The organism is Bradyrhizobium sp. JR3.5, assembly GCF_054057015.1.
In genome coordinates this window covers 172,024-229,694 of sequence record NZ_JBSRYV010000001.1, presented here as the reverse complement: position 1 = coordinate 229,694, position 57,671 = coordinate 172,024, and the positions used below count along the sequence as shown (strand labels likewise).

General features: G+C 59.4%; 54 protein-coding genes, 1 tRNA gene and 5 pseudogenes (1 of these 60 running past the window's edge). 9 read left to right on the top strand and 51 right to left on the bottom strand.

Annotation, left to right across the window (positions count from 1 at the left end; genetic code table 11):
* Positions 1–422: 422 nt before the first annotated feature.
* From ACVWW1_RS01140 to ACVWW1_RS01095, 10 genes and pseudogenes are all read right to left on the bottom strand, one after another.
* Positions 423–722, bottom strand: a complete 300-nt coding sequence (locus tag ACVWW1_RS01140; protein ID WP_456654538.1) for a putative quinol monooxygenase — start codon at positions 720–722, stop codon at positions 423–425.
* Between the two features lie 210 nt (positions 723–932).
* Positions 933–2,328: pseudogene (locus tag ACVWW1_RS01135) on the bottom strand (amidase family protein).
* Between the two features lie 752 nt (positions 2,329–3,080).
* Complete coding sequence (locus ACVWW1_RS01130) at positions 3,081–4,280, bottom strand: sugar ABC transporter permease (protein ID WP_456654537.1); 1,200 nt, start codon at positions 4,278–4,280, stop codon at positions 3,081–3,083.
* Positions 4,281–4,299: 19 nt separating this feature from the next.
* On the bottom strand, positions 4,300–4,572 hold the full coding sequence (locus tag ACVWW1_RS01125; RefSeq protein ID WP_456656694.1) for a hypothetical protein: 273 nt from the start codon (positions 4,570–4,572) through the stop codon (positions 4,300–4,302).
* Positions 4,573–4,597: 25 nt separating this feature from the next.
* Positions 4,598–5,872, bottom strand: coding sequence for an ATP-binding cassette domain-containing protein (locus ACVWW1_RS01120; RefSeq protein WP_456654536.1), 1,275 nt, complete (start codon positions 5,870–5,872; stop codon positions 4,598–4,600).
* Positions 5,873–5,878: 6 nt separating this feature from the next.
* Positions 5,879–6,184, bottom strand: coding sequence for a hypothetical protein (locus ACVWW1_RS01115; RefSeq protein ID WP_456654535.1), 306 nt, complete (start codon positions 6,182–6,184; stop codon positions 5,879–5,881).
* A gap of 7 nt (positions 6,185–6,191) precedes the next feature.
* Positions 6,192–6,956: a substrate-binding domain-containing protein gene (locus tag ACVWW1_RS01110; RefSeq protein ID WP_456654534.1), complete on the bottom strand. Its 765-nt coding sequence runs from the start codon at positions 6,954–6,956 to the stop codon at positions 6,192–6,194.
* On the bottom strand, positions 6,890–8,311 hold the full coding sequence (locus ACVWW1_RS01105) for an acyl-CoA dehydrogenase family protein (RefSeq protein ID WP_456654533.1): 1,422 nt from the start codon (positions 8,309–8,311) through the stop codon (positions 6,890–6,892). Before ACVWW1_RS01105 ends, ACVWW1_RS01110 begins: the two co-directional genes overlap by 67 nt.
* Positions 8,312–8,377: 66 nt before the next feature.
* Positions 8,378–9,025, bottom strand: coding sequence for a TetR family transcriptional regulator C-terminal domain-containing protein (locus tag ACVWW1_RS01100; protein WP_456654532.1), 648 nt, complete (start codon positions 9,023–9,025; stop codon positions 8,378–8,380).
* A gap of 171 nt (positions 9,026–9,196) precedes the next feature.
* On the bottom strand, positions 9,197–9,400 hold the full coding sequence (locus ACVWW1_RS01095) for a hypothetical protein (protein ID WP_456654531.1): 204 nt from the start codon (positions 9,398–9,400) through the stop codon (positions 9,197–9,199).
* A 292-nt stretch (positions 9,401–9,692) separates the two neighbouring features.
* On the opposite strand from ACVWW1_RS01095, the gene ACVWW1_RS01090 reads away from it, so the two are divergent.
* The 4 genes and pseudogenes from ACVWW1_RS01090 to ACVWW1_RS01075 all read left to right on the top strand — a co-directional run bounded on the left by ACVWW1_RS01090 (position 9,693) and on the right by ACVWW1_RS01075 (position 13,336).
* Entirely contained in the window at positions 9,693–10,430 is a 738-nt protein-coding gene (locus ACVWW1_RS01090) for an acyl-CoA dehydrogenase family protein (RefSeq protein ID WP_456654530.1), read from the top strand.
* A 23-nt stretch (positions 10,431–10,453) separates the two neighbouring features.
* Positions 10,454–11,035: a flavin reductase family protein gene (locus ACVWW1_RS01085; RefSeq protein ID WP_456654529.1), complete on the top strand. Its 582-nt coding sequence runs from the start codon at positions 10,454–10,456 to the stop codon at positions 11,033–11,035.
* 287 nt (positions 11,036–11,322) lie between these two features.
* A complete protein-coding gene (locus ACVWW1_RS01080) occupies positions 11,323–12,546 on the top strand; it encodes a M24 family metallopeptidase (RefSeq protein ID WP_456654528.1) in 1,224 nt (407 codons plus the stop codon).
* A gap of 150 nt (positions 12,547–12,696) precedes the next feature.
* Positions 12,697–13,336: pseudogene (locus ACVWW1_RS01075) on the top strand (RraA family protein).
* Positions 13,337–14,180: 844 nt separating this feature from the next.
* Here the strand turns inward: ACVWW1_RS01075 and ACVWW1_RS01070 are convergent.
* The 8 genes from ACVWW1_RS01070 to ACVWW1_RS01035 all read right to left on the bottom strand — a co-directional run bounded on the left by ACVWW1_RS01070 (position 14,181) and on the right by ACVWW1_RS01035 (position 21,074).
* Positions 14,181–14,372: a hypothetical protein gene (locus ACVWW1_RS01070; RefSeq protein WP_456656587.1), complete on the bottom strand. Its 192-nt coding sequence runs from the start codon at positions 14,370–14,372 to the stop codon at positions 14,181–14,183.
* A gap of 548 nt (positions 14,373–14,920) precedes the next feature.
* Positions 14,921–15,202, bottom strand: a complete 282-nt coding sequence (locus tag ACVWW1_RS01065) for a hypothetical protein (RefSeq protein ID WP_456654527.1) — start codon at positions 15,200–15,202, stop codon at positions 14,921–14,923.
* The gene (locus ACVWW1_RS01060; protein ID WP_456654526.1) at positions 15,186–15,887 is read right to left on the bottom strand and encodes a polysaccharide deacetylase family protein; all 702 of its coding nucleotides are present in this window, start codon (positions 15,885–15,887) and stop codon (positions 15,186–15,188) included. The genes ACVWW1_RS01065 and ACVWW1_RS01060 overlap by 17 nt, the downstream gene beginning before the upstream one ends.
* Before the next feature lie 117 nt (positions 15,888–16,004).
* The gene (locus tag ACVWW1_RS01055; protein ID WP_456654525.1) at positions 16,005–16,232 is read right to left on the bottom strand and encodes a helix-turn-helix transcriptional regulator; all 228 of its coding nucleotides are present in this window, start codon (positions 16,230–16,232) and stop codon (positions 16,005–16,007) included.
* Positions 16,153–17,028, bottom strand: coding sequence for an AraC-like ligand-binding domain-containing protein (locus ACVWW1_RS01050; RefSeq protein ID WP_456654524.1), 876 nt, complete (start codon positions 17,026–17,028; stop codon positions 16,153–16,155). Before ACVWW1_RS01050 ends, ACVWW1_RS01055 begins: the two co-directional genes overlap by 80 nt.
* Before the next feature lie 387 nt (positions 17,029–17,415).
* Positions 17,416–17,781: a hypothetical protein gene (locus tag ACVWW1_RS01045; RefSeq protein WP_456654523.1), complete on the bottom strand. Its 366-nt coding sequence runs from the start codon at positions 17,779–17,781 to the stop codon at positions 17,416–17,418.
* Between the two features lie 170 nt (positions 17,782–17,951).
* Complete coding sequence (locus ACVWW1_RS01040) at positions 17,952–19,655, bottom strand: amidohydrolase (protein WP_456656586.1); 1,704 nt, start codon at positions 19,653–19,655, stop codon at positions 17,952–17,954.
* Positions 19,656–19,889: 234 nt separating this feature from the next.
* Complete coding sequence (locus ACVWW1_RS01035; RefSeq protein ID WP_456654522.1) at positions 19,890–21,074, bottom strand: ABC transporter substrate-binding protein; 1,185 nt, start codon at positions 21,072–21,074, stop codon at positions 19,890–19,892.
* 135 nt (positions 21,075–21,209) lie between these two features.
* Here ACVWW1_RS01035 and ACVWW1_RS01030 point away from each other — a divergent pair, with 135 nt between their 5' ends.
* Positions 21,210–21,890 (top strand): MarR family winged helix-turn-helix transcriptional regulator, encoded by a 681-nt coding sequence (locus ACVWW1_RS01030; protein ID WP_456654521.1) that lies wholly within the window; start codon positions 21,210–21,212, stop codon positions 21,888–21,890.
* A 12-nt stretch (positions 21,891–21,902) separates the two neighbouring features.
* Here ACVWW1_RS01030 and ACVWW1_RS01025 read toward each other — a convergent pair whose 3' ends face one another.
* The 3 genes from ACVWW1_RS01025 to ACVWW1_RS01015 form a co-directional block, all read right to left on the bottom strand.
* Positions 21,903–23,141: an NAD(P)/FAD-dependent oxidoreductase gene (locus tag ACVWW1_RS01025; RefSeq protein ID WP_456654520.1), complete on the bottom strand. Its 1,239-nt coding sequence runs from the start codon at positions 23,139–23,141 to the stop codon at positions 21,903–21,905.
* Positions 23,138–23,494 (bottom strand): non-heme iron oxygenase ferredoxin subunit, encoded by a 357-nt coding sequence (locus ACVWW1_RS01020; RefSeq protein WP_456654519.1) that lies wholly within the window; start codon positions 23,492–23,494, stop codon positions 23,138–23,140. The genes ACVWW1_RS01025 and ACVWW1_RS01020 overlap by 4 nt, the downstream gene beginning before the upstream one ends.
* Positions 23,495–23,565: 71 nt before the next feature.
* Positions 23,566–24,789, bottom strand: coding sequence for a Rieske 2Fe-2S domain-containing protein (locus ACVWW1_RS01015; RefSeq protein ID WP_456654518.1), 1,224 nt, complete (start codon positions 24,787–24,789; stop codon positions 23,566–23,568).
* Positions 24,790–24,891: 102 nt separating this feature from the next.
* Here ACVWW1_RS01015 and ACVWW1_RS01010 point away from each other — a divergent pair, with 102 nt between their 5' ends.
* Positions 24,892–25,767 (top strand): SDR family NAD(P)-dependent oxidoreductase, encoded by an 876-nt coding sequence (locus ACVWW1_RS01010; RefSeq protein ID WP_456654517.1) that lies wholly within the window; start codon positions 24,892–24,894, stop codon positions 25,765–25,767.
* 14 nt (positions 25,768–25,781) lie between these two features.
* Positions 25,782–26,294 (top strand): cupin domain-containing protein, encoded by a 513-nt coding sequence (locus ACVWW1_RS01005; RefSeq protein ID WP_456654516.1) that lies wholly within the window; start codon positions 25,782–25,784, stop codon positions 26,292–26,294.
* A gap of 250 nt (positions 26,295–26,544) precedes the next feature.
* Here ACVWW1_RS01005 and ACVWW1_RS01000 read toward each other — a convergent pair.
* The 18 genes and pseudogenes from ACVWW1_RS01000 to ACVWW1_RS00915 form a co-directional block, all read right to left on the bottom strand.
* A pseudogene (locus tag ACVWW1_RS01000) lies at positions 26,545–27,089 on the bottom strand (4-hydroxylaminobenzoate lyase).
* 22 nt (positions 27,090–27,111) lie between these two features.
* Positions 27,112–27,861, bottom strand: a complete 750-nt coding sequence (locus ACVWW1_RS00995; RefSeq protein ID WP_456654515.1) for a nitroreductase — start codon at positions 27,859–27,861, stop codon at positions 27,112–27,114.
* Positions 27,862–27,892: 31 nt separating this feature from the next.
* Positions 27,893–28,534, bottom strand: a complete 642-nt coding sequence (locus tag ACVWW1_RS00990) for an HD domain-containing protein (protein ID WP_456654514.1) — start codon at positions 28,532–28,534, stop codon at positions 27,893–27,895.
* Between the two features lie 183 nt (positions 28,535–28,717).
* Positions 28,718–29,692, bottom strand: coding sequence for a GlxA family transcriptional regulator (locus ACVWW1_RS00985; RefSeq protein ID WP_456654513.1), 975 nt, complete (start codon positions 29,690–29,692; stop codon positions 28,718–28,720).
* Between the two features lie 223 nt (positions 29,693–29,915).
* On the bottom strand, positions 29,916–30,335 hold the full coding sequence (locus ACVWW1_RS00980; RefSeq protein WP_456656585.1) for a cupin domain-containing protein: 420 nt from the start codon (positions 30,333–30,335) through the stop codon (positions 29,916–29,918).
* A gap of 149 nt (positions 30,336–30,484) precedes the next feature.
* Entirely contained in the window at positions 30,485–31,363 is an 879-nt protein-coding gene (locus ACVWW1_RS00975) for an MFS transporter (RefSeq protein ID WP_456654512.1), read from the bottom strand.
* 97 nt (positions 31,364–31,460) lie between these two features.
* A pseudogene (locus ACVWW1_RS00970) lies at positions 31,461–31,628 on the bottom strand (MFS transporter); the annotation flags it as partial.
* Positions 31,629–31,746: 118 nt separating this feature from the next.
* Positions 31,747–32,419, bottom strand: a pseudogene (locus ACVWW1_RS00965) (HD domain-containing protein).
* A 69-nt stretch (positions 32,420–32,488) separates the two neighbouring features.
* Positions 32,489–33,478, bottom strand: coding sequence for an NADP-dependent oxidoreductase (locus ACVWW1_RS00960; RefSeq protein ID WP_456654511.1), 990 nt, complete (start codon positions 33,476–33,478; stop codon positions 32,489–32,491).
* A 114-nt stretch (positions 33,479–33,592) separates the two neighbouring features.
* Positions 33,593–34,225, bottom strand: coding sequence for a hypothetical protein (locus ACVWW1_RS00955; protein ID WP_456654510.1), 633 nt, complete (start codon positions 34,223–34,225; stop codon positions 33,593–33,595).
* 695 nt (positions 34,226–34,920) lie between these two features.
* Complete coding sequence (locus ACVWW1_RS00950) at positions 34,921–36,330, bottom strand: DUF2130 domain-containing protein (RefSeq protein ID WP_456654509.1); 1,410 nt, start codon at positions 36,328–36,330, stop codon at positions 34,921–34,923.
* 538 nt (positions 36,331–36,868) lie between these two features.
* Positions 36,869–37,630 (bottom strand): Qat anti-phage system TatD family nuclease QatD, encoded by a 762-nt coding sequence (gene qatD, locus ACVWW1_RS00945; protein ID WP_456654508.1) that lies wholly within the window; start codon positions 37,628–37,630, stop codon positions 36,869–36,871.
* Positions 37,627–38,679: a Qat anti-phage system QueC-like protein QatC gene (gene qatC / locus ACVWW1_RS00940; protein WP_456654507.1), complete on the bottom strand. Its 1,053-nt coding sequence runs from the start codon at positions 38,677–38,679 to the stop codon at positions 37,627–37,629. Before qatC ends, qatD begins: the two co-directional genes overlap by 4 nt.
* A gap of 297 nt (positions 38,680–38,976) precedes the next feature.
* Positions 38,977–39,660: a Qat anti-phage system associated protein QatB gene (gene qatB / locus ACVWW1_RS00935; RefSeq protein WP_456654506.1), complete on the bottom strand. Its 684-nt coding sequence runs from the start codon at positions 39,658–39,660 to the stop codon at positions 38,977–38,979.
* A 206-nt stretch (positions 39,661–39,866) separates the two neighbouring features.
* Positions 39,867–41,807: a Qat anti-phage system ATPase QatA gene (qatA, locus tag ACVWW1_RS00930; RefSeq protein WP_456654505.1), complete on the bottom strand. Its 1,941-nt coding sequence runs from the start codon at positions 41,805–41,807 to the stop codon at positions 39,867–39,869.
* A 259-nt stretch (positions 41,808–42,066) separates the two neighbouring features.
* Positions 42,067–42,771 carry a hypothetical protein gene (locus ACVWW1_RS00925; RefSeq protein ID WP_456654504.1) on the bottom strand — a complete coding sequence of 235 codons (705 nt, stop codon included), beginning with the start codon at positions 42,769–42,771 and terminating at the stop codon, positions 42,067–42,069.
* Positions 42,772–43,418: 647 nt separating this feature from the next.
* Positions 43,419–44,039 carry a hypothetical protein gene (locus ACVWW1_RS00920; RefSeq protein ID WP_456654503.1) on the bottom strand — a complete coding sequence of 207 codons (621 nt, stop codon included), beginning with the start codon at positions 44,037–44,039 and terminating at the stop codon, positions 43,419–43,421.
* An 83-nt stretch (positions 44,040–44,122) separates the two neighbouring features.
* The gene (locus ACVWW1_RS00915) at positions 44,123–44,596 is read right to left on the bottom strand and encodes a hypothetical protein (RefSeq protein WP_456654502.1); all 474 of its coding nucleotides are present in this window, start codon (positions 44,594–44,596) and stop codon (positions 44,123–44,125) included.
* Positions 44,597–45,226: 630 nt separating this feature from the next.
* On the opposite strand from ACVWW1_RS00915, the gene ACVWW1_RS00910 reads away from it, so the two are divergent.
* Entirely contained in the window at positions 45,227–45,565 is a 339-nt protein-coding gene (locus tag ACVWW1_RS00910; RefSeq protein ID WP_456654501.1) for a hypothetical protein, read from the top strand.
* Between the two features lie 255 nt (positions 45,566–45,820).
* Here ACVWW1_RS00910 and ACVWW1_RS00905 read toward each other — a convergent pair.
* Positions 45,821–45,885 (bottom strand) — tRNA-OTHER (locus ACVWW1_RS00905).
* On the bottom strand, positions 45,882–46,214 hold the full coding sequence (locus tag ACVWW1_RS00900; RefSeq protein WP_456654500.1) for a hypothetical protein: 333 nt from the start codon (positions 46,212–46,214) through the stop codon (positions 45,882–45,884). The genes ACVWW1_RS00905 and ACVWW1_RS00900 overlap by 4 nt, the downstream gene beginning before the upstream one ends.
* A 152-nt stretch (positions 46,215–46,366) precedes the next feature.
* On the opposite strand from ACVWW1_RS00900, the gene ACVWW1_RS00895 reads away from it, so the two are divergent.
* Positions 46,367–46,534, top strand: a complete 168-nt coding sequence (locus tag ACVWW1_RS00895) for a hypothetical protein (protein ID WP_456654499.1) — start codon at positions 46,367–46,369, stop codon at positions 46,532–46,534.
* A 1,535-nt stretch (positions 46,535–48,069) separates the two neighbouring features.
* Here the strand turns inward: ACVWW1_RS00895 and ACVWW1_RS00890 are convergent.
* The 10 genes from ACVWW1_RS00890 to ACVWW1_RS00845 form a co-directional block, all read right to left on the bottom strand.
* On the bottom strand, positions 48,070–49,407 hold the full coding sequence (locus ACVWW1_RS00890; RefSeq protein ID WP_456654498.1) for a TAXI family TRAP transporter solute-binding subunit: 1,338 nt from the start codon (positions 49,405–49,407) through the stop codon (positions 48,070–48,072).
* Positions 49,404–49,547, bottom strand: coding sequence for a DUF992 domain-containing protein (locus ACVWW1_RS00885; protein ID WP_456656584.1), 144 nt, complete (start codon positions 49,545–49,547; stop codon positions 49,404–49,406). The genes ACVWW1_RS00890 and ACVWW1_RS00885 overlap by 4 nt, the downstream gene beginning before the upstream one ends.
* A 134-nt stretch (positions 49,548–49,681) precedes the next feature.
* Positions 49,682–50,038 carry an HdeA/HdeB family chaperone gene (locus ACVWW1_RS00880; RefSeq protein ID WP_456654497.1) on the bottom strand — a complete coding sequence of 119 codons (357 nt, stop codon included), beginning with the start codon at positions 50,036–50,038 and terminating at the stop codon, positions 49,682–49,684.
* Positions 50,039–50,106: 68 nt separating this feature from the next.
* On the bottom strand, positions 50,107–50,583 hold the full coding sequence (locus tag ACVWW1_RS00875; protein ID WP_456654496.1) for a DUF992 domain-containing protein: 477 nt from the start codon (positions 50,581–50,583) through the stop codon (positions 50,107–50,109).
* A 28-nt stretch (positions 50,584–50,611) separates the two neighbouring features.
* Positions 50,612–51,328, bottom strand: a complete 717-nt coding sequence (locus ACVWW1_RS00870; protein ID WP_456654495.1) for an outer membrane protein — start codon at positions 51,326–51,328, stop codon at positions 50,612–50,614.
* 74 nt (positions 51,329–51,402) lie between these two features.
* Positions 51,403–52,146: an outer membrane protein gene (locus tag ACVWW1_RS00865; protein ID WP_456654494.1), complete on the bottom strand. Its 744-nt coding sequence runs from the start codon at positions 52,144–52,146 to the stop codon at positions 51,403–51,405.
* A 310-nt stretch (positions 52,147–52,456) separates the two neighbouring features.
* On the bottom strand, positions 52,457–53,068 hold the full coding sequence (locus ACVWW1_RS00860; protein WP_456656583.1) for a helix-turn-helix domain-containing protein: 612 nt from the start codon (positions 53,066–53,068) through the stop codon (positions 52,457–52,459).
* A gap of 789 nt (positions 53,069–53,857) precedes the next feature.
* Positions 53,858–55,288 (bottom strand): DUF1254 domain-containing protein, encoded by a 1,431-nt coding sequence (locus tag ACVWW1_RS00855; protein WP_456654493.1) that lies wholly within the window; start codon positions 55,286–55,288, stop codon positions 53,858–53,860.
* A gap of 247 nt (positions 55,289–55,535) precedes the next feature.
* Positions 55,536–56,216, bottom strand: coding sequence for a hypothetical protein (locus ACVWW1_RS00850; protein WP_456654492.1), 681 nt, complete (start codon positions 56,214–56,216; stop codon positions 55,536–55,538).
* A 226-nt stretch (positions 56,217–56,442) separates the two neighbouring features.
* Positions 56,443–57,671: the 3' portion of an HlyD family secretion protein gene (locus ACVWW1_RS00845; protein ID WP_456654491.1), read on the bottom strand. Its footprint extends 91 nt past the window's final position; 1,229 of the gene's 1,320 nt are visible here — the last part of the coding sequence; the start codon falls outside the window, past its right edge — the gene reads right to left on this strand; its stop codon occupies positions 56,443–56,445.

Genomic DNA, 57,671 nt, shown 5'->3' with positions numbered 1-57,671 from the left:
CGGAGCAACCCAATGCGGGAAGCCGCAAACGAGACGTGGTGGGCGCATCTGGGACACGCCGTTCGCGCGGCTTACGATTTGCTATCACCATCGAAAACTATAAGCCCGACCGGATCCAAGCTCGCAAACCGCTGTGCCAGCTTGATTAGTTCCGTTCGCGTTTTCTGATCCTTTATGGAAACGAAAGCTGCCAAAAGACGCAAGCATTCGTCTACGCTTGACTTTCTCTCTTCTACCATTGAAGCGCACTCCTCCCCGCTTACACACCGACACGTTCGCTCCTACTCGTTCTACCCTTGCTGTGCTCGTGCCTGCATCCCCGGTTCGTAGTCCTAACAATCGCAATCTCATGAGTGGCTCGTTTTGACTCGAACGCAATCGCTCGTGGATCGAGAACGGGCAATGCGCGTCGATAAAGAGCTTCACGCTACGCCGCCGTCGACCTTGCCCAACGGAATGACCTCGGCGCTTTCGACGAGGTCAGGTATCTCGGTAAGTAGCGCCGCTATATGCGGGGCAGCGATGTGCTTGTCTAGAAGTTCGCGGCTTTCCCACTCTTCGGTCCAGACAAAGCGGCGTGGCTGATCGAGATCGCGATTGAGCTGATAGCTGATGCAGCCTTCTTCCCTGAGAGTGGTCGCGATCACGCCGCGAAATAGGATTTCGAGTTTTTCTTCCGCGCCTGGCTTGGCGAGAAAGATGGCGACCAAGGGGATCGTCATAAGCAGCTCCATAAACGTTACTGACCAATTTCGTGGAACGCCGAGGACGGCGAACCCGCTCGACAGGCGACATGCAGCCTCTGCAGGCCCTCGTATTGCATCGTAACTCCCAAGCGCTGGTGGTCTCGATCATCAACAAACACCAGTCCCTGCTGTGGCATGCCCGCGCAGATCAGCGATCGAGGGCCTGAAATCCGAAGCCCGCGCTGCTCACCAGTTTGCCGGATCAATCGCCACAGATGGTGTGCCGCCGGCCTCGATCGCCTCGCCCGCAGCAAGGCATAAATCCTCGCGGTAGCGGCCGGCAACGAGTTGCACACCAACCGGGATCCGGCCGACAAGCCCAGTGGAAACCGTTAGCGCTGGAAGGCCCATGAGGGGAATGGCAATCTGCGGTAGCTGGGCATGCCACACCCGCGCAAACGACGCGTCATCCTTAAGGTCGAGATGATCGGGAAACGGCAGTTCGCCTGATACGGGAATCAGCAGCACCGGGTATTTGTCCAGGAAGGCAAACCACTCTCGCGTCAAGGTATCGCGCCGAGTCAACGCCTTCGAAAGATCGAACGGATGCACCTTGTCGCGGACGCCGCGCAAGCAGGCCAGCGCGCCTGGATCACGCTCGATTTCGGCCATTTCGAGCTGGGCCTCATAGCCGTCGCCGAGCCAGAGCTTAGTTTGGATATCGGCCGGCTCGCGCATGGATGGCGTATCTTCGATCTCCTCGACGATCCAGCCCGCACCTTGCAGCCGCTTGCCTGCGTCGGCCACAGCAGCGACAACCTCGGGTGCGGGATTGAGACCATCTGGGTTGAGGCACATCGCTACTCGTTTCGGCCTCGGCGGGCCTTCAAGTGCCACTGGCGCGTACCAAGGATCGCGAGCATCGGGCGCCGACATCGCCGCCAGTGAAATGCGCAGATCGTTGATGGTGCGCGCCAGCGGTCCGGAGACCGCCCCGATCTGCGGACCAATCGGACTGCCCTTCGGAGCCTAGGTTGAAGGCCGGGACGCGGCCCAAGCTGGGCCGCAAACCATGCACGCCACAGGCATAAGCGGGATAGCGAATCGAGCCGGCTATGTCGCTGCCGTGGGCAATGTGCCCAATTCCCGCTGCAACTGCTGCACCAGCGCCGCCGGACGAGCCGCCCGGTGTAATGCCCGGATCGCGGGGGTTCTTGGTGTTACCGTGGATAAGGTTGGTGGTGAACCAACGATAGGAAACGGCTGGACAGTTTGTGCGGCCGAGCAAGATGGCCCCGGCCTTGCGCAGATTGGCGACCACTGGATTGTCGGCCTTGGCGATGTTGTCGCAACGCAGCTTCATGCCGTCCGTGGTGGCAAAGCTTTTCTGATCGGCACCGATCTTGATAGTAACGGGTACGCCGACCAGCGGCCCCAAATCACCGCCGCGCGCAACCGCCGCATCGATTGATGCTGCCTGCGCCATCACGTCGTCGCGCCGGTGATCGACCACCGCGTTGATCTTCGGATTAACCGCGTCAAGCCGGGCAAGCCCCGCCTCCGCAGCTTCTTTCGCCGAAACCTTTTTCGATTTTATGAGGTCGGCGAGATCGGTGGCCGACAGACGCCAAAGATCTTGCAAGAGATACTCCGCTTCTCTCATTCTAAAAGCAATTCAATGAGCCCCTACGGAAACTCACGGTCACCTTACCCACGATGAATCGATCGCCCGCGTCAGGTTGCCAGCGTCTAGATTGTGTTTCATTAACGCGCGCTGCGCTGGCTCGGCGGGCCCCAAGAGCGCTGTGATTTTCGATGTGACCTCATGGGCTTCAAAGCTCTCGAAGTCGCGGGCAACGTTTGAGTCATGTGGCGGACGAAGCGGTCGCAGTGCGATACTTGTCGCAGCTGACTGTTGCGCAGGCCAAACGATCGAACCTGGGTCTCCCGTGAGATGCAGCGAATGAAGTACACGTTGGGCCTCTTTCGTCCTAGCTGACGTCACGCCATTGGCGACATGCAAGTCCGCGATCAATGATGCTCCTGGGAACGCCAACCGGCGCCTCCAGTAGCGCGTCGCGCCCTCCACGGTTTGGCGGCCCTGACTGCCGTGATACATCCTCAATTCGATAGTGGATCCATACCAAACGGCATCGCCATCGACTCTCAGTCTTAGTGGCCGGTTGTGGAGGACAAGCATGCCGTCAGGCCCTTGTTCGATTTCCCCCCACGTGGGAGGCGTACGAATCTCGATCGGCCCGTAGCAGACGGTTCGCCAGTTCCATCGAAGCGCACGCCGCATTGCACGCGACGAGTTGCGGATACTACTCGCCGCATACCCGAAGGCAAACGCCGCGGCCGCAGGGAGCAGCAGCAGAATTGCTGCGATTTTTTTCAGGGGCGCGAGAATAGCTTCCCCCCACGCTTGGACAGTACATCGATGTAAACGGCGAGCATGAGAACAATCCCGCTTGTGATGTTCTGGTAGGCGGTCGGCACATTCAGCAACGAAAGACCGTTTGCGAGGCTTTGCATTAGCAACGCGCCCAATAGGACGCCCGACACGGTGCCAGTGCCGCCATAGAGACTTGCTCCGCCGATCACAACGGCCGCGATCGCGTTCAGTTCGAGAAACAGACCCGATTCTGGCGGCGCCGAGCCGAGCCGTCCAACCAGGATCAGTGCCGCGACGGCGGTCAATACTCCGATGAGGACGAATGAGATCATCAGATGCATCGTGATGGGTATGCCCGCCGATCTGGCAGCGTCACGATTGCCGCCAACCGCATACACATGACGTCCCCACACAGTGTTGGTCAACATCCACGAAACCAGCGCCGCGGTGGCCAACGTGATTGCCACCGGCATGGGTAAGCCGCGATAAGAGAGCGTTGCCCAGCCAAGCAGGACGACGCCAGCAAAACCCACGCCAGCTCGAACCAATGCACGCCGACGTTGGCTATCCTCTCCCAGGTTGCGCAACGGCCAGAGTGATATGATGGCGGCCACCGTGATGAAGACCCAGAGCGCAGGCCCCGTAACAAACGCCTCGCCGAAGAAACGAATTTGCTCAGAGACGCCAGTGATCGTGCGGCCGCCCGATAGCGCAAGCGCCAAGCCGCGAAACAGCATCAAGCCTCCGAGTGTTGCCACGAAGGACGGAAGACCGAAGCGAGCAACCCAGATGCCGTTCCATAGGCCGACGAGGACGCCCATAGCGAGCGCTGCCCCGATCGATCCCCAGACGCCCACAATGCCGCTCACTTCGATCATGGCGATTATGGTAACGGCAAGGCTCAGGAACGATCCTACGGACAGGTCGATTTCGCCCTGGACGACAACAACGAGCATTCCGATAGCGACCATGGCGGTCATGGAGGTCTGCCGCATGAGATTGCTTAGATTTCGGTCGCTGACAAATACGCCATCTGTCAGGATCGAGAAGACGATCCAGACAATCGCGATAGCCAAAAGCAATCCCGCGGCCGAGCGCAAGATAGAAATGACGGAGTTTGCTCGGGTCGGCGGCGCGGGCCGCGTTTCTGAAGAAAGCACCGCAATCGCGTCGCTCTTCGAGTCAGCTATCGTTGTCATCGCGGTCCCATCGTTGATTTCATTGCAGCCCCCCAGCCAATGCGAGCAGTTCGTGAGGGTTGGTGTCTTTCGACTTGATCAGCGCGACTTGCCTTCCATCGCGTAGCACCAAGACCCGGTCGGAAAGTTGTAGCGCCTCAGATTCTTCCATTGTGGCGTACAGCACGGCGGTTCCGGCGGATGCGAGCCTACGCACCAGCCGATACACGTCTTGCTTGGCGCCCAAGTCGATTCCGCGCGTGGGCTCATCGAGCAGGATCAGACGCGGCTCGTTGATGAGGGCTCGCGCCAACAGAACCTTTTGCTGGTTACCACCACTAAGGGCTGCTATCGGCTGATCCGGTCCCTGCGTGCGGATGGCTAGATCGCGGATCATCGATCTGCAGAGATCTGCGCTTCGTGCGGGATCGACAATGGGCCCCCTTCCGACGTGGAGGCCCGCGATGCCAACCCAACATCATGTTTTCCAACACGGAAAGATGTGGGACGACGCCATCGCGCTGCCGCTCAGCCGAAACATAGGCGACCCCCGCCAAGATCGATTCACGCGGACTTCGCGGCCGGAACCGGCTGCCGGCCAGTTCCATCGCACCGCTTGTCAATTCCCGCATGAAGCCGTAGAGCGATTGCAGGAGCTCAGACTTTCCCGCCCCTAGGGGCCCGTAAACTGCAACGATCTCGTTCGCCGCGACCTCGAGGTCGATCGGGCCAACGTCGCGCGGGAACTCTGACGACCGCGCGAGACCCCATCCGTTGAGCCTTACGGTCGTTTCGCGCCGCTCTGAAGACGTGGTTTGACCGCTCGAAACGACATTGTCTCGACCGCTGCCGAGCATGGCCCGTACGATCACTCCATGGTCGAGACTCGACTTTGGCGTATCCAACGCGACACGGCCGTCACGAAGCACGACAACACGGTCACAGACCCGCAAGATTTCATCGGTGCGATGAGAGATAAAGATAATGCCCGCGCCCTGAGCGGCAAGCTCGCGCATACGCTGGAGAAGCACTGTAATCTCACCCGCTCCGAGCGCGGATGTCGATTCGTCGAAAACGAACACTCGACTGCCACTCGCAATCGCACGAGCAATCTCCACCTGCTCCATCAGCGCGACTCCGCCCTGCCCGGCAAGCGGCGTTCGCGTATCGATCGCCAACCCAAGCCTGCGCAATGCGGCGTCCGCTTGAGCGTGCAACCCCTTCCAATCGATGATGCCGAGACGAGAGGGCTCGATCGCGAGCATCACATTTTCACCGATGGTCAGCTGAGAGACAACCGAACCTTCCTGATGAACGAGAGCAACGCCGGCACGATGCGCATCCCTAGAGTCGGTGAACGCCGCTAACTTGCCGTTACAGTTCACGGTCCCGCGATAAGCCCCATGCGGGATCTCGCCGACGATAACTTTTGCAAGCGTACTTTTTCCGGCGCCATTTGCTCCCATTAAGCCGACAACCTCTCCGGCCGAGACGTTGAAGCTTACGTTGTCGAGAGCGCGATTGGCGCCGAACTCGACGGTAATACCATCGAGTTGCAACAATTCTCCGGCGTTGCGCCCGCTTAAAGTGGTTGATGCCACGAACGCGTCCACTCGCATTTATCCTGCCTTGAGGCCGATATCTTCCGGCTTCAACCAATCCGTCAGTTTGAGGAAGTCAGGCAAAGTCTCTTTGTTCACAACGCGTGACTGAATCCGCATTCCCGGAATTTTCTTGCCGCCCACATCAAGAGTCTCAGTGGTTTTCGGCGCCTCACCTCGAGTGAGGGCAAGCGCCGCCTCTGCGGTTACGCGTCCCATTTGGATGAGGTCAGTCCAAGCGCTCATCGCCATGTCACCCTTAACGATCGCACGAGCGCCTTCTGGCCATACATCCTCTCCGCAAAGCCAGATTTTGCCGTTCAATCCCTGCTCAGTCAGGGCCCTGGAGCGCGCCCAGCGCGAGACCTTCCTCGTTCGCGACCACGGCTTGGATATTATTGTTGTTTTTCGTCAGCGCATCCTCGATTTGCTTGAGAGCCGACTCTTGGCGCCAATTGTCATGCCATTGGTGCGACACGATTTTGATCTCTCCAGAATCTATGTACGGCTTGAGAACCCTCAGCGCTCCCTCAGTCTTTTGACGCGCCACGTCTATTCCCTCGGGGCCGCTGACGAGGGCCCAATTGCCTTTTTTTGCCTCCTTTAGGGCCTGCTTAGCCTGCAGCTCGCCAACAAGGTAATTGTCGCGCGCCGCCCAGTAGTCGATAGCCGGGGAAGGAATGACGTAGTTGTAGGAAATAATCGGAATGTTCGCCTCGCGCTTGACGCGTTCGACAATCTTCTTCCCAGCCTCGACGTTCACGGGAATGATCACCAGCACTTTGATGCCTTGGGACAACATGGCGTCGATTTGAGTGTCTTGGGTCGCCACGTCTTCATTCGCGCCCTGAATTATGTATCGAAGTCCCAGCTCGTCGGCGCGAGCCTGGAAATAGTGGCGGTCATGGGGCCAGCGGAAGGCGTCAAAGCTGGGGAAGCTAAACCCAACCAACGGACCAGTCGCAGCGCCCGCCGGGTAGCCGCCCGCGCCCAGGGTTGCAGTGGCAGCACCAAAGGCAGCCGCGGACTTCATGAATTCACGACGAGAGACGCGGCCTTCAACAAACTGTTTGGCGAGGACAACCAAGTCACGCATGAGACCCTCCGAAAGCGATGGCTGGGGGAAAATCGTGACGTCCGAGACCACGGACCGGGACTGCCAGTAATCACGATCAATTTATATAGAACATACCATCTAAAAAAAGTTGTCAAGCGGGGGAATCTGCAGATGGTGCAGTTTTTTGCGCCTATAGCGATGGGTTTGTGAGCGGCAGTCTGAGACGGGCGCGACCATGTTCGGTCGCATTGATCTCCCAATTCATCGCGGCATGGCGCGAGGCGACCCGCGATGTCGCGGTAGAGTCGGGCGATCAGGTTGGTCGCGTAAGCTCCGCGCGCTCCGATGAGATCCCATACAGTCTCCGCCGCGCGCTTCGCGAGCTGCCCCGCATACGCCGAGTTGCAGCGGTAGTTCGATCGCTCAACGGCCGTCGGCGCATAGTCGGCAGAGGCCAACTCCATGATCTCCCGGCAATCGGCCCTAATGAGGGTCTGGGCGGCCTGCAGCGAAGCCGATACCTCCCCGACCCGCACCTGATGGGTGGCGTAGCTCGCCGTCTCCTCGCTGCTCATCAGCGCCCTGCGGCTGCGCGACTGAACAAGGAAGCTCTCGAACATCGCTTCTGACATACCAATCAGCGCGGCGGCGAGCAAAACGCCACTGACCATGTAGATAGGCGGTCGGTAGACCGCACCGCGATTGATCGCCTTCCCGGGAAAATCGCCGCCCTTCAGGTGTTTGATCGACAAGCTGAGATGTTCGGGTACGAAAAGTTTGTCGACCCGCACGTCTTGGCTCCCTGAGCCATGCAGGCCGATGGGGTACCACGTATCGAGTATCGTGATCGAGCGAGTCGGAACGAGGAAATATCGCTCCTCGTCCGGAGCCGCATCCTGCTCCACCATTCCAGAGAGCAGGCACCAGTCGGACGGCTGTACGCCGCTCACGAAAGGCCATTCGCCGGTCAGCTCATAGCCGCCCACGACGCGCCGAGCCTTGCCGAGGCGCGGGACGAGAATACCACTCACGAGGTTGTTCGGATCGCTCCAGACTTCCTCCTGTGCCTGCAACGGCCACCGGGCGATCATATAGTTGTGGAAGATGTACTGGGCGAGGCACCAGGCGGTCGAGGGGCAGCCGCTGGCGATCGGGATCATGACATCCACGAAGTGCTCGAGCGATCCCTCCGCACCGCCAAAATGCTCCGGCTGAATGAGTCGCGATAACCCCAAACGGCGCAGGTCCAGACAGGTCTCATTGGGCAGGCAGCGATTTCGCTCGGCTTCGTCTGCCCGCTCCTTCAGCGCCACGATGAGGCTCTGCGCGCCGCTGATCAGATCTTGGCTCTGCACGCGCTTGACCTTGAAGTCTTGAGGGTGGATAACGGTCAAGGGTCGCGCTCCGTTTTGATATGTGGGTCCGTCGCCTTGGCGCGATTGAACACATCAAAGCCAGGATTAGGCTAACTTCGAGGTCAGCTGCGCCTGCGCTGCCGGCATCTCCGCGAGGGTCACGCCGAGGTCCTGGCCCAGCAGGTCCAGCAGCAGCCGACGACACCGCTCGGGTGACATATCCTGCGGATCTGCGACCATAAGCGCGTACATCCCGACAGCGGCGCCGACGAATTTCACCGCGATGTCCTCGGACGTGCGATCGGGATGGAACTCGCGCTCTTCGATGCCGGCTTCGATCAGCCGCGCGACGATCTCCGCATAAAGCCGGTGAACCTTCTGCACCTCGGCCTGCAGTACCCGATCGAACGGCATTCGGCCCAGCAAACCGAGCCAGAACCGCCAGTCTGGAATTCCGGGGGGCGAGGGCTGGCTGACGAAATCGACGAGTGCTGTCAGCCGGTCCACGACAGCGCCGCGTCGGTGCTCGATCTTTCCGAGGGCTTTGACGTACTGGAGAATAGCGTCGTTGATCGCATCCAGTGTCAAGGTGCGCTTGTTGCTAAAATAGTGGGTGACGACACCCGAAGAAATGCCGGCGACGTCGCTCACCTCTCTGATGGTGAGATCGCGCCAGCCTTGGGTCGACAAGATGTGGATGACCGCATCCATCACCTGCCGCCGGCGGATCGCTTCCATTCCGAGCTTTGGCATCTCACCCTCATTTCAAACGTATAATCTATATTATCTGGCTCTCACTTCAACGTCTATTCCGTTAAATGGCTTCGAAATGACGCTCAACCAGAGGCACAGGGGCCAAGTCGGCGCATGCGTAGAGGGCTTGCAAGTTATTTTTATATAACGTATGTTCTATAAAAATCATACTCAACCGGAGAAACCGCCTTGAAAACCCGAACCGCCCTTAGCCACGATATTTTGCCCGCCATTCAACCCGTCGGAACGCCAGAAGAACTCGTGAAGCGAGCTCGCGACCTTGCGCCTGTGTTGCGCGAGCGTGCGGCCGAAACCGAGTCGCTGCGCCAGCCCCCGGAAGCAACCCGGCTGGACATCCAGCGAACCGGAGTCCATCGACTGTTCCAGCCCGCCCGCTTTGGCGGAGCCGATGCGCCGTTTCGCGCGGCAGTTGACGTCATGATCGCTCTGGGGAAGGCCTGCGGATCGACCGCCTGGGCGGTGGTGCAGAACATTTCTCACAATTCCATGATGTGCCGGTGGCCGTTGGAGGCGCAGGAAGATGTCTGGCGGAACAACCCGGCCGCGTTGCTGTCGGGTATCCTCATTCCAAACATCGGACGGGCGCGCCGGGTAGACGGAGGCTATGTGCTGTCGGGCCGCTGGCCCTTCGTCAGCGGCGTGAGTCTTGCCGACTGGTCCGCTGTTCACCGCCTTCACGCCCGGACCGGACGGCCAAGAGGAGGACAGGCACTTCCTCGTGCCGCGGAGCGATTATCAGATTCACGACACTTGGTATGCCATGGGCCTAAAGGGCTCAGCCAGCCACGACGTGGCGCTGAATGAGGTGTTCGTGCCGGAGCACCGCACGACAACCATCGAATCCATGCGAGCCCGCGAGGCGCGTTACGCAGGTGAGCCAATCAATTTACGCGCTCCCCTCTATTGTATGTTTGGGGTTTTCATCGGGAGCTCCGCCCTCGGCATCGCAGAGGGCGCGGTGGAGACCTTTCTCGACCAGACACGAGGTAGGATCTCCCGCGCCTCGTCGCGGCCGGTCTCCGATTTCAGCACGCAACACGTAAAGGTCGCCGAGGCGCTCGCCTGCATAAGGGCGGCTCGTCTTCTGATCTACGGCGCGTGCGACCAGATGACGGAGATTCTCGAGTCCGGCCGTCTACCCACTGATGAAGAACGCGCGCGTTGCCGGGCGGAAGCAACCTTTGCCGGCCAGCTCGCGACCCGCGCGGTGAGCGTTGTTTGGGATGCCGCGGGCGGAGGAGCGATCTATGACCGTAATCCACTCTCCCGCTACTACTGCGACATGAGCGCTGCAAACCGGCACATCACCCAGAATTGGGACGTAAGCGCGGCAACTCATGGCCGCGTGGTGCTCGGCCTGCCGATCGACAATCCGACGCTTTAGTGACCCCACCGGAGGGTGCCGCTTTGACCGCACCGTTCATAAACTTTCCGAAGGTCGCATCCGCTATGACATCCTCTGCAACGTCGCACATCCCTAACCGCTCCGACATCCTGCGCGAACAATTCGTGTCGGCGATGAGCCGTGTGCCACTGAGCGTGGCTGTGGTCGTGGCGGGCCCCCCCGACGACCGGTTGGCCCTTACGGTGGGTACGTTCATCTCGGTCTCGGCGGATCCCCCGATGGTGCTGGTTTCTGTCAAGGGAACCAGCCCCCTTTCCGAGGCGGTGTACGCGCATCGCCGCTTTGTGATCAATGTGCTCTCGGCCGAGCAGGTGGAACATTCCGAACGCTTTTCGGGGCGGCCGCAGACAGGACGACCCTACGATCTTACTGCAGCCCGCTGGGCGGGCGCACCTAGTGAACCGCCACGTTATCTGGAAGGCGTGGTGGCAGCGTTCGACTGCGAACTCGTGGACGCACGGCCCATTGCCACGCACGTGCTGTTAATCGGACGTGTGGACGAGATCGTATCGGGCGCCGAGCGACCCCTCGTATATTGGTCGCGCTCTTACGGGATGCCGTCGCCTCTCGGAAGCGTCGTATGAGAACGTGCAGGCGGTCGGTCTTCTGAGCCTCGCCCGGTCGTTGATAGCCTTGCGCTGGCGACGACATTGCGCGCGGTTCCCCGTCGGCTGGCCGGGACTCATGACTGCATTCCGCCACGCGGGCGGCCGCAAGCGCTTTGGCACTCGTGAGCGCGCCGCAGAGCAATACCGAAACTTCGGGAGACCGAAGCGACGCGGCTTATTAGAGTTTGCGACGGCCGAACGGCGGTCGCGGCAGCCTTCGCCAACGTGTCTAAACCGAGCCATAACAACAGGGGAATTGATCAGTGAGCGCTCCGCAAACCCTTAGCCGCCGAATTTTGCCGTTTGATGAGGCGCGCCTAGACCGGCTTCTAGATGAGGCTGGAATCGATATCTTGATGGTGACTTCCAAGCACAATGTACAATACCTGCTTGGCGGGTATCGCTTCTTTTTCTTCGACTACATGGATGCGGTCGCGGAGAGCCGCTATTTGCCGGTGCTCATCTATCAAAAGGGCAGGCCCGAGAACTCGGCGTACTTCGGCGCAGCTCTTGAGACTTTTGAGATGGACCTTGGAAAGTTCTGGCCGCCGACGGTGCAAACTACAACATGGAGCAGCACAGACGCAGTCGGACTCGCAGCTGAGCACATCAAAAAGATTGGTGGGTCGTCTTCAACCGTCGGAGTCGAAAAGTCATTTTTGCCCATGGATGGTGGACAACTGTTGCACGACAACCTTGCGAGTTGCCGCCTCGCGGAAGCAAACTTTGTGCTTGAGCGACTACGCCTCATCAAGAGTCCTGCGGAGCTCAATCTTCTGCGAGAGGCCTCTGAGCGAGTCGTGCAGTCGATGGCAGCCGTTTTTGAGCATTCTGCTCCGGGAATGACCAAAAACGACTTGGTCGAAGAGCTTCGGCGCGAGGAAGTCAATCGTGGTCTGAAGTTCGAATATTGCCTGATCACGGCTGGGCGTGACCTCAACCGAGCGCCGTCTGAACAAAAGTTGCACGCTGGTGACGTCATGTCGCTGGATTCGGCCGGCAATTATCACGGCTATATTGGTGACCTCTGTCGGATGGGAATTCTCGGCGAGCCTGACGCCGAATTGGTCGATCTACTTGGTTTGATCGATCACATTCAATCCGAGGCGCGCAAGCCGATCAGGCCAGGAGCGCGAGGCGGCGAAATATTCGCTGTCGCAAATGAGATCGTCCATAAGTCACCCCACAAGCCTCATCTGGAGTTTCTGGCTCACGGCATGGGACTCGTCAGTCATGAAGGTCCGCGCCTGACCAGTACCGGCCCTGTGCCTTATCACGGATACGATGAGGATCGCCCTCTACAGTCCGGAATGGTGATTTCAATCGAGACAGCAATAAAGCATCCCGCCAGAGGGTACATCAAACTCGAAGATACTGTAGCGGTGACGGCATCTGGCTGCGAAGGGTTTGGAGACCAATTCCGCGGTTGGAATCGCGCCGGTACTCGAGCCCGCAACGGAGGTGTCCTGCGCAACAGGTCCGAGTAAGCCGTCCAATGTTGTTGGATGGCTTAGTCGAAACCGCCTGCCCCGGTGCTTCTCGGAGCCGATTGCACGCTCTTGCGAAGACGTCGAATGCTCCCGTCGTGCGCCGTGCCATGAAGTGCAGGAGCCTGGAAACTAAGAGGATCAGATCATATGACCGTCACCATCGCTGCGGCGCTCGTGCAGAAGCCTCCGGTAAGTTTGATCGAAGGCTTCCGTAGCGCGCCGACATCCGTAATCTCTGACAACCTCGGCCGGCTGCCGGGATCGGTCGGTTTGCGTCCATTTCATCGCGGCGGCAAGCTGGTCGGAACGGCCTTCACCGTGCGCACACGGCCGGGCGACAATCTCGCAATCCACCGGGCGCTTGAGATGGTCGGGCCGGGCGATGTCATCGTGGTCGATGGCGGTGGCGACGAGACTCGCGCGCTGGTCGGTGAGATCATGAAGAACATCGCACAATGGCGTAAGGCGGAAGGCTACGTGATCGACGGCGCGATCCGCGATGTCGCGGCCTTTGCTACGTCTGACTTTCCTTGCTTCGCGCGCGCGGTGATTCATCGCGGACCATACAAAAATGGCCCCGGTGAAATCAACGTGCCGGTCTCGGTCGGAGGCTGCGTGATTTCGCCCGGCGACTTCGTCGTCGGCGATGAGGACGGCCGTGGTGTCGTTTCCAGCGGCAACGGCCACAAGCCTGCTGGAAGCGGTGCAATCTCAGATTCTACGTGAAGAAGAGACGCTGAAGGCGATCCGCGAAGGCCGCTGTCAAGGTTCTTACGGCAACTCCTAACCGCTCGCGAGAGGCCGAGTGGACTTTGCCTCAGTTCCGCCCGAGCGCCTGGAGGTAAACGCAACATAAGTCGGCTAATCGCGCGTCACGCCCGAGCCTGATCTGTGGTTCAAGACGGTGCGGCTTCTCGAGGTATCGCTCTCCTCTCTACAAGCCCAGGGACCGTCCGCTTGGTTCAGGCCGAACGCCGATTGGATCGAGTTTTTCCGCGGCGATGGCGCCGCCTCTGACGACGGCCTCGGGGAGGCTGAAGTGATCTTGCCGAACCTGTTACCGGCTGGGCCGCGGGCTCGCTGGCCGGCAGGTCGGCGGCTGATTGAGGCGGCTTTCTTCGAACGGCGACGGACGTTTCGAGTGCGGACAAGATTTGCCGCCCCTGCTCCGTGATCTCCCCGCCGCGAGGATCGCGAACCACAAACTTGGCCGAGAACTATTCGGGTCACATATTCGGCCAACCGCTTCATGCGACCTGTCCAGTCTTTGCCGCTGGTCATCAGGATTTCGACCGCTTGCCGAACTTCGGCAACGGAGGCACGCCCGGCAGGCTGGCCGGCCAGCACTTTTCAGGACAGTCAGCTGGAAGGACACTTCCAGGTCTCCGACGTGGATGGTCTGTAGTTTCCGGCGCAAGGAATCACGCGCGACCGCGCAACCTCAACAACGTGGCGCGGTTAACCTCACCTAAAAACGGAACCTATGTCGTCGGAGGCCGTCACGACGCTGCGGGCTGACTTGCCCGCAGCTGTCCTTTCGGTAGTCAGAAAAGCGAAGTCAGCTAGGATGGTCTAGCTGTTCAGGAGGTGGGCCATCAGGCCGTCCTACTCTCCCAATCAATCGAAATGGGCTAACGCTGGTGCCCGAGTCCAATTCCAAGGACCAGTGCCTTTTGGCGGAGAGCACCAATACTGCGCTTCGTCAATTTGGATATCTTCGTAACCGGCGTGCGTGCTTTCGAGTGGGCTTTGAGGTCCTTAATATCTGTCTTCGTCCACTCGCGCCGCGTCACCGCTTTCTTGGTTGCTTTCTTCACAATCATTGCTCCTTCGAGAGAAGCGGCTTTTAACATGGCTTTTCTGCAACGGCGACGGTCAAGTAAGCGAAACGATCACAGGAACTCGCGCAGCCGGACGAAATCGACGACATGCTCGTGAGATAACACTCCGATTACTAGGCGGTCGTGGCGTGCACTGGATTTCATATGGACGGCGCGCCGATAAGGGCTTCGCCGTGAATTCTGGTATGCAGTCATCTAGCGTGCCATCAACGACCGTATCTGGATCTGAACCCGCAGCGCGACGTTCATTGTTGAGCGGGGCGGCGGTCTCTGTCACCCGGCCCTTGCCTCCGCACACCTTGCACTTTGGCGGGCTTCTCCGGCCGTCATGTGGCTGCGGCTCAATCGGCTCAAGGCCTTAGCCGCCGCATGCGGGACACTTCCTCTCTGAGACTTTCAATCTGGGCCGTTTCGTTGCTTTCGAGACCATGGCGCGAGCCAGTGATTTTACCCGCGGCCTCTGCGCATGCGATGCCGGTGAAGGGAGACATCGCCATTAAAAGAGACGCGCCGATGCCCAACAGGCGCGATTAGGACCAGTCCCATTTGTAGGTTCCTGAAGCACGCTGACACATCTTGCGGAGCATGGTGTCATAGATTTCCATGCTTTCGACGCCAGGCATGGGCGCTGCGTTGAGGATCGACGCGAACATCGCTCGGGGCACCTCTTCCATCTCAACGGCTTGCATCAAGGCGTAGCGCTGAAGGTGGTTCCTGAACTTGGGCGAAACCCGAGGCATTGCTCGATGGATCGGGTCTTGCATGGCGTCTTCGAGAGAAACGAAGCGCACCCCTTCATTTTTGAAGGCCACGATGACGGTCGTCCAACATGTCGGCCGCGATCGGGGTGGCATGTATCAGCCAGATGTACGGCAGGTCGCGGCCAAACATCAATCTGGCGGCCTTGGCATGGCTTCGCAGTTGAAAAAGAGCTGCCTCGAGAAAGCTCTTCCGAAGCATCGCGAGGGCCGCTTCGTCGTTGCTCTCGACCGCGCGATAATAAGGCGCGAGCCAGGCGAAATCGCCGAACCATAAGGTGATTGGGGCATTTTCGTAGCCATTGGCTTGAAGAAAATCCTCGACTTCGCCTCGCTTTCTCTCTGCCTCACCAGACATGTCCATCGCGTAGCGAAAGAAGCGTTTCGGCGCTTTTTGAATCAGCTGTCCAATATGATCTTCGGCCCGCTTGATATCGTCGCAGTAGAATTTTGCCGAAACCCAGTTCAGACAGGCGTGGCAATGGGTGTGATTGGCAATATGGTGTCCGCTGTCGCACCAATGATCGATGATCGAGATCAGGCCGCGATCCTGATCGAGTGGCGAGGTATGCGGGAACCCATAGATGCCGGAAAGGCCGTGGCTTAGGAACGTCTTGATCATGGAAGCAACGATTGTCTCCCGCGAATAGCCCGCCGGGAGAGGCGTTCCATCCCAGATCAACAGATCGTCGACGGTGATTGCGAGATCGATAGGCTTGATATGCGGCGCGGCGCTCATTGGCATCCTCCCAAAGGCGTTTGTTTTTTGGAAGAATAGGCTTGAGCCCGGAAGCGCTCTATCACGGGAACGAACGATCTCCGTCGTCAGAACGCATTCTTGGAAGGTCCGGAAGTCTTACGGATTTGGCTGCCTTTTCCTGAACTCTGACGGGGTGCAGTCGAAGAGTTCTTTGAAAGCGGATGCAAAATGACTCGAGTTCGAGAAGCCGGCCGCGAGCGCGATTTCGGTAACGGTGATCTTCTTGTATGGATTGGCAAGAAGATCAGCCGCATGTCTCAACCGTTGCTCGCGGATAAATTGCTGTGCGGTCGTCCCCGCCCGACTGAAACAGCGACTGAACATAGCGCACGGAGATTCCTGCCGCGGAAGCGATGCCGGTCAGGTCGAGTTCCGGATCCTCCAATTGTGCGTTGATCAATTTCCTGATCCGGGCCAGCATCGCTGCCCTAGTGGCGGACTCGCATGAGTAAGCATCAACGTTGTCAAGCATGACCAGCGCGAGAAGATCACGGATATGCCGTGCGCCGACCGCAAATGAGTGGTCATCCATGAGATCGGCGGATTCCGCAAACGTGGAAATAAACGCAAGGGACGCAGCGAGAAGCGGATGACGGGCCAGCGGCTGCCCGCAGATTTTCTCGGGACTTCCTAGGCGACCTGCTATATCGGCCCGCGGGAACGCAAATGCGATTGCCGTCAAGCTTCGGGCGTGTTCAAAGTTCGTGGGCTCGGACATGTCGACCGCCATAAACTGGCCAGGAGACAAGTTCGCCTGCTTTCCGCAGTGTGATATCGAGACGGAATCGGAAAGCGGAACGATGATCTCGAAGTGAGACAATCCATCCGCTGCCGCGTGGGAACGCTTGCGCTCAAGCGACTCCCGCTGTCCGTCGAATTTCACGATCTGCAGAGCGTCGCATCTGATCGCCACGATTCGTCCCACGTAGTTTTTCGGCATCGAGCGATGAACGGAAAACTTGCCGTGGAGCCCGCTCACCCAATCCGCCCAAGAATTGCGCTGGTCATCAGGAGGGATGACCCCGGTCGAGAAGTGGCTCCTGGTGACACGGACTTGCATGATGCGCTCTTCCAAAAGGGGCGGATCGACACTTAAATCGCTCTCGAATAGATTACCCAAACTTGACTCTTTTGCCCAAGATCTGGTCGAGTGCAAGCTTGTTTCTTGCGTCGAAGTCGCACTGATCTCCAATCAAATGGTAATTGTCGCCTTTCGATGGTTCGTTTGAGTAGGGTCGGAGGAGCGCAATTTTTATGAATACGCAGCATCACTTGTGAGACAAGGATCGGTGAGCCCGCGTCGTCAATGGTGGTGACAAATGGTCGGAGGCCGACCCCCTCATCCACAAGGATCTGCTCCCGCCGGGGTTTGTCCGCCTGCGCCGCAGCAAGGACGCGGGACGCAGAGCGATGAGCTTCGATCAGGCCAAATATTGGGTCCGGCGCCCCCTCGGGCGCGCAGGCTGTGAATAAGCGCCCGAGAGTGCCCCCTCCATCGCAAATTGGATCAATAGCTTATCGCGCCGATCGGCGTCGGGACTCCGCGCCGATTCACCCCAAGACTGACAGACTTGCCACGACTGCCGCAGTATAGCTCACTTACAAGCTCGGTCGGGCCGCTGGCTGACCAACGTACTTCCACGTCGGACTGATAAGGAAATGCATGAAACCTTATCAGTTTGATGAGTTGCCCCTCCGATAGGTCGGCGCAATTCGCCGGAAGGTCGATTGCTTCCGATAACACTTCTTCTCGGAATTCATCTCGCCTTTCGATTCTGATTGCCTGCGGCAATTCCATCCGCTCGGAAACTCCGTCATTGCGGCACTTGGACGATTTCGTATTTTCGGCATTTGCTGTGGCGAATACAGGCACACGTGGGTATACTTCCGATAATTGTCCTTATCGGAAGCGTTTGTTCCCTGTACTGGAGCTCCTCGGAGCGGATACTGGAGGCGGATTTGCTCGGATGAGAACCTTATCAGAAGGCAACTGATAAGCTTTGCGACCATTCCTTATCAGTGGGCGAACCGACTGCATCTGGGTCAGCGTTGAAAGACGACCTTGCCTCCGACCAGCGTGATGTCCGCCTTGATGTCTTTGATCTGCTCTTCCGGAATGGCCATGTAGTCCGCGGAAAGGACCGTGAGGTCTGCAAGCTTGCCCGGCTGGATCGTACCCTTGCGTGCTTCGTCGAACGTGTAGCGCGAAGCTGCCGACGTGTAGAGACGGAGCGCCTGTTCGCGACTGATAGCTTCCGCGGCGCCGTACACGCTTCCATTGGGATCTTTCCGCGTCACCATGATGTACATGTTGAGGAACGGGTTGATCGGGTTGACGGGGAAGTCGGTTCCGGCACCGAGACCGTCCAGCCCCATTTTTTCGATCAAGGTCTTGGTCGGCACGGCGCGATCGGCGGTCGGCCGTCCCAGGAAGCGCTCGACGGTCGCGGCCTTATCCCACATGAAGACGTTCTGGAAATCGACCCTGACCCCCAGCTTGTGAGCGCGCTCCATCTGCTCGGGCCTGATCAGACTCGCGTGAATGAGAACGAAGCGACGGTCCCGGATGGACCTTTCCTCGTCGGCCGCTTCGAAAGCATCGAGCACCTGGTCGATACCGAGATCGCCGACGACGTGCACACCTACACGCCAACCGTAGCGATTGCAGATCGAGACGAGTTGCATGAGCCGTTCGGGCGTTTGCTGGGCGATGCCATGGTAGTTATCGTGCGAGTCCGGATAGACATCGCGCATTAGCGCCGTCTTCAGGGTCATGCCGCCATCGTAAAAGATCTTGATGCCGGCGAACTTGACCCAGTCGTCGCCGAAGCCTGACGAAGCTCCGTTGCCCGACATGATTGCCTCCCAAGCGGTCAGCTCGGCGGGCGGCTCGGGTCTGAACATCAATCCGGTCCGCAACGTCGCTTGTCCGGACGCGGCGATCTTCTGCAGTGTGCGGACGTCGCGCGCTTCCGTGGCGCCTTCGACCGCGCTCGTGATCCCGAAACTGTTCAGTGCCCCCTCCGCGAGCGTGAACTGCCTGATTTCGTCGTCTTCGGTCCACGGCGGAACGGCCTTCTCCACCCGGTCGATCGCCGTCTCGACGAGCACGCCGGTCAGTTCACCGGCGGCGTCGCGCTCGAAGGAACCGCCGCTCGGGTTCGCGGTGGTCTTGTCGACCCCCGCCTTCTGCAGGGCCATCGTGTTCGCCATGGAGAAATGACCGACGGTCCGCAGATAGACCGGATTGTCGGGGGCGACGCGGTCGATCTCCTGCCTCGTTAGATACCGTTTCTCGGCGAGTTGCGACGGCGGGTGCCACGCGCCGCCCACAATCCAGTCGCCCGGTTTCTTCTTGGCCACGAACGTCCTGATCGCCTCGAGCGCTTCGGCGACCGTCTTCGCGCGGCTCATGTTGACGACATAGTCGGCGAGACCCGCCGCCTTGAAGTGAGCGTGAGTATCGATCAGGCCGGGAATCACGGTCTTGCCGGACACGTCGAGCACTTGCGTGCGCGCTCCAGCGAGCGCCCGGATGGATGCGCTGCTACCGGTCGCGAGAATTTTTCCGTCCCGAACGGCGATCGCCTCGATCACGCTGGATCGTTCGTCGAGTGTCAGAACTTTTCCGTTGACGAGGACGAGATCGGGCGAGTTGACATCTCCTTGCTGGGCAGCAGCGGGGGCTGTGCCCGCGAATAGAATTCCTGCACCGAGAGTCACGAGCGCCGCCGACCTGCAGACCATTCCAGCCTCCCGATCGTTTGTGTTCAATAGACGAACATCTTCCCTTTTCTCGATGATACCACGCCTGTCGAAGCGGTCCACCGATTCAGGGTCGTTCACGACGCGATCGTTGCGCCTCCATCAACGACGATGATCGAACCGGTCGAGAATGGATTGCAGGCGAGAAAGAGGACTGCGTTCGCGATGTCCAATGACTTGCGGGCCGTTCCCGCCTCGCCACACTATCGGCGGCCCTCATTGCGCGGCCATGGTACCGGACATCGGAACCCAGCGCTCGCCGTCGAAACGCTGCGGGCGCAGCGACGTGATCAGGCGATAATCATCCTGGCTGGTGTTGACGGTGATGCCCGGGATCAGGCCCGGCAGCGCCACGTTCTTCAGTGCAGTGGCCTCCTTCATGATGTTCTGCCGGGACAGATCGTTACCGCAGGCCTCGATGACCTTGGTCATGAGAACAGCGACGTTCCATCCGGTGAAGTTGAGCTGATCCTCGATATCGCCCTCGGGATAGTACTTCCTCATGAAAGCCAGCCACTCCAGATAGGCGGGATCGTTGACCCATTCGGGATCGCCGACCGACTTGGTCGGCGTCGCAGAGATCGCTCCCTTGGCATTGTCGAGCCCGGCCGGCTTGAGGATCGTCGGCACGAAGTTGCTGCCGATCGGCAGGAACTGCTGCGCGCGCCAGCCGAGCTCGCCCGCTTTGCGGATCGCCTGCGAGGTAAATTTGCCGGTCGACGCATTGAGGAAGACGTTGGCGTTGGTACTCGCCAGCGCCACGACTTGCGAATCGACCGTGGGCGATGTGACTTCGTAACGCGATGTCGCGACAATCTCGGCCTTGGGATCGAGCCGGGCCAGTTCGGCCTTGAAGCTACGAAGATATTCGCGTCCGTAGTCGTCGTTCTGGTACAACACGGCCACGCGCGCGCCGGACGTGTGTTCGGCCACCAACCGCGCGTAGATCGCAGCCTCGGTGCTGAACAGCGTCATCCCCGAGATCGTATAGGGACTGGTCTTCGGATCGGCAAAGCGCTCGCTGGCCGCGAACACGAACAGCTGAGGGATCTTCTTGGCATTGAGATATTTCTGGACCGCGGCGTTCTGTGCGGTTCCCATGCTGCCGAAGATCGCGACCGCCTCGTCATTTTCTATCAGTCGGCGCGTCTGCTCTACCGCCTTCGGCGGACTGTAGCCATCGTCAAGCGAGATCAGCTTGACCTTGTGGCCATTGATGCCGCCGCGATCGTTGATCATCTGGAAATAGCGGGTCTGCACCTTGCCAACGGCGCTCAGGGCCGATGCCGGCCCGCTATACGGCATGGTCTGCCCGAGAACCAGTTCAGTGTCCGCCGCCCTGGCCGAACCGCAAGCAGCCAGTGCAGCCGCCAACACCAATGTCGCGCAAAGTCCGTGCATTGCGCTCCTCCCTCGATTTTTCTCACCTGGAATATTCTTCCTAGGAAGGTATTTTGTCAACCCGCGCTACGCGGCCGCAATTGGCCGCTGCGCCGCGGCCATGCACGGGGGCTGGAGCGAGACCAGGAACTTGCGATGGCGACACCTGAATTTGGCGGTGCTAGATTGCTGCGACGCATGATGCCGGCGCAATTGGCCCGCGGTGAAGGGGACTGGAAGGGAATGAAGAAGAGCAGCGTGTTACACCGCGGCGAACCCGCGATCAAGCAGTCGCCATCACCTGATAGCACCCTTTACGACGATATCGAGGCCGCGTGGCTTGAGCAACGGCCCGACCTCGACCTCGCCGCCGCCTGCACCTTGCTGCGGCTGGAGCGCGTCAACCAGCTCCACGAAATGCGCCTGCAGGACATAGCGAAGGCGGTCGGGCTGCAGACCGGCGAGCTGTATGTGCTGCTGGCGCTGCGGCGCTCGGGCAAACCATACGAGCTGCGTCCCACCGACCTGTTCCGGGCCCTGCTCGTCACATCGGGCGCGATGACCAAGCGCGTAGCGCGGCTGCAGGAAGGCGGCTTCGTGCTGCGCGTCTCCGCCAACGACGACGGCCGCTCCGAGCTGGTCCGCCTCACCGCCAAGGGTCTCGCGACCGCCGACCGAGGCATCGCCGAGGTGGCAAGGGTCGTCGCGCGCACGATCGAGGCAAGCGGGCTGACCAAGGCGGAGATCGCGATGCTCGACCGCTGCCTGCGCAAGCTGCTGGCGGTGCGGACGGTGAAAACGCTGAAGAAGTCCGGCCGGCTTACGGCGGTGGACTAGCTGCGGCACCTGCTACACGACGGCCCCGACACCCGCCTTCAGCAGCGATCTGAGATCGCATGAACTGTCCTCGGCCTGGCTCGGCGTCGGCGAAATGCCCGCCGCTATCAGGCGCCGCGCCACCATCTGATCCCCGGGATTGTTGATGCTGTCGACGCCGACCAGCCTGCCCTGCCGGTAATTGAACACGGAGAACCGGCCAGCTTCGATCGAGCCGCGGATCACAATGCGGTCCCTGCGCGCGCCATGACCGACGATCTGAAGCTTGAGATCGTGCTGATCCGACCAGAACCGCGGCACGCTGTTGTATGGCTCATGGCTTTGGGCGATCGCAAGCCCGACGGTGCGTCCCTGGTCCTGCGCGTGCTGAACCGACTCCAGCCTAATCCAGTCCTCAGCAAACCGGTTGAAGTGCGTGGTGCAGTCGCCCGCGGCGTAGATGCTCTCGCTTGCGGTTCGCCCGTTCTGATCCACCACAATGCCATTGGCGCATCCGAGCCCGGCAGCGGCGGCGAGCTCGTGGTTCGGGATGCCGCCGATGCCGACGACGACCAAGTCCGTGCCGAGGCGGACGCCGCCGTCCAGTTCGACCGCCACCACTCGTCCCCCATCGCCGACCATTGCCGAAACAGACGTGCCGAGCTTCACCGCGACGCCGGCCCGGGTATGGATGTCTAGAAGGAAGCGCGACACCACTGGAGACACCGGCCGCTCGAGCAGCCGGGAGGCAGCCTCGATCACGGTGACCCGTTTGCCGAGCTTGGTCGCCGACGAAGCCACCTCGAGCCCGATGAACCCGCCGCCGACGATCACGATCTCGCTTGCTCGGTCGAGCCGCGCCTTGAGATCGGCGGCATCGCCGACTGATCGGAGATAGCAGACGCCGTCGAGTTCGGCTCCACGGACCGCTATCCGCCGCGCGCGCGAACCGGTCGCGATGACCAGCCTGTCGAAGTCCAGTACGGTGCCGTCGGCCAGCGCTACTCTTCCTGCATGGCGGTCGATCGCGACGGCGCGGTGGCCCAGCAGCAGTTCAATCCGCTTGCTCGCGAAAACAGCCTCATCGCGCAGAATGAGCCTCTCGGCACTGAACTGATCAAGCAAGAACTCCTTTGAAAGCGGCGGCCGTTGATAGGGCAGCGACGTCTCGTCGGCGACAACCGTCACCGGCTCGGCATAGCCGGCATCCCGCGCCGTGAGCGCGGCCTCGATGCCGGCATAGGATGCGCCGATGACGACAAGTCCGCTCATGGCTTGAAGTCCACGCCGCCGCCATCAGCGGCTTGCAGGGCGGCGTCGCCGTCGAGTTCGACATAGACCTCGCCGTCACGGATCTCGGCCTTGAACGCCTTGATGTCCTTGTAGGCGCTGGACTGGCATTTTCCGTCACGGACATCGAACATCGCCCCATGTAACGGGCATTCGATCACATGGCCTTCGAGAAACCCCGTCGATAGCAGCGCAAATGCGTGTGAGCAGACGTCATCCGTTGCGAAGACCTCGTCGCCGACCTTGAAGAGTGCGATGCGCCGGTCGCTCACCCTGAAGCCCAACGGCTCTCCCTCAGACAGTTTCGCGACGGCGCATAGGCGGTGCCAGATCATGGGACGTCTCCTCGATCAGAGCTGGGAATTCGACGCGGACATGCAGTCCGCGCCCTTTGCTTTCGATCCCGTCAACGGGGAATCTGCCGCCAATCCTCGGAGGCGGAGGCAAGCCGACCGCCGACCGCGCGGATGTCCTTGTAGGACATCGTCTCGCTTTGGCCGCTCTTCGGCGGCTTTCCCGCCATGAAGCCCCGCACCTCGTCGAGCAGCTGGCGACGCACCCTGACGATCGCCTGGTCCGCCGAGCACAGATATTCCTGCGAACGGTCGACTATCGGGCCCATGCTGACCATAACCACGAAATCCTCGATGACGATCTCATGGAAGCCGGTGCTGTTGCCGGCATCCATGATCTGGCGGTTCTGGCCCCAATTGTTTGATTGATCGCCCGGCAGGCCGCCGGCCATCGGCCACTGGTTGGCACGCTGCACCTTGCGCCAGGAATCCACCGGTTTCTCCGGATTGTAGTAGATGTACCACTGGATCAGGTTCTCATCGTCGATCGGCACCGCGATGATCGCAGTGCGATCCTGCTGGGGTCCGGAGAAGATCGGCGCGATCAAGCCGTAGTACGGCATCACGAACTCGGTGACGCGGGCGAGGCACGATCCGTCGGGCACAGTGCGCAATGCCGCAGCACGGAAGCCATAGGGCTTCTTCTCGAACTCGTAGCCGACTTCGGTGTTGACCCGCGTTGCGCCGAAGTCGGTTGACGAGGTCGCGGTCCAGCTCTGGTGCAGCAGTGCGACGTGCGAGGAATCGATGGTGGCCTCGACGCCCTGCAGCCAGTTCGCCTTCAGCTCGATTCCGGCGGCGTAGACCTGGTCCGGCGGCAGATCCATCCATTCAAAGTCCGGCGCGGGCGGCGCGTCACCTTCGCCCAGCCAGACCCAGATCAACCCGGCGCCCTCGCGCGTCGGATAGGCTTTTGCTTTCACGGTCTTGGCGAACTCCTTCGGATTGTTTGGCTCGTTGGGAACGTCCAGCACCGCGCCATCGGCGCGGATCTTCCAGCCGTGAAACAGGCAGGTGAGCGAGCAGTCATCGATGCGCGCGAGCGCAAGCGAGGCGCCACGATGCGGACAGGCCTCGTCGAGAAATCCGACCGTGCCGTCCTTGCCCCGGAACGCCACAAAATTGCGGCCGAACAGCTTGACCCGCACCGGCGCCTCGCCCTTGCGCACGCGCACCGAGAGCACTGCCGGCAGCCAGTAATGCTGGCGCAGCATCCGTCCCATTGGCGCGTCGCCCGTGACGCGGCACAGCAATTCGTTCTCTTCCCTCGTGACCATCGCAGACCTCCCTGGTTGACGCCTCCGGCGTTCTTGGCCTACTATCTTCCTCGGAAGATTGTTGTCAAGTTGTCTTCCAGGAAAGCCATATCGGGGAATCGCATGACCAAGGGACGGCTTGGAGACTGCATCGCGCTGGTGACAGGAGGAAGCCGCGGGGTCGGCAAGGGTGTGGCCATCGGCCTCGCCGAAGCCGGCGCGACCGTGATCGTCACGGCGCGCACGCGGAATAGCGGCGGATCGGAATGGCCGGGCTCGCTCGACGAGACCATCGCCGCGATCGACACAGCCGGCGGCCGCGGCATCGGCGTCCTGTGCGATCACTCGGACGATGCAGCGGTGCGCGAGGTGTTCGACCTCGTCCGGCGCGACCACGGCCGGCTCGACGTTCTCGTCAACAACGTGTTTGCGGCGCCGAACGCGATGCCGGTCAACGTCCCGTTCTGGCAGGTGCCGGCCTCGCTATGGGACACCATGCATCGCGTCGGCCTGCGCTCGCATTTCGTCGCCAGCCAGTTCGCCGTGCCGCTGATGCTGCCGCAGCAGCGCGGCCTCATCGTCAATACGTCCTCGGGCGGCGGCGTCCGCTACACATTCAACGTTCCGTTCGGCGTGCAGAAATCGGGCGTCGACCGGATGGCGCGCGACATGGCGCATGAGCTGAAGCCGTTCGGCATTGCCGCGGTCTCGATCTGGCCCGGCTACATCAAGAGCGAGAAGCTTGCGGCGCAGCCCGACCGCGTGCCGCCGGCGCTCGCCAAACTGATTGCGGAGCGCGGCGAAACGCCGGTGTTCGCCGGGCGCGCGGTCGCCGCGCTCGCCGCCGATCCCGGCGTGATGGCCAAAAGCGGCCAGATCCTGCTCGCCTCGGAGTTGGCGGCCGAATACGGCTTCACCGATGTCGACGGCAAGGTCCCGCCGCCGCCGAGCCGCGATCCCGCGCCGCTGTCCGTGTTCACGCCAAACGTCAAGACCTGAGGGAGGAGAAACCCATGCGGATCGCAATCGCAGCCCTGGCGCCGTTCGCGGAGCGCGACTGGCACCCGCTGTCACTGGCCCTTATCAGCGGCTTCGCCTGCGCGGTCGGGATCGCTAAGACCATTGCGCTGGCGATGAGCGCGACAACAGCATTCCCGGCACCGCTGTGCGCCGAGATGTCTTCGTCGGGCACGTCGCTCAACAAGGTCGAGGTGATTTCCTCGCACGCGCTGCCGAATGTACCGGGCAAGCGCGTCACGGTGGTGCGCGTCAGCTACGGGCCAGGCGCCTTCACGCCGCCGCACCGCCACGGCGGCTCGGTGACCGCCTACATCACCAAAGGTCAGGTCCGCTCACAGCTGAGCAGTGGCCCGCTGGAGACGTTCGAGATAGGGCAATCGTTCTTCGAACCGCCTGGCGCGACGCACCTCGTCTCTGCCAACGCGAGCAACACCGAACCGGCCGAACTGATAGCCGTCTTTGTCGCTGATGAGGGAGCTGAATTGACCACGCTTCTCGAGCCATAGTTCAACGGACCCGCCGGCTTCTGCCGGCCAAAGGCGCCGAAGAACACGGTCTCGCAGTCGCCCTGCGGATCGAGGTCGGGACTGTGGACGACAATACCGGACCCCAGCTCCGTGCGGTGACGAGAGTTGCGCCGCCTTCCGACGGACAGCTGGGTCGGCACCGGGTCATCGGCTTTGACCGCCTACGGATACTGGCGCCATGTCCTTTGCTCGCGGAGGAGCCATCGTGTCGAGCCACTTCGGAGCTCCGTTACCGATCAGACGGAGCTTTGAAATCGTATGAAATGCGTCCAGCCGGCAGGTAGAACAGCGCGATCACCGCCCCGCCCCTGACCTCGGGATAGTGCCTGCTGCCCGGATCCGGCGCCGTCCAGCCCGGTCCTTGCCAGCCCTGCAATCCCTTCAACTCCGCGCCCTTGTTCAAGGGCACCACGAGGTTGAGTTCGCCATAGGGGTGGCCATGATACTGTCCGCGCAATACGTCGTGATCGTCTTCGTCCTTGAAGCGGCGCGGATCGGCGCTGTTCATGTACACGGCGGTGATGCTGAACTGGTACGTTTCGGGAGTGGGCTCCAGGATGCGGCTGCGCCGGTAATTCGGGCCGTCCACCTCTTGGTTTGCCGCCCATCCCTCCTCGACGCCGATTTTGATCAGGCGAGCCAGATCCTGGTAGAGCGCGCTGTTTTCGCCGTAGTCTCGTTAAGCCAGGGTTCCATCTTGGCGCCAGGCGTCATGTCCTTGACTTCCCGGAGAAACGGAATGCTGCGCTGAATCAGTTCTTCTCGGCTTCCCATAGTGATCTCTCCTCTTCGACTATTACGTTTCGAATCCTACGAACGTGGCGAACTCATCAATGTCCGCCCGCGGCATCAATCTATCCGGCCGCTCAACCTTGGCTTTCCCGACCGAGATACCGCACACCACCATCTGCTCTGCCGGAATTGACAGCAGCGGGCGCAAAATTCGATGGTATTTTGCGAACGTTTCCTGCGGACACGATTGAAGCCCGCGTCCCGCCGCCGCGAGCATCACGTTCTGCACGAACATTCCGAGGTCGAGCCAGCTTCCGACTTCCAGGCGACGGTCGATGGTCACGATCAATCCCACCGGCGCGCCGAAGAATGTGTAGTTCTTCGCGGTTTGTCTGCTCCTCGCCTCGAGATCGATTTGAGCAATTCCGAGCGATCCGTAGAACAACCGACCAAATTCTTGCCGCCGTTTGAGGTACGGGTCCGGTAAATCGCTGCCGTAGTATTTGTATTCCGAGACGTGCTCGTCGCGCGAATTTTCGTGCGCGTCCAACAGCGCCGTCGAGACTCTGTCCTTGGCCGCGCCAGCCAGCACGTAGACGTGCCAAGGCTGGATGTTCGCCCCGCTGGGGGCGAACCGCGCGATACGGAGAATCTGCTCAATTGTGCGTCGCGGGACTGGAGCGTTGCAAAACTCGCGGCACGCAAACCGCCCGGCCAAGATCTGATCGATCGGGCTCTGCGCAACGAAATCTCCCTCACCCGTGCCGGTGGCGGCTCCTTCAGGACCGGACATGCTCGTACGGCTGGTATCCATCTCGGCCTCCTCGGTTCGGAGCAACGAGCGCTCAGTGCGGCCAGGCTGAGCCAAGGATGATCGAGCAGAAGTTCTGACGGACATAGTTCATGTCCTTCAGCGCCAGGACGTCGGCCTTCACATTTCCGAATGTCGTCAGCGGCTTCTTGATGATGCCGTTGGCGAAGTGATCGATGATGTTCTCCTTGAAATTTGTCTCGCGCGGATGATGGACGCAGACATGGTCACGCTGTTCATGCGTGAAGTCGTGATAGGCGATGCCGAGCACGTCCATCTCCACACCGGCGGTCACCAGCGCGATGGTCGGGCGCATATGCTCGGGGATTCCTGGCGTGGTGTGGAGCGCGATGGCAGTCCAGACGTCCTCGATGTCACGCTCGGGCACGCCGTAGCTTTTCATGAATTTGCGGGCGGCATTGGCGCCGTCGACCTCGAAACGCAGATCAGGGCTCGAGTATTCCTCGGTGAGGCCCATGTCGTGGAACATGGCGCCGAGGTAAAGCAGTTCCGGGTCGTATTTCAGCCCGCGGCGCTCGCCCGTGAGCGCGCCCCACAGGAAGACACGGCGACTATGGTTGTAGAGCAGGTCGTCTTCGGTCTCGCGCACGAGCTGTGTGGCTGCGCGCGCGATGGCGCTGTCAGGCAAGCGGATGCCGGCGATGATCTCAGACATGGAGCAATCTCCTGGTTGGATAACGCGCTGGTTGCTTGTCGGGATTAGGCAACAGAGCCCTGCTCCGGACAACAGGCGGGATGCCACGGATCAGGACAGCCGTACGTCGTTTCCTGACAAAAGGCCGCTCGGAGCCTTCAGGGCAGTAGGAACCCGCAGTTTCGCGCTCGGGTAGCTTGCGAATTATTCCGGTCCTGCTCGCCGGAAGCTGGCGCGATATTGGACAGGGGTCACGCCGAGATGGGTGCTGAAGACAATCCTCATCCGATCCGCCGATCCGAAGCCGCAATCGAAGGCAATGGCCTTCAGCGGTCGGTCGCTTGCTTCCAGCATCATGCGCGCGGCATCAATACGGGCGCGCTCGATGAATTCGTGCGGTGTGGTCCCGGTCACCTGCCCGAAATGCCGGGCCAGGTTCCGGGGGCTCATGCCGACGACGGCGGCAAGCGACTCCAGCGTATGGCGATCCCCAATGTTGGCCATGACATGGTCCTGGATGCGTGCGATCGGCGATTCCGGATCGGCAGGTGCCGTGAGATAGGGACTGAACTGCGACTGTCCGCCCTGGCGCTGGGCAACCACGACCAGCCGCTTGGCGACCTTGAGCGCCGTTTCCGCGCCGTGCCGCTGCCCGACGAGCGCCAAGCCCAAATCTATCCCCGCCGTCACACCCGCCGCAGTGATCAGCCGTCCATCGCGCACATAGATCAAATCCGGTTCGACTTTTGCCTTCGGGAATCTCGCCGCCAGCGCCTGTGCATCCTGCCAATGGGTCGTCACTCGCCGATCGTCGAGAAGGCCGGCATAGCCGAGTACAAAAGCCCCTGTGCAGATCGAGCCATAAACGCTCGAGCGCCACGGCAGCTCTTTGACCCACTCAAGCAGGTGCCGTTCGGGCTCTGCTTCCGGTGGCGTCGGAGTGCCGGCCACCAGAACGATGTCGAAGCCGCCCGCCGCTTCCTCGAAGGTCAGGTCGGCGACCATGCGTATGCCGTTCGACGCGCGCAGCGGATTGCGATGAGCAGCAACCAATACGGTTTCGTAGCGATCCGCGCTGCCGAGAAACGTGTTCGCCTCGCTGAACACATCCATCGGCCCCGCCACGTCCAGGGCCTGGACCCCTTCACAGACGACGATCGCGACAGCTTGTACCGGCACCTGCTACTGCCTCTCCACACCTGGAGCCTTATTATGCAGGTAGTCCGGACCCTGTAAAAGGCCTGGCGCGATCCGAGAGGCAACAGAACGAACATCCGCGCATCCGGGATCAACCAGGGGCTATGGACTTCTATTGGTCGATTTTGCTCTCCCAGCGGCCAACCGAGCGGCCTATGCAAGTCCAAAAAAGATCGTCACGGCAACAGGCGAATTTGTCGCGCCATTATTGTGATCCCGGCGCCTTGTCTGGCGTGGTCAAGGGCTCGTCCTTGGAATCCACAACGAAGACCGCCAGTAAGCTGGCGGCCTCGTTGTCACTCGCGTTCTCACTGACCCTGTGATGTGAACCGGGCATTTCGTAAAAACTTTCGCCTGCGTGATAGATCTTCGCGGGTTCGTCGCCGACTTGACTGCGGATGGTCCCGGACAGCACATAGGCGTAGATAAAAGCCGACGCTGCGTGGTGATGAGCGAGCGATTTAGCCCCGGGAGGATAGGTCACCGTCACGGCAACCAGCCTCTTTCCTTCGACATTCGGCAGTGCGTGCGCGAAGGCGACTTTCACCTGCTCCCGGTCCTGCGCGATCGCTGGCGAAGCTCCCAGGGCGATCGCTGCTGCTATCAGGGGGGCGGCCGTCCGCAATGCTCCTCTCGCTGCTTTTGCAGACATACCTCGAGGGTTTGATATGGCTCCAATCCGATAGGCAAATCCACTGATCGACATCATCGCACCTCCTCTTCTAACGAGTTCACGCAACTGCTTGAAACCAGAACGCAGAGACAAACCGATGGTCATGGTGAAGCTTCCGATGAGAAGCCATCGCCGCCGCCATCACTTCGGCCTGATGTGCCGCTGCCGCTGAGCAGCACCGACAACAGAGCTGCCACAGCGAATCCCGCAGCTACCCAGCCGAGCCGCTCCACCGCGCCATTGGCAATGACCACAGCGCCCGCCGCGGCACCCATCGCGCTGCCGAGGTAGATGGCCGAGGAATTCATCGATAGACTGATCGGCGCCAGTGCCGGAGCCAACGTCACCAGCCGCGCTTGTTGCGCCGTTATCAGCCCCCAACTGGCGAACCCCCAAATCAGGATGGCCGGCAGCAAGACGAGCATTGCCCGCGCCGGCTTGAGAGCCGCACTGAGCGAGAAGGCAAGATAGGCCAGCAGGGCAAGCCCCCCACCAACGATCACGATACTGCGCGCGCCCCAACGATCCGCCGCGCTGCCGCTGAGCTGGGTGCCGACTGCACTGGCCAGGCCAAAGCCCAACAGGACCGGCGCCAGTGCTTGCGGACCAAGGCCGCCGATGCCGGCTATGAACACACTGAGATAAGTGTAGACGGTAAAAGTGCCGGCCACGGTCAGCACGCTCGTCATCAGCACCCCGAGGATATCGCGGCGCTTGGCCAGCGCCAGACGCTCACCAAGGCCAGCCGTGACGCCAGGCCGTTGGCGCGGCAGCCGGATGAGAATCCCTAACAGCGAGAACACCGCCAGCCCCGCCACGCCGAAGAAGGTGGCGCGCCAACCGAAGCCCTGCCCGACCAGTACGCCCAGCGGCACGCCAGCGATGATGGCCAAGGTCAATCCGGTGGTGATCGTGGACAGCGCGCGGCCACGCCGCTCCGGACCGCCCAGCTCGGCGGCATATCCGCTGGCCGCCGGCATGAAGCTTGCTGCGGACAGGGCCAACAGCAGCCGCGCTGGCCAACAGCCCGGCATAGCCCGGCGCCAGCGCAGCGAGCAGGTTGCCCAGGGCGAAGCCGCCCATGGCGACGACCAGCAGCCAACGCCGCTCCAGCCCGGCCGTCAAAACGGCCATGACCGGCGCGCCGATGGCATAAGCGAGGGAGAAGGCGGTCACCAGATGACCGGCGGCTGGCAATCCCACGTTCAGGTCTCGCGCCAAGGCCGGGAGCAGCCCGGCGATCATGAACCCCTCCGTGCCGATGGCAAAAGCACCGAGGGTTAGCCAGATGAGAGAGGCTAGCGAATCGGCGCTGGTAGCTTGTGCGCGACCGGGATTGAGCTCCTGGAGCACAGGATAGGTCCTAGTCATGATGGTGAGCCTTGTGCTGGGAATCCGGGAAGGGCGACGCAGCGATCAGGTCGCAGGCGTTGGGGCTCTTGAACCCCGGGATGAAACGTTCGCAGACAGCGGCGTTGACGGTGCCATACGTCGTCGCTGGCTTGTGCGCAAAACCGGCGAAATACTCCTGAATGAACCCTTCTTTAAAATTTGTGCGCGGGTACTTGGCGACGATTTCCTCGCGCAGCTCCGCCGGGAACTGATCGAACCCCACCCCGATGACATCGAGAAGAACACCGGAATTGAGGAGCGCGACTTCGGGACCCATGTACTTCGGGATGCCGGGAGTGGTGTGCAGCGCGATTGCTTCCCAGACGGTCTGCACCTGGTCTTCAGCGATGTTGTGGGTGCTGAGAAACTGCCGTGCGGCATTTGCGCCATCGACTTCGAAGCGCTCGTCTGGGCTCGAGAACTTCTTGATGAGGCCCGAGATCGTGAAAAGCGGCAGCTACGTAGAGGAGTTCGGAATCGAACCGCAGCTTCCTCTGCCGACCCTGCTCAGCTGCGAACAGGTAGACCCGGATAGAGTGATTGAAGAGCAGATCAGTGGAATGTTCGCGTAGGATCTCGGTAGCCTCTTTCGCGAGCAGAGAGTCGGGAATGATGAGAGCGTTGGAGAAATTCGGCGTGGTCATGATTGCATCCTTTCGAGTTGCTGTGGTGTTTGGCTGCGGATTTGGGGCAGCTCCGGGAGGATTAGCCGATCAACTCGCTCCGACGTCGAGCACGATCTTTCCTTTCGGCTGAGGCCGCACGTGCTCCAGCATGAGATGAGCCTCGCGCGCATCCGCGAGAAGTAAGACTGCTCCGACGTTTGTTCGCAGCTTTCCACCATCGATGAAGCGAGCGATCTTCGTCAGATATTGGCTCGTGACGTCGACCAAAAAGAAGCTGGCTTCAACACCGTAGCGCTTTGCAAGATCCTGATCCGGGCGGGACACTGCTGAGATCAACTTGCCGCCGCGACGAAGGACCTGGAACGAGCGGGTTTGGGTTTCGCCGCCGACCAGATCGATGACAGCATCCGCGTCGCGTACTTCTTCCTCAAAGCGCTTCGTCCGGTAATCGACGACACGGTTTGCGCCGAGATCGCGCACCACCGAAATATCGCCCGTCGATGCGGTCACGACGGTTTGCAGACCCGCGTGATGGGCCAGTTGAACCGCATAGGATCCAACGTTGCCAGCCGCACCGTGAATGACCACCGTTTGACCTGCCTTGAGTTGGGCATGATCAAACAACGCCTGCCATGCCGTCACGGCAACAACAGGAACGGACGCGGCTTCAACGTGGGTTAGCGAGGTTGGCTTGTTCGAGACCATGCCCGCGGAGGCTAAAGCGTACTCGGCGTAGGCCCCGACAAACTGCGGATTCGTAACACCATAAACCTGATCTCCCACACGTAGTTCGGTGACTCCGGACCCCATCGCGACGATTTCGCCGGACAGATCCGAGCCCAGAGTGAGGGGGAGCGGTTGCGGCAAAGCGCTCTTGCCGGCCCTGATCCACCCATCCCATGGGCCAACTCCAGCGGCCGCAACCTTGACCAGGACCTCGCCAGGACCTGGCTCGGGTCGTGGCACGCGCTCGAACTTCATGGTCTCCGGTGACCCAAACTCGTGCACGCGCCAGGCCATCATTGTTGAATGAGTTCGCTGTTCACCAACTTGAGGAACGATGCTGCTGGTGGTCATCTCATGCTCCTTGCGCTCAGTTCGTCATGCTTGCCGTCGACCGTTCGGGGCGATTGATGGGACGGGCTCATCCGTATCTCGCAAGGAGCCGTGCCCGGGACAACGAGCAGGATCCTACGAATCAGGACAGCCGTACGTCGTTTTCTGACAACGACCCGTCAGAGCCTTAGGGCCGGCAGACACAGTGCCGCAGTTGATGCTGCGACGGACCATGGCGTCTCCTGCCGACTCCGTCTTCTCTCCTCGTAGACGCCGAACAAAATCAGCAACGTGCAGGAAAGCTCGCAGGAACCTCAGGCACGCGGTCCGCGAACGAGCAGGATCGGCACGCCATTTGTCGGGCAGCAGGGTCAGGAGTCCGAGAATGCTAGTTATCAGCAGAGGTAGCCCGACGTACCAGCGCTCGCGCTCGCGAGCACGGCCGGACAGCGACTTGACCACAAAATCATCGCCACGCGCCATCTCGTTGAAGGTCTGCTGGAAGGATCCGATGCGGCGCACCTCCGTCTCGGAAAGGCCGTCCCCGCGCCATCGGGACTGCCGCTCCAAGGTCGCCAGCTGACTTTCCTGCGAGCGCCGGTAGCCAGCGTCTTTTAGCGCTTCAACGTAGACCGCTCGCTCCTGTACCGCCAGGAATGTCGCTGGACCGATGCCGGTAGCGGACTGTAGCAGATCAAACATCGGCTGATCAGCACGCGGCATGATCATGAGCCAAATAGCGGATAGCAACACAGTCATCAGAATCATTGCAGAATACGGACCTGGTGGAGGCGAAGATCTCTCTCGGGCCGAGGATTCCGAAGAGCCACGGCGGCGTCAGCGGCGGCGCGCTGGTGTAGCTGCACGTCGAACTGGATACCGGTCTCAAGCCGGTCATGCCCGTCAACAAGCGGCTTCGCGGCGTTGCATTTCGTCAGTCGGCAGACCGAGCGAAGGTGACCTCGAACGACACGGCCTCGATCGACGCGATGATTGAACTGACCAGGCAGAAGTGGCCGGAACAGTCCGGGCAATAGTCGCCGCGCTGGGCCCAGCCACGACCAAGAGCAGCTAAGGTTGGCGGAATCGCCTGCCTGAACAGTTTCCCTTGGCCTGGCGCCACTATCCCGGATTCGACAGCGAAATGCTTTGTAGCCCTCATCATCTGTAGAATGCTGCTTCGCCGATAAAGGCGTAGCGTGTTCGGTGAGCCCCGCGTCAGGGCCTCGCCTTCGCATGTAAATAGTGCATCAAGAGCCCTATAGAGAGCGCCAAATCGAACGCGTAGAGCGTGCCTTGATTCTCGTCGCGTACTTTCATCGCGCGGGACTGCGACGTACACTTGTCCCTGTTCGAAAGGTTCGAGACTGACTTAGCCGAGCCGAGGCGCGTCGGCAGCGCCTGCGACCTCACCGGTTACAACAATCGCGATGCGGTGCAAAAGCACCGACCTGACCTAGGATTTACTCCGCTGCTTCAGCGGCATGGCTTTCGAGCTCCGCAAACTTCGCTGCCATCGTTGGATTGCCCCTGGTCAACTTCTTAATCGTCACGTCCTGCGCCTTATCGTTCGCGAGGCGCAGGTTGCGGTCCGCGCCGATCAACGCATCCTTGGTCTTCTGCAGGTGATCGATAGACTTGTCGATCTCGGCAATCGCCGTCTGGTAGTGCCTGGAGGCCAGATCGTAGTTCTTCGAGAACGCGGTCTTGAACGTCTCAAGCTGGTTTTCAAACTGGGTGATGTCGATATTCTGCGCCTTCACGAGTGCCAGCTCGGTCTTGTACTTGAGCGAGTTGATCGCCGCATTCCGAAGAAGCGTAATCATCGGCAGGAAGAACTGCGGCCGGATGACATACATTTTCGGATAGCGGTGGAAGACGTCGACGATGCCGGCGTTGTAGAGTTCGTTGTCCGGCTCAAGCAATGAGACCAGGATGGCATACTCGCAGCCCTTCTCGTTCCGGTCCCGATCGAGCTCCTTGAGGAAGTCCTCATTCTTGCTCTTCGTTGCGGTTCTGTCGCTTTCGTTTTTCATCTCGAACATGATCGAGATGATCTCGGTCCCGGCATGATCCGAGTCCCGGAAGATGTAATCGCCCTTGCTGCCGGTCCGCGCATCGTTGTCCTTCTCGAAGTACGCCCGCGGAAAGGCCATCGACCGCACGCGGTTGAACTCGGTCTCGCAGTGCTGCTCGAGGGTCTCGCCCACCATTTTGGTGGACAAGCGGGCCTTCATATCTTTTAGGCGCGCGATCGCGTCGTCGCGATCCTTGATCTGCGTCTCGTACTTGTCCTTCAGTGACTTCTCCGAGAGCTGTTTTTCAAGCTGGACCTGCTTGATGCCGTTCCTCAGCTCATCGCGCTCCTTCTCGATGACGCCGACCGCCTCAGTCACTGCAAGCTTCTTCTCAAGCTCAACAGCCTGGACCTTGGCCTTCAGCTCCTGGATTTCCTTTTCCTTGGCGGCGGTGATCTTGTGCTGCTCGCTCGCCAAAAGCGCTTCAGCGAGCTCCGAGGCCGCCTTCTTTTCACGCTCGGACTCAGCTAGCGCGTTTGCGAGCCGGTCACGCTCCTTCTCGACAGCACTGAGCGCTTCGGTCACGGCAAGCTTCTGCGAAACCTCACTCCCTTCAAGCTTGGATTTTAATTCCAGGATCTCGGCGTCCTTGGCGGCTGCAATCTGCTGCAGATCATTGCTCACCCGGGCCTTTGCCAATTCCACAGCGCTCTGCTTGTCGCGCTCGGCCAGTTTCAAACGTTCGTGCAGTTGTTCTGCGAAATCGGCGTCGCGGACCTGCTTCAGGATATCCGTGTAACCAGACTCATCGACCTTGAAGGCCTTGTCACAATGGGGACAGATGATCTCGTGCATGGTTCCTGTCCGGATCAGGGCGGCTGCTGTGGTCATTCATGGGCGACGCCGCGGCTCGCAGAATCGGCCTCGGCCCATTGAGAACAAAATTAGAACATGTAATTTCAGTGGGTCAAGCCGGAAGCCGCGGTCTTGGGAGTTTTCGGCTGAGAATCCCCCGATTTTCAATGCGGGAAGGCCAGTGATCCGGAGCGGACCGCTTACCCGAGCAATCGACCGGTTGGCACGGCTGGTACCGAGCTCAGCTCATCCGACTTGAGGCTGTTCGTGTCGACGACCATCCGCTTAAAGCGCTATCGCCTATCTTACCGAAGCCTTGTGAAACAAGCTTAGCGAATGAAGAGGACAGCATGGGCCCTTGTTGACTAGCACGCGACGAGCGGCTCGGGGTTGAATCTGCCTGGTTACCACGCTGTCCTTGCGACCGTCATTCGCGACTTTCCTTTTCCTAGAGCCTGATGGTGAAGCTGAACGCGAGTTCGAGCCCCTCATACACTTACTTTCGCCAGGCACTCCCGCTTGATCTCATGAAGCACGATTAAACCACTCCAGCAAATCTAAGAACGTGTTTTGCGTTCTCGTGGAGTGGAATGTCACCGCCAGGTCCGTATGACGTCAGACGTCCGGCCGTCTGCAGTACATCCCACGGCATGCTCGGGCGGGTATCTGTCAGTCCGAACGGCGCATCAGTTTCGGTCAGAATACGTTCGGATGGCATTGCTCCGATCAGGGACGCCGACCGATCAGAATCCAGCATGTTTGCGTTCACGGAGAAGTAGCAGCCCGCAGCTGCGGCGCGCCTCATGGCAGTAGCTGACCCCGCATACCAATGAAGAATGCAGAGCACACGGTCCGGCGTCGTATGCTTTTCGATTAATTCGACAACGTCATTTGCTGCTCGACGGCTGTGAACCGTAACAACTTTACCGCCGAGTTGTTGGGCACCATCCAAAATTTTGCAAAACGCGGTCTTTTGATTTTCGTAAGAACGCTTGTATTTTGGACTGCCGTCCAGGCCGACTTCACCAATGAACGCGGTTTCTGACAGCAGTGATAATACCAACGGAAGCTCGTTAAAGCGCTCTCCCACAAGTTCGGGATGAAGACCGACAGCCGGGAATACATAGCTAGAAGTACGCGTCCATTCGACATTTGTTGAAAATGCCTTGGGTGTCGTGGTCACCGCCAGCGTGAAAACACGTTCCGCGTCACAGCGTGCGATGGTGGCCCGAGGGTCTTTATCGAGGTCAACGTGACAGTGGAAGTCATACCCCTCGATAGATTGCGGCAGCACTTTCATGGCTTCACAGTCACCGTTGAAATCACAGCGGCCACTTCCTCAATGCCACGTTTGAATACGGCACTGTAATTGCTAACCTCGTCCCGCGAGTAGTCCGTCAGAGGTCCAGGTTTGTGGACCAGAATGTCCTCTATGCCCGCCCGCTCGGCCAACCGTCTAGCCATGAGCTGGAAAGACCGGATGTGTTCACTTTCCGCCAGACGCCCTTCGAGCTTCGCGCCATTTAGGTTAGCGAGCGCATAAGGCGTTGCATCCTTTCCTACGCCACTGATAAGGGATGCTCTGCGGATCAGGCATGGAGTACAATGCCCGCAATGGCCTTTCGCAAGCTTCTTCCATCTACCCTTTGAGATGGAAGAACACGAAATCGTTTCAGCTGCGCAGGTCTTCAGTAGGGACTGATTCGCACATGCCTTGACCATCTCTCCTTTCGTCATGAATCGATATGGATTGTGCATGGTCCCGGGGATGCCGAGCTTGCCAAGGAGTTCTTGCCAGCGAGCAAGGTAGAACGGGTGCGTTGTTCTCGTACTCCAGGCACCAAGACGCAACGGGTCTAATGGTACGTTGAGCGATATCAGACCATTCTCGGGAATGACGATGTCAGCATTATTGAGACCGCTTGCCGCCAGGACCGCCATAGCGAAAAACAGAAACGATCTGCCGCGCGTGGTAGTCTCTGAGTCCGACCCTTTCACGAGACTGTTGCCGAAGCCGATCCGGGCACGCACATGACGCGGATCGGTATCCCCATAGACGGCACCAATCCGCTTCGCGCAGATTTCCTGTGAACTGGTGCTGTTTTCCCAATAGTGGCTCACGAGAAGGGGATTCCGCTTCTCGGCGAGCAGATCAATAGCTCCTATAAAGCTGTCCAGCCCCCCTGAGAACAGACAGACTGAGTCAAACGAGGCAACCTTCAACTGCTTCTTGTCGACGAGCGTAGAGTGTTCCTTTAGGCGTGGCCGGAAAAAGATGCGCCACCTGTCCCCGGTCAAGAACGCAAGGATACGCGCTATAAAATCGGAATCAGCCTCAAACAGCTTCACGTTGCTGACAGGAATATAAAGATCAATTTCCCCGGGTCCACGAGTCCTGCGACTCTGTCTTACGTGAAATTCGCGTGTCTGCTGCTGTTACAACCGCGCTTAATATTGCGAGATCAACTGCCTGTTCACTTGGAATTACGCCTCGCCTTGTCAACGCGTCAATTAGTTGGCCCAAGCCGAAGGAAAGCTTCTTTTCACCGTCGATAAACTGGATTTGCGTCTGAACGGATTGGCCGTCGATGACGCCAATCTTTGTTTTGTCAGCGGCACCAAGCCGCGCGATGACGCTGTGCCGCCTCATCCTTCCCGATCCCCCAAAAGTTCCAGAAGGTCCCAGGAGTCCTTGAATGTCTTGTCGACGACAGCGCGAATTTGTCCATCTGTCATTGAAGACAGGTCATTCAGATCGCTCGAGAACGAATCCCGGACCGAGCCTCTGATGTAGGCTTCCAGCTGGGCCTCGAACGCCTGGATCGTACTGAGGTCCGCTACCTTCAGGCCATTAACACCGATCTCTTGCATCAGCTTCGTTTCTACCGCGTTCGCGATGAATGAAATGAAGAACTCCTTAATCTGGTCCGTGGACAGGTTGTTCAGGTTCGTAACACCGAGCCCATCGACTTCTGCAACCGTCTCAAGCCAGGCCTCGCGTGCTATCGCTTCGTCGATTGAGCCGCCGTCCTTGCAGACGACTTCTGTGAGGCCCAGAAAGACCTCGCGTGCCGGACGGCCTGCCAACTCGGATAGATTGAGCCGTGCCAGTGTTTCGCCGACCCCGTCGCGCTGAAAGCCCCTGAACACGCCCAGTGCGTTGCTTGCAGCTTGCCGCGAAGACCCCATCTTCCGGACAGCATTGGCGCTGCCCCCAGATCCGGTCCGAACATAGTCCCGAACCGCGCGGCGCAACGCCTGGCGGTCGTTGCCCCCGGACCCTGCGAAGGAAGTGAAATTCCCTCTCGCTGATGCAAAACGGCCCGTCATTGGCGGTGCCGGTATTGTTGGACGTGAACCGTCGTCCGGCTTTGGTGAGGGGGTATTGTTTTCATCCGCACCAGGGTTATCGCCGCCATCATCGTCAGCCGATGGCGGGACGTTTCCGGGCAATGGACCCGGCGCCGGTTCATTCAACCACGTGGGAACGAGCGACGTGCCGCTGCCGGGGCCGCGCGATGATCCGGACGTTCCCATCAGCGAGCACCGCCAGAGGAACGCGTTGTCGACAGCGACTCGTCGGCAAGCTTCTTCAGCATGCCGTTGCTGTCCTGTTGCGCCCATCCCGTCCGGATTGTCCGCCATTGCGTGACGGCCGTCGGATCGGTGACGACTTCATTCCAGCCTTTGACAATCCAGATGCCCAGCGATTTCGGCTCGATATTCTGAACCAAGGACAGGAGTTCGGTTTGAAAGCGGGGATGATGTTTGGCGATAATCTGCATCCCTTCGAAACCCGGCGGCTGATTGACGAAACGTCCTCCTGCGAGCACGCGCTCGCGGAGCGCATTGAACGCGCTGTCCGCATCGGATGAAGTCTCCAGCGACCTCACCTCTGGCTCGACCGCACGCAACGTCATCCCGGCAGCCATCAGTTTTGTCACCAGTGCGTCGATCCCGCCGACGTCGGCGGCAGATGCCAGCATCCGCTTATCGCGCGAGACGAAGGCATATGGTCGAAGATCGTCCGCGCCGAGCTTGGGATCCATTTTCACCCAGCGCCGTAACCACTCCCGTTCAGCCCACTTACTTACGTCAGGCGGCGCTGAGGTCTCTTCGTCTGTCTTGGCACGCTTTGCCGGTTTCGCCGGAGCTTGCTCCTGTTCAATGGCTTCCAAGGCTAGGAGGTCGTGCGACTTGCCATCGTCTGACGTCATCGCCTGTGAGGCGATATGGTCATAGAAGTCGGGTTGAAATCGTTCAGCCAGCATAAGCTTCGCCAGCTTGGACTGATTGATGGCGTCCTCAAAATTGCGGGCTTTTGCGATCGCTTGCCTGACCAGCAAAGCGTTGAGAAAGCGTTTGATCTGGCGCGGATTGCCTTTCGTGCCTTCAGCGAGGATCGGACCGATCTGTGTTGCGAGAAGGAACGCTGAATCGAGTTGCTGTCGCTTACTGGCGTCGACTCTTTGAATATCGCCTTGCAACAATCCAGCACTGATCCACGGCCTGTTCAGTGCAGCCTTTGCCTTAGTGAGAAGTTCTTTGAAACCTGCATGGTCGTCGCCAACAATGCTTTCAACGAGAAGCAATGTGACATAGGTCCGCGTTTCCTGTGTTCCGAGCGCCGGGATCCGGAACGGGACCTGGATCAGCTTCTCCAGGTAATTCCGCGCGTAAGGCAGCGGTCCCGATGACACCGGCAAGTCAGGAAAGTGCTGACGAACGGCGTATTCGATCATGGCTTCGTCCGCGCCGATGATGAACGCCGTCTTGGGGACGAACAGGAAGAGCCGAATGGCTTCCAGCGTTTCGATCGCGGTTGATGGCAAACAGCGATCGAGGTCGTCGATCATGACGACAAGCTGCTCGATCTTCGCCTCCTCCAGCAATTCACTGAACTCTTCGCGGAACTGGTGAATCGCTTCCGGGACATTCTTGTCTTCACTGCCTTCGCCCGGCTTCAGATAAGTCGCAGCCTCCTCAAGGCCGCTTTTCAACTGATCGGGCGAGACCGAGCCGAGACCAGTGATCGTCGACTGAATGGTGGAAAGGACGGAACCAATCTGATCGGGTGACGGCAATCCCGTAGCGAAATTGAAGGCGAGTCCCCCGCCTTTCTTGGCAATCTTCAGCCAGTCGACCCGCTTCAGCAGTTTCTTGCCGAGCTCCTTGACCTTGCCCATGTTTGAACGCTGACGCACCAATTCGGTGATCGTCGCTTCGATCAGGACGGTCTTGGCGTCGTCAAAGCCCTGAAACGCCCAACCGTTGAACCACAGACACGCGACCTTGCCATCGCTCGACAGGCCGGTCTGAACCATCTTCAGGATGCTGGACTTACCTGCGCCCCAGTCGCCGTGTATTCCGATGGTAAGGGCCCGACTGCGGTTAGTTTTGAGGAGTTCAATGACCGTGTCGGCAATCGCTTCGCAGTTTAGAAAATCAACTTCGGTCTCGTTATCTGGAATGAGCATTTTCGGATCCTAATCGACGGCGCTTGCGGCTGGTCAACTTCTACAACCGGTCGTTGAGGGAACCGTAAGCGGTATAAGGCCAGTTCCGCCAGCAATTTCGGGGGCTTTTGGGGATTACGGAAATGGCAGAGTGGATAAACGGGGTTTGGGCACACCCCGTTCTTTATCCGTTCCGTGACGGAGGCCAAAGGTGGCTTCGGCAGCTAAAGCGACGCCAACGAGTCCGGGACATCCCTATCCCGGACGCGCATGGACCTACCTAGCGCAATGGCGCGGAGTTTTCGCTGAGGTCAGCTGGTTCACCTTTCCACCATGCGTGGGGTGAATATCCAGCGGTGTCGCGCTGCACTTCGGGCAGTGCCACATGTTGGCTGCCATCGCTGGCCCGGTCGAGCGGGCGTCGCAGTGCATGCAGAACCATTCTGCCGACACGCCGCCAAACAGTGGATGCACGACAGTGCCATCCGGATCCGGGTTCGTGGATCTGGAAGGCCAGTCCTGCGCGATGCCCGCGCGCACGCCATCGGTAGCCTTGTTGGCGATTTTTCATCACATCCGAGAGGAACGTTTTGTCGTCGAGAGGACTCGGCGAGGTGTATTTCTCGATCTCGGCAGGCTCGGATGGCGCGTGACCCAGATGAATTCCCCAGCCGTTGCCGCAGATGACAACATCGGTGAAGCCGACCTCAAGTGTGTATGGCTCGCCTGTAATATCGCCTTTGGTCGTCTTCACATTACCGACGCCTCGGACATCGGATTCAATAGCGCTGAATTCGTTTATGTCGATGAGTTCATGAGGCGCGGGACACCATCCTTTGTCCCAGGCTTTCATCAAGGCATTCCAGTGCGGATGCCCGTACTGCATCGCTATGATGTCCAACGCATAGTGATGCGGGATTTCATGCTTGCGCCCGAGGCGCTTTGCAAAGCTGCGTAAGAGGTCGAGTTCATTCTGAATAGTCATGATCCATTCCTTTGATGCAAGGATCTGACTAGGTGCCCACTGCCAATCAGTCCGCCCAATCGGGAACGGTCATGATCGAATCAAAAGCACTGCTAAGCTTCGCGAGCGGTGGGCACACTGGCCTGTGCGCAAGGCCGGGGAAATTGTACCCAAATCTCCTACTTCGTCAACGAAACCTTCGGTCTACCAGGTGCGTCCTAGAGCAGCTCACCGGGTCAGCCTGTTGCCGTCGAAGCGAAACGTTCGTCCGGGCAATCCGGTCACGATCCGTCGCAGCCGAGACCTACCGTTCAATCGAGGAGAAACCCGTTGCGACGTGTGAACATCGGACGGCCGCCGTTACGGAAACCTTCGTTTACGACGGCGCCGTATTCAGCGTTTTGTATTACATCGGGGCCTGCTTGAAGGATTGGAAACTAGATGTATGTCCAGTTGCAATCGAATCATAAGTTTATGCATGTTGATCCATCCGGCGCGATCAAGTTCCAGCCGAAGCATCCGGCGCGTCGCATTGGAAAGTATGTCAACAATCTCCAATCCCATCTCGATCTCTGACGAGAAACGCACGTGCTTCAGCAATAGCGCGGGGTCGATGCCGTACTGATCTCCAATCTTACCCGTGTGTGCTTTGTCGAAGCATGTGAAGTTCAACAAAGCGCCTTCCTGTGGCTCAGGTCGCGGTGCAGGATCACGCGCGGACAGGCTCGCCAGCGCGCCTCTCGCGTAGGATCTAAGCCAGTTCTCCCAATTGGTAACCTTTTGGGGGTCTTTTCCGTCAATGATCCAATTGAAACTACCCAAGGCGTATGGCTTTCGCTGAGAAAAAAAAGCGCGGAGTGACCGATCATGCGGTGCATGAGGTCGAAAGTCACAAGAGCCTGCAAGAAGAGCTGCGCAGGAATTTGACTAATGTAGCGCGAGGCCTCGGCGACGCGCTCGCGGAGCGCCTTCGGCATCGTAGGAAACAGTTGCTCCATGTCCGCCACTAGCCGCTGTTGATAGGCGGCAACGCCGGTTGCCGTATGAAGCGCAAGATCGAGCGCCGTCACCTCGAAGATCGCGTCACGATCTTTTATCAGCCGGACAACACGGTCGATTTGGCCCGCGTCGAGATCGCGGCCCTTCACTTCGTCGTCTCCCGTCAGAAGGGCATACTTCTTTTTCAGTCGAGGCAAATTGCCGTCAGGTATCGCCAGCGCTCCTACGACACTGATAGATCGTGGCTGGTGACCGATGAAAGTGCCGCTTTCATCAATGAAGACGTGCATAGACGAGCCTCGACAAATGGGATGACTATTGATCGCTCGTGTTAAAGAAACTCTGAGCTCGCTGCTGCGTGAATGCGCCAGCTTCAAATGTGGTGATAGCTAGCCGGGATGATGCAATATCCCACGATCTCCGGCTGCGGCTCAATTTTATCGACATGGACACCGAACGCCTCTTTGCGAATTCCCGCACGGTTATCGGTTTCAATTCTGACAGCAATCACAACACCATCTTCGCCAGCCGCGCGCGTCTCACAGGCGTAGCCTAGTGCCAGGCTGCTGGTTGCGGAAAACGACACGGAAGACAATGTCTTCGCGGGCTTAAAACCATTGGCAATGATCGGCTTAAGCACGGAAGCGGCAGTCCCGTGAAAGTAGATGTCGGGATCGTTCTCCAACGCCTCTGGGAAGACGTTATAGTTTCCACTGGGCGCATCGACGCCCAAAAACGGGTACTCTGTAGGACGATTTGTCCCAGCAACATCCGCACGATCGCTTTCCTTTTCGCTATCTTCCTGAATTTTCGCTCTCCTTCCTCTTCCACAGGCTGCGCTCTTCATATTCGACCCAGAGTTGAGCACGACCCTCGATCAAATTCCAGAGCCAAGGCCTGATTACGGCGACCGGCCGTGATTGGGCAGGCGCCGCGATTTCACGGAAAGGTACGCTAGCAACCGACTCCGCGTCTCCGAATCGAATTGCTGTCTTCACGGGCGTTCCGATCGCACTGATAAGCAAACTCTCAAAACCTTATCAGTCGGGCGAGATGTTTCAGAAGGTCTCAAACATTCACTGCGCCGGACATTTCCGTCGATCCGGACGATCCTGCGAATTCGTCGCGCCAAGATATCGGCGTGGCGACCCCGCAAAATACGAGCAGTCGATCGAAATGACTGAAGAAGCCGCATGGCGAAGCCAGACTGGACGTCGCTTTGGCACGTCTGGACCTTAATCATGCCGCGGAGGACAATTACCAACGAATTGGCCTGGGACGGGTTTAGCGGCGGTTCGACGGGCGGTCGTGGATAACACGCGGTTCGCCGGACCTGATGCCAGCTCAAAACACTAGACCACGCATTGCCACGCCTCGCTCTTACCGGTCGTCTCATGATCGAAAGACCGGGATCAGCGTCCCTTCTGAGCGCTCCGTGAATCAACCTTCCACTTGGTCCTGGAGAATCGGGATCTCCGTGAACGAAATCGGTCCAAATCCCAGCCGGAATGTAATCTTCCCAACTTTCGTCTGTCCAACCATCCGCACGCAATCGCAAAACATCTCCAGTACTGGGATCTCGAACATAAGCAACGAGACGCGCCTCTTCGATCTGCAAGCGCAGAAAGAGGTTGGCTACTTTCCGGACATGCCAATGTTCTTCAATATCCGCATCGAAAACAGTCGGATCGTGTCCAAGCGTCCTCTCGAATTCTCTGCTTTTCTGCAAAGCCTCCGACCAACATTCATCGAAACTGGCGAAACGATCGGGATGTTCCTCCACAAGGCCTACGACAAGATCGTAGGCATCAGTTAGGAGAATGCCGTATTGCGGTATCGCATCGTCCGAAGTTTGGGGATCCTCATCTTCATCTTCATCTTGCATGTCCTCGTCACCCGTTACGAACGTTGATGAGCCTGCTCCAACCCGCCCGAACTAGTAAATCTATGCTTCGAAGATTTTGCCCGTCTTCGGCCAGCGAAAAACGCGGTTATCAGAAATCGGGTTGAAGAAAAGTTGAAGAAGTGGGCAGCGAGCGCGGAAAATTGCTCTGTAAGCACTTGAAATCGTTGGCGCTCCCTAGGGGAATCGAACCCCCGTTTCAGCCTTGAGAGGGCCGTTGCCGCGCAGATCAATTTTTCAGCAACCACCACTTGTTGGTATTTTTGTTGGTCTCCGACAGATCAATATCTTGCCAGACGATTGATTCTACGTGCAAAACTCCAATGCATATGGTGGCTGCCGGCCCCACCAAGAAGATCAATATTACCTTATTGGATCCTGGTTGCCCCCAGCGCGACGACCGCATCAGAAACCGCACCAGATACGTGCTCTTTTCGTTCGTGCGCAAATTCGCGAAGGCGTCGCGCAAACTTGCGTGCTGGTGAGTGAATCCGACAGTACATCCACGATCGTCGGCTTTCCCGCCAACGGAAAAGGCCTGACGGGCGGAGGGCACTTCCACGCAGTTGGGCGCCGCGGCTCCTTGCTCCCTAAGTGAATATCGCCGGCAGCAAAAGAACGGCCGCCAGACCTGCGTCGTCTATGGCGCCCCCAACCCGCGCAACATCCGCATGACCGCAGATCGGGGCGCGCTGATCGACCGATCTCGACCTGGTGCTGCCTCACAACGCCGCCGGTCTCGATGGCGGCACGCATGAGATCGCCGCGCAAGTATCGGTCGCATGGGAATCCGCCGACCTAGCGCGGATCGCGCGAATGCGGCCGGACTCGAACCCATATGCGAGCGGAATCAAATTCAACTACATGGCCGACGTCATGTAGCCATGCAGTAGTCAGCGCTGATCCATTCGCTTTTCGCGGGTTCGAGCCCGTGGTCCGCTTCATCGCGAGACCCACTATTTCGGAGGCACTGTCTTCCTGCCGGAGAGCAGCCCAACTCGAACGTTGCGTCTTGATAGTCTGCCAAAAGCCACCGTCCGTGCACGGTCCATCCAGCGCCAGCTTGGCGCAATGAGCCGCTTTTGCTACGGCAATGGCGCGCCGAGACTTTTTAGCTCACTGTCCGCTTTTGCATAGTCCATGCCGCGAGGCTTCTGATAATCACGTCAAGCCTGATCAGTACAATGTAGGGCGACAACATGGATAGCGCCGGAGAAGAAAATGTCACCGATTATTCGTGTCATGACTTTAAGTCTCACCGTAATTCTCGGTCTCGCCACCTTTGGTGGCGGTCGGAGTGAAGCGTACTACAGAGCAGGCGCTGCGGGATGTGGACCAAGAGGTTGCGCTGCAGCTCGCTGCGGGCCACGGGGATGTGCGGCGGTTGGAGTTGGCCGGTACGGATACCGCAGAGGAGCCGTTGGAGTGCGTCGCTACTGACGGGCGCACGCTCGAGGTTATCTATCAAGCGAGACACGGCCGCGTGTTACGCCTCCAAGCTCCCCTCGCGAAGTGCTAGAGGCGGCGCTGGTCCATGTGATCAAACCCTTGGGCGCCGTTCTCTACGGCGCGCGGTCGCCGTACCCGTCCAGAAGCAGGAGCACCTAATGTGAGTTCCCAAGAGGAATTGGTGGGTTGTCTACTGCAATTGACAGACGTTCTCGCGCGTCGGCTATCAATCGTGCGGGATGGCAACAAACCGTACGTCGCCAAGGCGCGGGAGCCCGATGCCGACGGGATCAACGGCGGGAATCCGCGGCCCAGCGCGCTCCGATGGTACCTGCCGAGTTCGCCGCCAGTCCTGCGGTAGCAGCTACGTCAAGCCTTCAAATTACGGCGCGGTCTGTTTTTGCACAGCGCGATGCGACGCCACCCGCAAAATTGTGAAAGTAACATCAGGCATGTAACCGGCGTGCGACCGCTTGCGGCGATGGCGGCTTTTCGCTTTTGGAGTAACGCACCGACCATAATGTGGTACGTTAATGACGCGATTGGTGCTTGGCCTCCCTCGTCCCTACCGCGGCTGACTTGTTATTGTGCTTGTCGCGATGCTGATCGAGATCGCCACGAGCCTGGCAGCTCCATGGCCATCAAGCTTGTCCTCGACGATGCGCTTGGAAATCACAGGCCGCCCGAATGGCTCGCCTGGGCTCACAATTATGGCTTCGGACACCACACGCTCGGTGTAGCGCTATTCGCTGGGACGGCGACGCTGGCTATTGCCGTCGTGTGGAGGGGACCGGTCCCACGCTTAATGGCCGGCGAAGGCGATCCCTATTGCACCATCGGGGAAGTATGGCTGGCACGGCTCGTGCGACGAGGCGAGTAGAGCGACAAGGCGGCCGGAGTGTCGCCGCCCGTACTGATCCAGATCAAGGATGCGGAGTGCCCAGCGGAAGTGAGTGTTCGTGCACGCGCTAATTGCTTGCCGGGCGAACCGATGTGTGGCCAAGCCGGGTCCGGCAATGGCTCATCAAGTATTGGAGCCGGTGGGCGGCAAGGCCTAGGGCGGCCATCTCGGCGCCGTCGGCGCCCTCACCGCCTGCATTCCTGGCGAGTTCAGCCTTGAGGATGCCGTCAATTCTCCGTTCGATCTGGTCCAGTTCGGTCTCGCTCTTCGCCGTCCTGATCTCGTTGCCAAGCTCGTAAAGCGGCTCCAGCATACTTTGCGGTCCACTGCCTGAGCGGGCGAAACGCCAGGCTGCCACGAGGATGGAGATCAGCGAGCCCAGCAACAGCGACCCGTAGTAAAGCTTGTCGTCGTATTTGTCGAAGAAGCTCTGCTGGTTGCCATTGTAGTAGGTCGCAGCTCCCGGATGGATCGGGATCAACGCGTCCGCATCCGTGCTCGGCGCGGCGGCCTGGGCCAATATCGGAAACTGAGACAGCAGATCCCGTTTTGCATCGACCAGCGACTGCGCCAGATCGGTAATGGCATCGGCATCGACTGACTTGTTGGCGACGAGAAAGTACGACAAGCGCAGCGATGTCAAGTCATCGGAGGGAACCGGCGGAGCGCCCCGCAAGGTGCCCTTCGGGATATCATAGCTCTCGTATTGCTGCGCGACGTTAGCGACTGCGCCGGCCGACTCGATTTCGATCAGTTTTGGCGCTGCCCCTTTGCTGCGTTCCTGGTGCAGGAATTGCCTGACTTTGGCGAGATATTTTTCGGTCAAGGGAATCATGACCAGCAAGGCGTGAACTTTTCCTGACGCGAGCGACGCCGCGGCGTCGTTGATGGCAACATTCTGAAAGGTGACCTTGGCGCGGTCGAATTGATACACCTGCTTGAGGGCCTCAACTGTCGGAGCGTTGATGGCGCCGCCGACGACGCCAATGGTCATGTCGTGCAGATCACCGAGGCTGTCGGCACCGACGGTTGCGGGCGTCACGATCAGGACCACCCCATGGGTCAGGAGCAGAACGCTCCGCGCATCAGCCAGACCTTTGGTATCGCCTCGAACGATAGCAAGATCAGCCTTCCCCGCTGCCAGCAGTTCGGCGGCCTTCGCTGAACTTCCGGCATCGCTGACCTTCAACCGAACATGCGAGTTCGACGCCGACAGGCGCGCAGCTATCGCCGAGACCAGCGCCAGCGACTCGCCATCGGCCGACCCGGCGGCCACGGTGAGCACAACAGGCTTTGCGAAGTAGCAATACCCGAACCATCCGCTGCCGATCGCCGCGGCCGTGGCCGCTCCGACAATCAATATCCTAAGCCATCGCGGCCATAGATTGATTGCGAGGGTGCTCATGGCATCACGGTACGAGCGGAGGCATCAGCTCGGATACCCCTAGGGGAAACATTGATGCCCGCCTGCCCCTCCACCGAGAGCGGCTGCAGTGCGACGGTGCGGTTTGAAACACCAAACAGCACGTTGGCGCCAACGCCCACACCGAGGGAGACGCCGCCACTGGCACCGACATATTCACTCGCAAGCACACCCGTCGGCGTCCCCAGCGCACAAAGGACAACATCCTTGGGTCTCCCATCATCGAGCACCGGGCCTAGCGAATGGCGCTGTTGTCTCAATCAGCCTTCATCTGGATTCCCAGTTTCGCCCGCTCATCCTTGAATACCACAGCGATGGCTTCGATAATGAGCTTGTCTTGATTTGCCTTGCAGTACTCGATCACCTCGTGCTCCACGACCTTTCCCTTCCTGAGATCCAGGTAGTGCTTCTTGGCCAGGCCGTTGTACCAACCGCTGTACCAGGACGTCAGGGCGTCCGCGTCTTCCTGGTAGGTACCTGCGAGTTGGGCGCATGTCAGTTTTTGCACATCGATGAAGCCGTTGCTGTCGACATAGGCCGAAAGCGGCGTCTGGGCCGAGGCGCTGGAGCAGGCAATTGTCGCGACCGTAGCGAGAACGAAGTAAAGCCGCATTCTAAACCCTCTGGTTTCTTGTCCCTTGCATAACTCGAACTCTGTACCGCGTGGCCAGGTGCACTGGCTCAGGGGACCGATCTCAATTGAAGTGCGGACAGACCAAGCGTGACATCCAGCGCGACCGAGCCCTCGACTGATACTGGTTGCAACGCGAAGCTTCTGTTGGATCCGCCGACCAGAACATTTGCTCCAACGCCAAGTCCCAACGCCACGTCACCGCTTGCACCAACATAGGTGCCGGCCAGAGCGCCGGCGGGAACGCCGGCGGTGGGCGCCAGAACGCCCCACGCCAAGGCGCCGCCACCGATTATCCCAATATCAATTCCCACCGTGTTGAGCGCGCCTTCGTAGAACTGCGGGGGACCGGGCATCGACGGCACGAAGCGGCACTCCATCGACTGGTGGCCGGCGATAATGAATCCAATGCTCGGGTTAAGCTTGCAACTGAGCATACCCGTCTGGGTCCATGTCGGCGTCTGGGCCGAAGCAGGAACGGCAAGTGCAACCAACGTTGCACAAAGAGCCAACGCTTTAGGATTCATGATAACGTCCTAACCCGCATCTTCTGTTTCAAAATCGATAGTTGATGCCGCCGCGGAAGGTATTGAGCTTGTCAGTGCTTACACCGGTGCCGACCACCTGGGTGTAGAGATATTCACCCTTCAGCGACCAGTTCGGCGTGAAGCCATATTCGATACCCAAGCCGGCAACGATGCCAGGACGCCAGGCCGAGGCTGCGCAATTTGGAAATACGCCGAGCGTACCACATGGGACGCCGGCAATTGAGGTGCCATTCGCGCTCGATTTCACGAAAGCAGCACCACCGGTGACATACAAAAGCAGATTGCTGACGGCGACGCCGACTCGCGCCCGAGCCGTTCCAACGGCGCTGATGTTCGACGCGATATTGAGTGTGATACCCTGCCCGATGCCAGCGATAGCCGGACTTATGATGCCGCTGCCCTTCACGTTCGCCCAATCAAGATCGCCCTCAAGGCCGATGACCACATATCCCTCCTGGATTTGGGCACCCATGGTGCCGCCGAACATTCCGCCACTGGTATCGAAGCTTGCGCGGTCAAACCTGCCAGAGACGAGCGTCAGCGGGTCTTGCGTGCCCCAACCGTACCCGCCGTTCACACCGACATAAAGGCCGGTCCAATTATAGACTTGGGCCGCCACCGGCGCGCTCTTGTAGCTCTGCACGGGAAGGTCTGCCGCAAAGGCGCAGGTAGAACTGACGGCAGCAAATACTGCTCCAATGATAAGTTTCTTCATGTCGTCCATCACGAAAATTTCGCCCCAAATTGCTCAAGAGGCCAACAAGGGCCGGCTGCCAAGCCGGCCTTCGCCGGCAAAGATCAGTAAGCCGTAGCGACGGGTCCACCGAATTTGTAGTTCACGCGCACGGTGATCAGATCCACGTCTTGGCTGATCTGATTGACGACAGCAGCGGCGCCTGCGGGTACCGAGAATGAATTGTTGGCGTTACCCATGATCAAACGATCGTATTCAATGGCGGCCGACCAGTTCGGGGTGAAGCCGTACTCAAACCCGACGCCGACGGCACCGCCCCAACGGGTCGAGGTCGCATAGTTCAGGCCAACGCCTCCAAACGTGGTCGCTTGAAGAAGATTGTTGTCCGTCACCGCCGCGCCGCCTTTCAAATACAGCAGCGCTGCATTCCAGGCGTAGCCGATCTGGCCGGTGAAAAGGCCCAGGCTGGTAACCTTGGAAGAATCGGTAAGAAGCGGATTGACAATGCTCACGTGCGAACTGCGCATATTTGCCCAGTCGCCCTGGCCTTCCAAACCGAACACAAACTGACCGGCCTGCCAACGGTAGCCCAGCTGTCCACCGATGACGCCGCCAGACTGACTGTGGCAACCATCCGGAATGACCAAGCCACCTGCCGGTACGACACCCCAGCAATTGCGGCTCGAGCCATAACCGCCGTTACCGCCGATGTAGAATCCGGTCCAGTCGTAAAGGGCAGCCATCAACTGGGCCTTGACCGGGGCGTAAGGCCGCTGCGGCAGGTCGGCAGCGAACGCGGGGGCAGCGAATGCAGTGAATGCAGCAGCTGTGAGTACGATCTTTCTCATTTCAAAATCCTCTGGAAACACATCGGCCGCAAGTTGAAGGCCTGTACCGAAAAGTATTTCGGTCTAACTCCCGGTCGCTATGTAAAATCGGACAACCGATTGAAAGAAGTTGGCCCGTTGCAAATTCGGTACACTGCAGCGTGACGCTTCTGTTTCCGACCAAACCAAAGCTATTCGACACGCCAACAGTTAACTGTCGAATGCCATTGCTCAGGCGATCGCACCCACTCTTCCCGGCGCGCCCGGAGACGTGACTTGCACTCTGCAACTTTGCGCATTGCGGGCTGACGACGGCTGAAAATAAGTCGTTTCATCGCGCTCTTTGCACCCGCGACCTCGCCACCGTCTCCGACGGGCGCTCTCCAAAAAGGGATTTGTATTCCGAGGCAAAACGACCGAATTCAGTAACCCCGTGTTCACTCATGATGTCGGTGACTTTGCCTGACGACCCGCATTTTCCGCGGAGTGCACGTCGAACCATGTTGAGCTGACGTAGCTTAAGATAGCTTGCCGGTCCAACGCCGAGCTGTTGCCGAAACGTCCTCAGGAGCGTCCGACTTGTTACGTCAGCCGCAACGGCCAGGTCAGTAACCTGAAGCCCTCCCCATTTCTGACCATCGGCGTGCTCCAGCGCTTTTGTCACGACGTCACTGGACAATCGCGACCTTTCCGGCGGAAGGCACGTTTCGTTGTCCAAACCCGCAATTACGCCGATCAATGCGTTGAGGAGCCGGGCAACACCAAGTCCGTGGAGCGTCGACGTTTGTTCCCTGCGAGCGAGCGCGGCCGTGCTCGCGATTGCCGCAGTCAAACAATTGAGAAGTTGTTTCGGGGATGAAATGACGCATTTTTCCCTCTTGAGCCATGCAAGATGGTTTCTGCCGGTCCTGATAACAAATGTTTCAAAGAGCCCAGCAGGCATCGAAATCGACATCCAACGATGGATGCCGCGCGACGCGAACGTAAAATCGCTACCAGGCGGAAGCACCACGAAGTCGTGAGGCTGAAGGACTTGACCGTCAAAAATCAGGCGATCAGCAATTTGATCATCCTGAAAGAAAAAAGATGCTCAAAGCATCTGGACACGAAATGCCGTGCAATATCTTGGAGCCTCCCTCCAGGCCAAACTGCAAGACGATCGAACCCAAATTACAGTGATTGACCGACCAAGGAGCTTGACTGGGACCAGTCAGCAGGAAACTCCCCGTCGCTCCAATAACCATGTCGGAATATTCGTCAAAGCTAAAGCTGTATGATGCTACGTCGCTAGCGGCCGCCAACGGAAAAGTCCTCCCACCCTGTTTCCTACAGGCTCGCCTACGGCTTCATCTTGATACAAAGCTTCGCGCGCATATCCTTGAACACGATAGCAATCGCTTCGACGACCAGCTTGCTGGGATCGGCCAAGCGGTACTGGACGACTTCGTGCCCGCTTCTTCCGCTCCCTCGACGTTGAGACGATGGTTACGTGCGAGACCGTTGTACCAACCACTTGATGAGCGTCCCGGGTCTTCCTGCCAGGCGCCCGCAAGTTGAGCGCAGGTCAGCGCCTGAACGTAGATATATCCCTGCTGCGAGCATCAGCGCGCTGTGCAACTGCTCACCATCTGAACCCGCGAGTCAGGTCCGAATTCGCGCCGGCCAAAAGAGACCGGCACGAGTTCGAGCGCTCGTGTAACTTTCCGGGCAGCATGGTTGGTCCAGGTGCCCATCAAGCCCGCATGATGCCAGGCGGTTGCCACGTCCCCTTGCCGACCGGGAGAATCGAGGGCGTCTCCGCTTTCGGCCAGTAGAGCCGCATGGCCATATAGATTGGGCCGTTCGGCGCCGGCAGCCAGTTCGATTCCTTGTCCGCCCCCGGCGACTTGTGCTGAATATAGAGCGTCAGCGACCCGTCCGCGTTCTTCTTCATGGTGGGCAGCATCGGCGAATTGATCAGATAGCGGTCGATCGGATTTTCGATCAGTAGCTGGGTCTTGCCATCGTACATTGTCACCGACCAGAAGGCGTTGACCGGCGGCAATTGACCTGCCGGGAAAGTCAGCGTGTAGTTGTGCGTGCTGCCGTCGAGCGGCTTGCCTTCCGAATCGAACTTGCCGAGCGGGTAGGTCGCTTCCACCGCATCGTTCCCATAGATGCCCGCCTTGGCGCCCGCGGCGCGTTTCAGCCAGTCGCCATTGAAGAAGGCGGCGTCGCCAAAGAGGGAACTGAGCCGCCATTCGTTGACCGACACGCCGGCCTTGTCGATGGCTTCATCGATCTTTCGTTCTCCTTGCTTCATTCCGATGAGAATCTCGGCCTTGTGCTCAAGCGAGAGATCCTTGAAGCTGAAGGTCTTCCCTGCCCCGACACCAATGCGCGCAAGCTTTGCCCGGATATCCTTCTCGCTCTCGAGCACCGGCGCGAACTGCAAACAGAAATCGAGATACTCGAAGAAGTTCGTCTTCACGAGCTCCTTGTCGATCCTCGGAAAATTCACGGCCGGCGAAGCTGGCGGCGCCGACTGCTTCAGATAGGCCGAAAGCGGCTGCGCCTTGTAACCGGCTTGCACCTTCGTCACGTTGTCAATGTCGCCCGGATCAAGAAGCTGGGTACGGTAGAGGGCGAGCGAGAACTGCGTGCCCGACTGGAACACCTTCTTGACCCCGGCGGGAGTTGCCCCCTTCCACTCCGGTCCGACGACCATGTAGTCGCCAGCATCCTTTCCAGTGGCGCGGCTGCCGATATAGCCGTAATTGAATGTGTTCCCGTCGATAAGCTGTACAGAGTAGTAGCGCTTTGGGTCCACCGGCGGGACCGAAAGCACCATCGGCTCCGTCCTCAGGTCCATCCACACAACTGAATAGGGCGTGTCGCTGTTCGGCGAAATGACGGCGGTATCTTTATAAGTAAAGACGTGGGATTCGTTCTTGATCTGATTGAACGGCGCCTTGAACTGCCCCGAGTTGCGATCGATGGCGTATTCGTACATGATGCCGTAGTTCATCACGATCGGCAGGCCGTAGATGAAGCCGGCCTCAGCGATGTCCTTGGCCTCGATAATGCCAGGGTAGCTCTGCGCCATCAGGAGGCTCGGCCTCGCAATCGCGGCGCCGGCGGCGATCGCCGCGGTGGAGCGAAGTAGATCTCGCTTCGTCAACATTTGCCGTACTCCTTGTTGTTCGATTGAGTTTTCGAATCGATCCGCATTTGGAAGTCAGGGAATCCATTGCAGTTTATTGGGATGTGCCACCGACACATTGACCGCGGCCTCCGCGCCCGATCCTGCGTGGGGTCGGCGCGCGTGCTCATGACCAGACGGCCGATCCGCGCTCGCGGTCGACCCGACGGCAAGGAACGCGCAAGATTGCCATATGCTCATGAGGTCGTTCGAACTTTCGCGCGGACGCTTAGTAGCAAGGCGGATAGGGGTAATAGCCACAGCGCGGCGGGTAGTAATAGGGATAGGCGGCCACAGCAGCCGCTCCAACAGCCGCGGCCCCGGCAACAGCAGCGCCGCGATAGTAGGCGCCGCGCCAGGCCGTTCTGCGGGCGACACCAGCAAACGACAGCGGCGTCAGCGGCCGGCCAATGATGTCGATGAAGACCGACGCTGGCCCATCGACTCCCGCCAGGTCACCTTCGAGCAGATCGACGTCAAAAGTCAGCTTGTCGCCTTCGAGCTTCGGCGACTTCAGTACAACCACCGCGTCGAAGACAGCCGATCCGTCCTTCTTGAATCCGGACACCGTAGCGTTCGGCGGATCCTTTGCGAAATTGTCGCTGCCGTTGCCCCAATCCTCGACGATCCGCGCCGTCAGATCATGTCCGGCGGCCCGCACCGGTCGATCCGCAAACACGATGGCATTCGGCGAGACTCCGGCCAGAACGAGCTTTCCGTCCTTCAGGCTGGCGCCCCTAGAGTTAAGAACGAACAACGACGGAACGACCTCGGGCTTCGACTGTCCGATGGATTTCTCCAGCGGCACGTGCGGCTTCGGCTCGGCTGCCGATTGAGCGGAAAGGATCGTCGGCATACACGCCATGCCAGCGGCGGCAATGGCGAGAAGAGCGGCACGCAGTATTGTCATTGGTTTACCTTTCTGTATCCTGTCCGCACGGCGGCAAACCGACGTCGTGTCCTCGAACGGGACACCTCGACTGCCAGATCACCGTGTCCCGTGTCATGCTCTCCGCCCCCAACTCGGACCATCGTTGCTGGCATCCAATGAGCATCGGGAAATGGTTTTCATCCCGCTATTTCGCGGCAACCGGGAAGGATGTCTTGCCATTTCACGCCAACGGCCGCGGCGTTCGCTAATTCTTGCTGCCGGGTCGCAGCCCATGAAATCGTCGAAGTCGACAAAACAGGCCCTCGATAAGGGGCACGCAGGCTGCAGGCTTCCGAATCGCAGGTGTACTGTTGCCTGCTGATCGGGTTTGACGAGCGGCAGTCATGCCCGACGCTGCATATGCGGTTGACGGACACACCCACCGCCCTCGTATGCGGCGATCGGATCGAGTCCTTACAGATAAGCCGTGTAGGACTGGACCCACAGCACGATGCGGGCGATGAGCCCGATGTGGTCCCGCATTCTCGGCGAACACCGTCGCCGTGCCCGACGCCCCGAGCCGCAAGACGGAGCGGTCGGCATTCGCTGGCAGCGAAATCACCGCGGGGTACGCGCTCGTACCGCCAATTGATCCGACACGAGCGAGCGTCCCTGAAACCACAATTTGCCCCTGCCCGACCCCTTCCGGAATCTCCGTGATCCTGGCCTCGTAGATGCGTCCCGGGTCATTGTCGAAAACGAGTTTGACCCGTGCACCGGGTCTGATAGTGCGAAAGCCATTCTGCGAAAACACACCGACGATGGAAACGTCCGACTCTATGATGAAGGACATCGCCGCGCGTGCCTGCAAGGCGCGAGCACCAACCGCCAGCGCTACGACGCTGGCGTAGCCGTCCGACGGCGCCTTGACCGTCGTCTGCTCAAGCTCCCATTTTGCATCATCGAGTTGCGCGCGGGTTTGCAACACGGTCGTGTTGACGCCGCCGATCGACGATTCGAACGAGGCCCTCGCGCCCTGCTGTTGCGCCTTTGCGGACTGCAACTGGGCAATCGCAATATCGAGCTGTTCGCGCGTGTCCTGCTCACGAAACGACGTGGCGGCTCCGCTGTTTGTCAAGGAAGCGATATCGTTCAGCCTCTTTTCATGAAAAGAGACCTGTCTTTCAAGACCCGCCACATTGGCGTTGGCCTGATCGTAATTCGCCTTGAGCACCTCGGCCTGATGCTGAGCGGCGATTAGTGCGGCTTCAAGCTGCCGAACCTTGTATCGAAACGGCGTCGGGTCGATTTCGAACAGGACCGCGTCGGCCTTCACCGGCACGTTTGGTTTGACGGGGATTGCGATCACCTCGCCACTGACGTTCGGCGTCACTTCTACGACGCGTGATACAACCACGATCCGCCCGTTGGGGGTGAGATAATTGAGCATCGCCATGAAGACGGCGAGAATTCCAATGCCTGCGAGGGCAGCGA

Excerpts from the sequence above, each read along its gene's own strand:
- ACVWW1_RS01110 (WP_456654534.1), bottom strand. The coding sequence starts at position 6,956 with ATGCGTGACTTGGTTGTCCTCGCCAAACAGTTTGTTGAAGGCCGCGTC.
- ACVWW1_RS01095 (WP_456654531.1), bottom strand. The coding sequence starts at position 9,400 with ATGGACTCCGGTTCGCTGGATGTCCAGCCGGGTTGCTTCCGGGGGCTG.
- ACVWW1_RS00865 (WP_456654494.1), bottom strand. The coding sequence starts at position 52,146 with ATGAGAAAGATCGTACTCACAGCTGCTGCATTCACTGCATTCGCTGCC.
- ACVWW1_RS00925 (WP_456654504.1), bottom strand. The coding sequence starts at position 42,771 with ATGACTATTCAGAATGAACTCGACCTCTTACGCAGCTTTGCAAAGCGC.
- ACVWW1_RS01015 (WP_456654518.1), bottom strand. The coding sequence starts at position 24,789 with ATGGTCACGAGGGAAGAGAACGAATTGCTGTGCCGCGTCACGGGCGAC.
- ACVWW1_RS00990 (WP_456654514.1), bottom strand. The coding sequence starts at position 28,534 with ATGTCTGAGATCATCGCCGGCATCCGCTTGCCTGACAGCGCCATCGCG.
- ACVWW1_RS01070 (WP_456656587.1), bottom strand. The coding sequence starts at position 14,372 with ATGATTGTGAAGAAAGCAACCAAGAAAGCGGTGACGCGGCGCGAGTGG.
- ACVWW1_RS00890 (WP_456654498.1), bottom strand. The coding sequence starts at position 49,407 with ATGAGCACCCTCGCAATCAATCTATGGCCGCGATGGCTTAGGATATTG.
- ACVWW1_RS00920 (WP_456654503.1), bottom strand. The coding sequence starts at position 44,039 with ATGCACGTCTTCATTGATGAAAGCGGCACTTTCATCGGTCACCAGCCA.
- ACVWW1_RS01025 (WP_456654520.1), bottom strand. The coding sequence starts at position 23,141 with ATGAGCGGACTTGTCGTCATCGGCGCATCCTATGCCGGCATCGAGGCC.
- qatB (WP_456654506.1), bottom strand. The coding sequence starts at position 39,660 with ATGACGGGCCGTTTTGCATCAGCGAGAGGGAATTTCACTTCCTTCGCA.
- ACVWW1_RS01060 (WP_456654526.1), bottom strand. The coding sequence starts at position 15,887 with ATGAGCGCCGCGCCGCATATCAAGCCTATCGATCTCGCAATCACCGTC.
- ACVWW1_RS01030 (WP_456654521.1), top strand. The coding sequence starts at position 21,210 with ATGGCGACACCTGAATTTGGCGGTGCTAGATTGCTGCGACGCATGATG.
- ACVWW1_RS01140 (WP_456654538.1), bottom strand. The coding sequence starts at position 722 with ATGACGATCCCCTTGGTCGCCATCTTTCTCGCCAAGCCAGGCGCGGAA.
- ACVWW1_RS00870 (WP_456654495.1), bottom strand. The coding sequence starts at position 51,328 with ATGGACGACATGAAGAAACTTATCATTGGAGCAGTATTTGCTGCCGTC.
- ACVWW1_RS01100 (WP_456654532.1), bottom strand. The coding sequence starts at position 9,025 with ATGCCAAAGCTCGGAATGGAAGCGATCCGCCGGCGGCAGGTGATGGAT.
- ACVWW1_RS00860 (WP_456656583.1), bottom strand. The coding sequence starts at position 53,068 with ATGCCTGCTGGGCTCTTTGAAACATTTGTTATCAGGACCGGCAGAAAC.
- ACVWW1_RS00995 (WP_456654515.1), bottom strand. The coding sequence starts at position 27,861 with ATGGATACCAGCCGTACGAGCATGTCCGGTCCTGAAGGAGCCGCCACC.
- ACVWW1_RS01040 (WP_456656586.1), bottom strand. The coding sequence starts at position 19,655 with ATGGTCTGCAGGTCGGCGGCGCTCGTGACTCTCGGTGCAGGAATTCTA.
- ACVWW1_RS00975 (WP_456654512.1), bottom strand. The coding sequence starts at position 31,363 with ATGCCGGCGGCCAGCGGATATGCCGCCGAGCTGGGCGGTCCGGAGCGG.
- ACVWW1_RS01035 (WP_456654522.1), bottom strand. The coding sequence starts at position 21,074 with ATGCACGGACTTTGCGCGACATTGGTGTTGGCGGCTGCACTGGCTGCT.
- ACVWW1_RS00855 (WP_456654493.1), bottom strand. The coding sequence starts at position 55,288 with ATGTTGACGAAGCGAGATCTACTTCGCTCCACCGCGGCGATCGCCGCC.
- ACVWW1_RS00875 (WP_456654496.1), bottom strand. The coding sequence starts at position 50,583 with ATGAATCCTAAAGCGTTGGCTCTTTGTGCAACGTTGGTTGCACTTGCC.
- ACVWW1_RS00960 (WP_456654511.1), bottom strand. The coding sequence starts at position 33,478 with ATGACCACCAGCAGCATCGTTCCTCAAGTTGGTGAACAGCGAACTCAT.
- ACVWW1_RS01130 (WP_456654537.1), bottom strand. The coding sequence starts at position 4,280 with ATGACAACGATAGCTGACTCGAAGAGCGACGCGATTGCGGTGCTTTCT.
- ACVWW1_RS00950 (WP_456654509.1), bottom strand. The coding sequence starts at position 36,330 with ATGCACGAGATCATCTGTCCCCATTGTGACAAGGCCTTCAAGGTCGAT.
- ACVWW1_RS00915 (WP_456654502.1), bottom strand. The coding sequence starts at position 44,596 with ATGAAGAGCGCAGCCTGTGGAAGAGGAAGGAGAGCGAAAATTCAGGAA.
- ACVWW1_RS01005 (WP_456654516.1), top strand. The coding sequence starts at position 25,782 with ATGCGGATCGCAATCGCAGCCCTGGCGCCGTTCGCGGAGCGCGACTGG.
- qatD (WP_456654508.1), bottom strand. The coding sequence starts at position 37,630 with ATGAAAGTGCTGCCGCAATCTATCGAGGGGTATGACTTCCACTGTCAC.
- ACVWW1_RS00850 (WP_456654492.1), bottom strand. The coding sequence starts at position 56,216 with ATGACAATACTGCGTGCCGCTCTTCTCGCCATTGCCGCCGCTGGCATG.
- ACVWW1_RS01055 (WP_456654525.1), bottom strand. The coding sequence starts at position 16,232 with ATGTTCAGTCGCTGTTTCAGTCGGGCGGGGACGACCGCACAGCAATTT.
- ACVWW1_RS01020 (WP_456654519.1), bottom strand. The coding sequence starts at position 23,494 with ATGATCTGGCACCGCCTATGCGCCGTCGCGAAACTGTCTGAGGGAGAG.
- ACVWW1_RS00955 (WP_456654510.1), bottom strand. The coding sequence starts at position 34,225 with ATGATTCTGATGACTGTGTTGCTATCCGCTATTTGGCTCATGATCATG.
- ACVWW1_RS01010 (WP_456654517.1), top strand. The coding sequence starts at position 24,892 with ATGACCAAGGGACGGCTTGGAGACTGCATCGCGCTGGTGACAGGAGGA.
- ACVWW1_RS00880 (WP_456654497.1), bottom strand. The coding sequence starts at position 50,038 with ATGCGGCTTTACTTCGTTCTCGCTACGGTCGCGACAATTGCCTGCTCC.
- qatA (WP_456654505.1), bottom strand. The coding sequence starts at position 41,807 with ATGCTCATTCCAGATAACGAGACCGAAGTTGATTTTCTAAACTGCGAA.